Source organism: Stenotrophomonas sp. YJH_SMC_131 (genome assembly GCF_059367975.1).
Map to the genome: position 1 here is coordinate 1 of NZ_JCAFRJ010000005.1, position 56,429 is coordinate 56,429.

At 66.5% G+C, this 56,429-nt stretch carries 49 protein-coding genes, 5 tRNA genes and 1 pseudogene (1 of these 55 running past the window's edge); 33 read left to right on the top strand and 22 right to left on the bottom strand.

Going from position 1 to position 56,429, the window contains the following annotated elements; genetic code table 11:
- Positions 1-349: 349 nt before the first annotated feature.
- Positions 350-838, top strand: a complete 489-nt coding sequence (locus tag AC5P56_RS11540; protein WP_495231664.1) for a hypothetical protein — start codon at positions 350-352, stop codon at positions 836-838.
- A 27-nt stretch (positions 839-865) separates the two neighbouring features.
- Here AC5P56_RS11540 and AC5P56_RS11545 read toward each other — a convergent pair whose 3' ends face one another.
- Positions 866-1,240: an Mth938-like domain-containing protein gene (locus tag AC5P56_RS11545; RefSeq protein ID WP_014646710.1), complete on the bottom strand. Its 375-nt coding sequence runs from the start codon at positions 1,238-1,240 to the stop codon at positions 866-868.
- Between the two features lie 13 nt (positions 1,241-1,253).
- Positions 1,254-1,559: a ribosome assembly RNA-binding protein YhbY gene (gene yhbY / locus AC5P56_RS11550; protein WP_004152868.1), complete on the bottom strand. Its 306-nt coding sequence runs from the start codon at positions 1,557-1,559 to the stop codon at positions 1,254-1,256.
- A 65-nt stretch (positions 1,560-1,624) separates the two neighbouring features.
- Here yhbY and rlmE point away from each other — a divergent pair, with 65 nt between their 5' ends.
- The 15 genes from rlmE (at position 1,625) to AC5P56_RS11625 (ending at position 16,856) form a co-directional block, all read left to right on the top strand.
- Positions 1,625-2,257: a 23S rRNA (uridine(2552)-2'-O)-methyltransferase RlmE gene (gene rlmE / locus AC5P56_RS11555; RefSeq protein ID WP_005409014.1), complete on the top strand. Its 633-nt coding sequence runs from the start codon at positions 1,625-1,627 to the stop codon at positions 2,255-2,257.
- 69 nt (positions 2,258-2,326) lie between these two features.
- Positions 2,327-4,261, top strand: coding sequence for an ATP-dependent zinc metalloprotease FtsH (gene ftsH / locus AC5P56_RS11560; RefSeq protein ID WP_005409015.1), 1,935 nt, complete (start codon positions 2,327-2,329; stop codon positions 4,259-4,261).
- A 99-nt stretch (positions 4,262-4,360) separates the two neighbouring features.
- Positions 4,361-4,546, top strand: a complete 186-nt coding sequence (locus AC5P56_RS11565) for a hypothetical protein (protein ID WP_014646713.1) — start codon at positions 4,361-4,363, stop codon at positions 4,544-4,546.
- A gap of 462 nt (positions 4,547-5,008) precedes the next feature.
- Positions 5,009-5,905 carry a dihydropteroate synthase gene (folP, locus tag AC5P56_RS11570; protein ID WP_049442300.1) on the top strand — a complete coding sequence of 299 codons (897 nt, stop codon included), beginning with the start codon at positions 5,009-5,011 and terminating at the stop codon, positions 5,903-5,905.
- Positions 5,905-6,858: a tRNA (adenosine(37)-N6)-dimethylallyltransferase MiaA gene (miaA, locus tag AC5P56_RS11575; protein ID WP_014646715.1), complete on the top strand. Its 954-nt coding sequence runs from the start codon at positions 5,905-5,907 to the stop codon at positions 6,856-6,858. Before folP ends, miaA begins: the two co-directional genes overlap by 1 nt.
- A 96-nt stretch (positions 6,859-6,954) precedes the next feature.
- Positions 6,955-7,230, top strand: a complete 276-nt coding sequence (hfq, locus tag AC5P56_RS11580) for an RNA chaperone Hfq (protein WP_004152891.1) — start codon at positions 6,955-6,957, stop codon at positions 7,228-7,230.
- Positions 7,231-7,244: 14 nt separating this feature from the next.
- Positions 7,245-8,555 carry a ribosome rescue GTPase HflX gene (gene hflX / locus AC5P56_RS11585; RefSeq protein WP_495220563.1) on the top strand — a complete coding sequence of 437 codons (1,311 nt, stop codon included), beginning with the start codon at positions 7,245-7,247 and terminating at the stop codon, positions 8,553-8,555.
- Positions 8,556-8,674: 119 nt separating this feature from the next.
- Positions 8,675-9,169: a CinA family protein gene (locus tag AC5P56_RS11590; RefSeq protein WP_329857532.1), complete on the top strand. Its 495-nt coding sequence runs from the start codon at positions 8,675-8,677 to the stop codon at positions 9,167-9,169.
- A 34-nt stretch (positions 9,170-9,203) separates the two neighbouring features.
- Positions 9,204-10,886 (top strand): 2-polyprenylphenol 6-hydroxylase, encoded by a 1,683-nt coding sequence (ubiB, locus tag AC5P56_RS11595; RefSeq protein ID WP_032962195.1) that lies wholly within the window; start codon positions 9,204-9,206, stop codon positions 10,884-10,886.
- 210 nt (positions 10,887-11,096) lie between these two features.
- On the top strand, positions 11,097-11,732 hold the full coding sequence (gene lexA / locus AC5P56_RS11600; protein WP_032962190.1) for a transcriptional repressor LexA: 636 nt from the start codon (positions 11,097-11,099) through the stop codon (positions 11,730-11,732).
- Between the two features lie 204 nt (positions 11,733-11,936).
- Entirely contained in the window at positions 11,937-12,974 is a 1,038-nt protein-coding gene (gene recA / locus AC5P56_RS11605) for a recombinase RecA (protein WP_005412937.1), read from the top strand.
- Positions 12,975-13,084: 110 nt separating this feature from the next.
- On the top strand, positions 13,085-13,576 hold the full coding sequence (recX, locus tag AC5P56_RS11610; protein WP_046429917.1) for a recombination regulator RecX: 492 nt from the start codon (positions 13,085-13,087) through the stop codon (positions 13,574-13,576).
- Positions 13,577-13,685: 109 nt separating this feature from the next.
- Entirely contained in the window at positions 13,686-16,334 is a 2,649-nt protein-coding gene (alaS, locus tag AC5P56_RS11615) for an alanine--tRNA ligase (RefSeq protein WP_014646721.1), read from the top strand.
- 147 nt (positions 16,335-16,481) lie between these two features.
- Entirely contained in the window at positions 16,482-16,685 is a 204-nt protein-coding gene (gene csrA, locus AC5P56_RS11620) for a carbon storage regulator CsrA (protein WP_004152909.1), read from the top strand.
- A gap of 78 nt (positions 16,686-16,763) precedes the next feature.
- Positions 16,764-16,856: transfer RNA gene (locus AC5P56_RS11625), tRNA-Ser, on the top strand.
- 59 nt (positions 16,857-16,915) lie between these two features.
- Here the strand turns inward: AC5P56_RS11625 and AC5P56_RS11630 are convergent.
- Positions 16,916-19,246 (bottom strand): TonB-dependent receptor, encoded by a 2,331-nt coding sequence (locus tag AC5P56_RS11630; RefSeq protein ID WP_495231665.1) that lies wholly within the window; start codon positions 19,244-19,246, stop codon positions 16,916-16,918.
- A gap of 221 nt (positions 19,247-19,467) precedes the next feature.
- On the opposite strand from AC5P56_RS11630, the gene AC5P56_RS11635 reads away from it, so the two are divergent.
- A complete protein-coding gene (locus tag AC5P56_RS11635) occupies positions 19,468-19,950 on the top strand; it encodes a hypothetical protein (RefSeq protein WP_014646723.1) in 483 nt (160 codons plus the stop codon).
- 51 nt (positions 19,951-20,001) lie between these two features.
- On the opposite strand, the gene aceE is transcribed toward AC5P56_RS11635, so the two are convergent.
- A complete protein-coding gene (gene aceE, locus AC5P56_RS11640; protein WP_495231666.1) occupies positions 20,002-22,677 on the bottom strand; it encodes a pyruvate dehydrogenase (acetyl-transferring), homodimeric type in 2,676 nt (891 codons plus the stop codon).
- A gap of 320 nt (positions 22,678-22,997) precedes the next feature.
- Here aceE and AC5P56_RS11645 point away from each other — a divergent pair, with 320 nt between their 5' ends.
- The 4 genes from AC5P56_RS11645 to AC5P56_RS11660 all read left to right on the top strand — a co-directional run bounded on the left by AC5P56_RS11645 (position 22,998) and on the right by AC5P56_RS11660 (position 29,213).
- Positions 22,998-23,513 (top strand): RNA polymerase sigma factor, encoded by a 516-nt coding sequence (locus AC5P56_RS11645; RefSeq protein WP_041863300.1) that lies wholly within the window; start codon positions 22,998-23,000, stop codon positions 23,511-23,513.
- On the top strand, positions 23,510-24,532 hold the full coding sequence (locus AC5P56_RS11650; protein ID WP_495231667.1) for a FecR family protein: 1,023 nt from the start codon (positions 23,510-23,512) through the stop codon (positions 24,530-24,532). The genes AC5P56_RS11645 and AC5P56_RS11650 overlap by 4 nt, the downstream gene beginning before the upstream one ends.
- A gap of 141 nt (positions 24,533-24,673) precedes the next feature.
- Positions 24,674-27,607 (top strand): TonB-dependent receptor, encoded by a 2,934-nt coding sequence (locus AC5P56_RS11655; RefSeq protein WP_495231668.1) that lies wholly within the window; start codon positions 24,674-24,676, stop codon positions 27,605-27,607.
- A gap of 10 nt (positions 27,608-27,617) precedes the next feature.
- A complete protein-coding gene (locus tag AC5P56_RS11660) occupies positions 27,618-29,213 on the top strand; it encodes an alkaline phosphatase D family protein (protein WP_049442308.1) in 1,596 nt (531 codons plus the stop codon).
- Between the two features lie 108 nt (positions 29,214-29,321).
- On the opposite strand, the gene AC5P56_RS11665 is transcribed toward AC5P56_RS11660, so the two are convergent.
- The 4 genes from AC5P56_RS11665 to AC5P56_RS11680 form a co-directional block, all read right to left on the bottom strand.
- A complete protein-coding gene (locus tag AC5P56_RS11665) occupies positions 29,322-31,430 on the bottom strand; it encodes a phosphocholine-specific phospholipase C (protein ID WP_049442309.1) in 2,109 nt (702 codons plus the stop codon).
- Positions 31,431-31,438: 8 nt separating this feature from the next.
- Positions 31,439-33,817 carry a TonB-dependent receptor domain-containing protein gene (locus AC5P56_RS11670; protein WP_049442310.1) on the bottom strand — a complete coding sequence of 793 codons (2,379 nt, stop codon included), beginning with the start codon at positions 33,815-33,817 and terminating at the stop codon, positions 31,439-31,441.
- Positions 33,818-33,932: 115 nt separating this feature from the next.
- On the bottom strand, positions 33,933-34,859 hold the full coding sequence (locus tag AC5P56_RS11675; RefSeq protein ID WP_014646731.1) for a c-type cytochrome: 927 nt from the start codon (positions 34,857-34,859) through the stop codon (positions 33,933-33,935).
- The gene (locus AC5P56_RS11680) at positions 34,856-36,202 is read right to left on the bottom strand and encodes a c-type cytochrome (protein WP_075076267.1); all 1,347 of its coding nucleotides are present in this window, start codon (positions 36,200-36,202) and stop codon (positions 34,856-34,858) included. The genes AC5P56_RS11675 and AC5P56_RS11680 overlap by 4 nt, the downstream gene beginning before the upstream one ends.
- A 184-nt stretch (positions 36,203-36,386) precedes the next feature.
- Here AC5P56_RS11680 and AC5P56_RS11685 point away from each other — a divergent pair, with 184 nt between their 5' ends.
- A complete protein-coding gene (locus AC5P56_RS11685; RefSeq protein WP_495231669.1) occupies positions 36,387-37,505 on the top strand; it encodes an alpha/beta fold hydrolase in 1,119 nt (372 codons plus the stop codon).
- A gap of 82 nt (positions 37,506-37,587) precedes the next feature.
- Here AC5P56_RS11685 and AC5P56_RS11690 read toward each other — a convergent pair whose 3' ends face one another.
- The gene (locus AC5P56_RS11690; RefSeq protein ID WP_032957729.1) at positions 37,588-38,727 is read right to left on the bottom strand and encodes an MFS transporter; all 1,140 of its coding nucleotides are present in this window, start codon (positions 38,725-38,727) and stop codon (positions 37,588-37,590) included.
- A 184-nt stretch (positions 38,728-38,911) separates the two neighbouring features.
- Between AC5P56_RS11690 and AC5P56_RS11695 the strand changes: the two genes are divergently transcribed.
- Positions 38,912-39,607 (top strand): alpha/beta hydrolase, encoded by a 696-nt coding sequence (locus tag AC5P56_RS11695; RefSeq protein WP_014646735.1) that lies wholly within the window; start codon positions 38,912-38,914, stop codon positions 39,605-39,607.
- Positions 39,608-39,631: 24 nt separating this feature from the next.
- Positions 39,632-39,874 (top strand): annotated as a pseudogene (locus tag AC5P56_RS11700) (TonB-dependent receptor domain-containing protein); the annotation flags it as partial.
- 115 nt (positions 39,875-39,989) lie between these two features.
- On the opposite strand, the gene AC5P56_RS11705 reads toward AC5P56_RS11700, so the two are convergent.
- On the bottom strand, positions 39,990-40,691 hold the full coding sequence (locus tag AC5P56_RS11705) for a pirin family protein (protein WP_014646736.1): 702 nt from the start codon (positions 40,689-40,691) through the stop codon (positions 39,990-39,992).
- A 139-nt stretch (positions 40,692-40,830) separates the two neighbouring features.
- Here AC5P56_RS11705 and AC5P56_RS11710 point away from each other — a divergent pair, with 139 nt between their 5' ends.
- Positions 40,831-41,751 (top strand): LysR family transcriptional regulator, encoded by a 921-nt coding sequence (locus AC5P56_RS11710; RefSeq protein WP_134808731.1) that lies wholly within the window; start codon positions 40,831-40,833, stop codon positions 41,749-41,751.
- 674 nt (positions 41,752-42,425) lie between these two features.
- On the opposite strand, the gene AC5P56_RS11715 is transcribed toward AC5P56_RS11710, so the two are convergent.
- The 10 genes from AC5P56_RS11715 to AC5P56_RS11760 form a co-directional block, all read right to left on the bottom strand.
- Positions 42,426-42,502 (bottom strand) — tRNA-Arg (locus AC5P56_RS11715).
- Between the two features lie 32 nt (positions 42,503-42,534).
- Positions 42,535-42,611 (bottom strand) — tRNA-Arg (locus AC5P56_RS11720).
- Positions 42,612-42,669: 58 nt separating this feature from the next.
- A tRNA-Arg gene (locus AC5P56_RS11725) sits at positions 42,670-42,746 on the bottom strand.
- Positions 42,737-43,663 (bottom strand): alpha/beta hydrolase family protein, encoded by a 927-nt coding sequence (locus AC5P56_RS11730; protein WP_142234573.1) that lies wholly within the window; start codon positions 43,661-43,663, stop codon positions 42,737-42,739. Before AC5P56_RS11730 ends, AC5P56_RS11725 begins: the two co-directional genes overlap by 10 nt.
- Positions 43,660-44,469 (bottom strand): bifunctional hydroxymethylpyrimidine kinase/phosphomethylpyrimidine kinase, encoded by an 810-nt coding sequence (gene thiD / locus AC5P56_RS11735; protein ID WP_046429932.1) that lies wholly within the window; start codon positions 44,467-44,469, stop codon positions 43,660-43,662. Before thiD ends, AC5P56_RS11730 begins: the two co-directional genes overlap by 4 nt.
- A gap of 107 nt (positions 44,470-44,576) precedes the next feature.
- Positions 44,577-45,245, bottom strand: a complete 669-nt coding sequence (locus AC5P56_RS11740) for a YoaK family protein (protein WP_032957720.1) — start codon at positions 45,243-45,245, stop codon at positions 44,577-44,579.
- 12 nt (positions 45,246-45,257) lie between these two features.
- A complete protein-coding gene (locus AC5P56_RS11745) occupies positions 45,258-45,764 on the bottom strand; it encodes a hypothetical protein (protein ID WP_014646741.1) in 507 nt (168 codons plus the stop codon).
- Positions 45,761-47,161 (bottom strand): PhoH family protein, encoded by a 1,401-nt coding sequence (locus AC5P56_RS11750; protein WP_014646742.1) that lies wholly within the window; start codon positions 47,159-47,161, stop codon positions 45,761-45,763. Before AC5P56_RS11750 ends, AC5P56_RS11745 begins: the two co-directional genes overlap by 4 nt.
- An 84-nt stretch (positions 47,162-47,245) precedes the next feature.
- Complete coding sequence (locus tag AC5P56_RS11755) at positions 47,246-47,725, bottom strand: peroxiredoxin (RefSeq protein ID WP_014646743.1); 480 nt, start codon at positions 47,723-47,725, stop codon at positions 47,246-47,248.
- 91 nt (positions 47,726-47,816) lie between these two features.
- The gene (locus AC5P56_RS11760) at positions 47,817-48,377 is read right to left on the bottom strand and encodes a glycine cleavage system transcriptional repressor (RefSeq protein WP_005409051.1); all 561 of its coding nucleotides are present in this window, start codon (positions 48,375-48,377) and stop codon (positions 47,817-47,819) included.
- A 163-nt stretch (positions 48,378-48,540) separates the two neighbouring features.
- Between AC5P56_RS11760 and dapA the strand changes: the two genes are divergently transcribed.
- On the top strand, positions 48,541-49,434 hold the full coding sequence (dapA, locus tag AC5P56_RS11765) for a 4-hydroxy-tetrahydrodipicolinate synthase (RefSeq protein WP_014646744.1): 894 nt from the start codon (positions 48,541-48,543) through the stop codon (positions 49,432-49,434).
- A 32-nt stretch (positions 49,435-49,466) separates the two neighbouring features.
- Positions 49,467-49,982, top strand: a complete 516-nt coding sequence (locus AC5P56_RS11770) for a hypothetical protein (RefSeq protein WP_032960832.1) — start codon at positions 49,467-49,469, stop codon at positions 49,980-49,982.
- Positions 49,983-50,101: 119 nt separating this feature from the next.
- Here the strand turns inward: AC5P56_RS11770 and fdxA are convergent, their stop codons facing one another.
- A complete protein-coding gene (gene fdxA / locus AC5P56_RS11775; protein WP_005409054.1) occupies positions 50,102-50,425 on the bottom strand; it encodes a ferredoxin FdxA in 324 nt (107 codons plus the stop codon).
- A 180-nt stretch (positions 50,426-50,605) separates the two neighbouring features.
- Between fdxA and AC5P56_RS11780 the strand changes: the two genes are divergently transcribed.
- The gene (locus AC5P56_RS11780; protein WP_014646746.1) at positions 50,606-52,030 is read left to right on the top strand and encodes a sugar porter family MFS transporter; all 1,425 of its coding nucleotides are present in this window, start codon (positions 50,606-50,608) and stop codon (positions 52,028-52,030) included.
- 371 nt (positions 52,031-52,401) lie between these two features.
- Here the strand turns inward: AC5P56_RS11780 and AC5P56_RS11785 are convergent.
- Positions 52,402-52,476: transfer RNA gene (locus tag AC5P56_RS11785), tRNA-Glu, on the bottom strand.
- A gap of 52 nt (positions 52,477-52,528) precedes the next feature.
- Between AC5P56_RS11785 and pcnB the strand changes: the two genes are divergently transcribed.
- The 5 genes from pcnB to panD all read left to right on the top strand — a co-directional run.
- Complete coding sequence (gene pcnB, locus AC5P56_RS11790; protein ID WP_032960826.1) at positions 52,529-53,908, top strand: polynucleotide adenylyltransferase PcnB; 1,380 nt, start codon at positions 52,529-52,531, stop codon at positions 53,906-53,908.
- A gap of 3 nt (positions 53,909-53,911) precedes the next feature.
- Entirely contained in the window at positions 53,912-54,397 is a 486-nt protein-coding gene (gene folK / locus AC5P56_RS11795) for a 2-amino-4-hydroxy-6-hydroxymethyldihydropteridine diphosphokinase (protein ID WP_495220454.1), read from the top strand.
- A 34-nt stretch (positions 54,398-54,431) separates the two neighbouring features.
- Positions 54,432-55,247 (top strand): 3-methyl-2-oxobutanoate hydroxymethyltransferase, encoded by an 816-nt coding sequence (panB, locus tag AC5P56_RS11800; RefSeq protein WP_014646749.1) that lies wholly within the window; start codon positions 54,432-54,434, stop codon positions 55,245-55,247.
- Positions 55,244-56,083 (top strand): pantoate--beta-alanine ligase, encoded by an 840-nt coding sequence (gene panC / locus AC5P56_RS11805; protein WP_014646750.1) that lies wholly within the window; start codon positions 55,244-55,246, stop codon positions 56,081-56,083. The genes panB and panC overlap by 4 nt, the downstream gene beginning before the upstream one ends.
- Before the next feature lie 161 nt (positions 56,084-56,244).
- Positions 56,245-56,429: the start of an aspartate 1-decarboxylase gene (panD, locus tag AC5P56_RS11810; protein ID WP_014646751.1), read on the top strand. Its footprint extends 196 nt past the window's final position; 185 of the gene's 381 nt are visible here — the first part of the coding sequence; the start codon lies at positions 56,245-56,247; its stop codon lies off the right edge, out of view.

The following is a 56,429-nucleotide window of genomic DNA, read 5'->3' on the forward strand; positions in this document are numbered from 1 at the left end:
CGGCGCGCTGATCGTCGATTCATAATCCGGGCGGATCCCCGGCCCGGCGCAGCGCGCCGGGCGTTCGCCGACGGTGCGGCCCATGGGCCGCAAACACCGCCGGCTCACCCGCTACAACGGCAAGCCGGTCGACCCGCAGCAGTACCTGCCGGCGCGTTGAGGCAGTGGGATCGGGTGGCGCCGGGCAATGCTCGGCGTTCCCGACCTGTAGCGTCGAGCCGTGCTCGACTCACTGTACGCTGGCCGCCGTGGGTGGCCGTTTGCGACCTTGAGTGGCACATCTCAAGCTTCCCGACAAGCCAGGGAAGCGGCATGCTTCAACGGAACCAGCCTCCCGATCCGGTGCCGCATGTCTCGCCCAACAGCCCTTTTCGCGCTGCTCATCGTCGCGCCGTTGGCGACCGCCGCCAGCGATCCACGTGACGTGGTCACCCGCCTCTACGACGCCATCCAGGCGCCGCAGTCGAACGAAACGGCGATTGCTCCGCTGCTGGGTGATGCCCTCCGCTCAGCCATCGATGCGCAGCGTGCATATGAACAGGCCTGCACCGCACTGGCCGCGCCCGACGAGAAGCCGCACATGCTCGACCAGAGCCCGTATCTGTTGGCGCCGGACCGGCCGGAGACGATAACGGTGGGAGCGCCAGGATCGAGCGGTGACGCCACCTGGGTCCATGTCGACATGGCCGTGGGCTACTATCGCTGGACCGACCGGGTCCTGCTGCAGCGGCAGGGCCCGGACTGGAAGGTCATGGATATCCGCTGGGGGCAGGGTGGCAACCTGATCGGTCGGCTGCAGGCGTTCTCCGCGTTCCGCTGCACACCTTCGGGCAGCTAGTGCCCGGGCGCACCCGGCGGCTCGAACTCAGCCTTCCAGGATGAAGGCGGCCGCGACCTTGCGGCCTTCGCCGGCCAGAATGTTGAAGGTGCGCGCGGCGGCCGGATTGTTCATCACCTCCAGGCCGATGCCACGCGACAGACAGGCGGCCATCACCACCGCGGGCGGGAATACCTGACGGTCTCCCGTGCCGAGCACGATCAGCGCCGGATTCAGCGCCAGGATCGGCTCCAGGTCCGCCAACTGCAGCGCGGCGGCACTTGCCACCGGCCAGTGCGTGACCAGTTGGTCCGGGGTGAGGAAGAAACTGCCGCCCAGCACCTGGTCATTCACCTTGGCCGAGCGGCCATCTGCGGCACGCAGGCTGTAGGCGTAATCCGGCGGTTCGTGGTTCAGCTGCATGACGGTAGGACGATCAGCCGCGCGGCAGCACGATCTGGCGCTGTTCCTTGCTCGGGCGGTACAGCACCGCGACGTGGCCGATGCGCTGCACCAGCGCGCTTTCGGTGGCTTCGACGATCTCGCCGATCATCACATCACGGGCGTCGCGATCCTCTGCGGCGACCTTCACCTTGACCAGTTCGTGGCGCTCCAGCACTTCGTTCAGCTCCGCGATGAAGGCTGGGGTCACACCCTTGCCGCCGGTCTGCAGCAGGGCCTTCAGGTCGTGGGCTTGGCCGCGCAGGAAACGGGTCTGGGAGGCGGTCAGGGCGATGGACATGCAGGAAAACACGGTTGAATGGGACGATCAGGGTATCATGAGGACCCCATCAGCCCCTATTTTCAATGGCTACCCGCAGCAAAAGCAGCCAGCGCTGGCTCAAGGAACACTTCTCCGACCCCTTCGTGAAGAAGGCGCAGGCCGAGGGCATGCGCTCGCGCGCCGCCTACAAGCTCGAGGAGCTGCTCGAACGTGACCGCCTGCTGAAGCCGCACATGGTGGTGGTCGACCTTGGCGCGGCCCCCGGTGGCTGGTCTCAGCAGGTCCGGAGACAGATCGGCGACACCGGTCGCGTGCTGGCGCTGGACATCCTGGACATGCCGCCGCTGGCCGGCGTGGAGTTCCTTCATGGTGACTTCAGGGAAGAAGCCGTCCTATCGCAGTTTGAAGCCATGCTCGGGGATCAGCCGGTAGACCTTGTGCTGTCGGACATGGCCCCCAATAAGAGTGGTGTAGGCGCGGTCGACCAGCCGCGGATGATGCACCTGGCGGAGCTGGCCCTGGATTTTGCCGACAACCACCTGAAGACCGGTGGGGCGTTCCTGATCAAGCTGTTCCAGGGTGAGGGCTTTGACGACTACGTGCGCGATATGCGCCGCCGTTACGACAAGGTCTCCATCCGCAAGCCGGAGGCGTCGCGCAAGCGCTCTCCCGAGGTGTATGCCTTGGGTCAGGGAAAACGCGCCCACATGAAGTAAGCTCGCAACGTACGCAAGTTCGACCCCAACGCAACGCCAGCACTGAGAGGAACACCGGAGCCAATGAGGATGAACGACTTGACCAAGAACCTCCTGCTATGGGTGGTCGTCGCCGTCGTGCTGATGGTGGTCTTCCAGAGCTTCTCGCCGAAGTCCTCCGGGGCCGGCGCGCAGGGCGCGTCGTACTCGCAGTTCCTGGACCAGGTGGACAGCGGCAACGTGCAGAAGGTCGCCTTCGGCGGCGACATGCGCGGCGGCACCAGCCAGCTGACCTACACCACCCGCGGTGGGCAGTCGTCCACCATCACCGCGCCGTTCGATCGTGACCTGATCAACGTGCTGCGCACCAAGAACGTGGAGATCGTGCAGGAGGAGCCGTCCAGCGGCATCTCCCTGGGCGCGATCCTGATGAATTTCCTGCCGGTCATCCTGATCATCGGCTTCTGGTTGTTCATCATGCGCCAGATGCAGGGCGGTGGCGGCGGTGCCAAGGGCGCGATGTCCTTCGGCAAGTCGCGCGCCAAGCTGCAGGGCGAGGACCAGATCAAGGTCACCTTCGCCGACGTCGCCGGCTGCGACGAGGCCAAGGAAGAAGTGGGCGAGCTGGTCGACTTCCTGCGCGACCCGTCCAAGTTCACCAAGCTGGGCGGCAAGATTCCGCGCGGCGTGCTGATGGTGGGCCCGCCGGGTACCGGCAAGACGCTGCTGGCCAAGGCCATTGCCGGCGAAGCCAAGGTGCCGTTCTTCTCGATCTCCGGTTCGGACTTCGTGGAAATGTTCGTCGGCGTGGGCGCCAGCCGCGTGCGTGACATGTTCGAGCAGGCCAAGAAGCACGCCCCGTGCATCATCTTCATCGACGAAATCGATGCCGTCGGTCGCCACCGTGGCGCCGGCCTGGGCGGCGGTCATGACGAGCGCGAGCAGACCCTGAACCAGCTGCTGGTCGAGATGGACGGTTTTGAAGGCGGCGAAGGCGTGATCGTGATCGCCGCGACCAACCGTCCGGACGTGCTGGATCCGGCGCTGCTGCGTCCGGGCCGTTTCGACCGCCAGGTGGTGGTCGGCCTGCCGGACGTGAAGGGCCGCGAGCACATCCTGAAGGTCCACATGCGCAAGCTGCCGCTGGCCGACGATGTCGAGCCGATGGTGATCGCACGTGGTACCCCCGGCTTCTCCGGCGCCGACCTGGCCAACCTCTGCAACGAGGCGGCCCTGTTCGCCGCGCGCGGCAACGAGAAGGAAGTCCGCATGGACCACTTCGACCGTGCCCGCGACAAGATCCTGATGGGTGCCGAGCGCCGCTCGATGGCCATGAGCGAGGACGAGAAGACCCTGACCGCGTACCACGAAGCGGGTCACGCCATCGTCGGCCGCCTGGTGCCCGAGCACGATCCGGTCTACAAGGTCACCATCATTCCGCGCGGCCGTGCGCTGGGCGTGACGATGTACCTGCCGGAAGGCGACAAGTACTCGATGAACCGCGTGGCGATCCAGTCGCAGCTGTGCTCCCTGTACGGCGGCCGTGTCGCCGAAGAGCTGATCTTCGGCGAGGACAAGGTCACCACCGGCGCCTCCAACGACATCGAGCGCGCAACCAAGATGGCCCGCAACATGGTCACCAAGTGGGGCCTGTCGGAGCAGCTCGGCCCGATCGCCTATGGCGAAGAGGACGACGAGGTGTTCCTGGGGCGTTCGGTCACCCAGCACAAGAGCGTGTCCAACGACACGGCGCGCCGGATCGACGAGGAAGTGCGCAACATCCTCGACAAGGCCTATGCCCGCACCACCCAGCTGTTGACCGAGAACATCGACAAGCTGCATGCGATGTCGCAGCTGCTGCTGCAGTACGAGACCATCGACGCACCGCAGATCGACGCCATCATGGAAGGCCGCGATCCGCCGCCGCCGGCGGGCTGGAGCAAGTCGAACAAGGACGGTGGCAACGACAAGGGCGGCGACGCCCGCCCGCTGCCGCCGATCGCAGGCCCGGCCGAATCGCATTGACGGCCCGCTGCACGTAACACCAGACGAGGCCGGGGAAACCCGGCCTTGTCGTTTCCGGGCCTTCGGCCCCTTCCGAACCGAACTGATGCTGGAGCCTGCATGTCCGCCCCGAAGCCTGAACCGATTTCCCACACCGCCGAAATGATCATCGCCACCGTGGTCGGCGTGGGCGTAGGGCTGGGCGCCGACAACCTGCTGCTGGGCTGCGTGGTGGGTATCGGTGTCGGCATCGTGCTGAGCATCGCCAGAACCCTGTACGTGGACCGCAAGCGCCGCCGCCGTTGAGGGGTGTCCGCAGGGCTGCGCCCTGCACCCGCGGTAGTGCCGGCCGCTGGCCGGCAACCTCAGCAGCAGCAGCTGCATTCCGCGATTTGGTGGGGCGGTGTCGGAGGGCGGGGACGCCGTGAACCCATCCATGGGGGCTTGGCAGCCGCATCCATACGGCTGACACCCCGCCCTCCGACACCGCCCCACCTCTGACAGATTCCGGCCGCTGTTGGTAGGTGTCGACCTTGGTCGACACGGTAGATCCACGCCATGCGTGGATGAATCTCTGTCAGATATCGAATCAATTCGGGGTCAGATCCGTTTTCCGTAGGAAAACGGATCTGACCCCACGCCATCCCTCAGTACACCTGCTGTTGCTTCGGCTGTTGCTTCAGCTGTTGCTGTAGCCCGGGCCTCTGCGGGTGCAGGGCGCCGCCCTGCCGAACTAAACTACCCGCCGTCGTCCCTGCAGGATTGCCCATGTTCGATACCTCGCCCCAGCTCGATTGCGCCGGCCGCATCCTGCGCCTGGACCGTGCCCGGGTCATGGGCATCGTCAACGTCACCCCGGACTCCTTCTCCGATGGCGGCGCGCATGACACCACCGAGGCTGCGGTCGCCCACGGCCTGAAGCTGGTCGAGGAGGGCGCCGACCTGCTCGATATCGGCGGCGAATCGACCCGCCCGGGCGCTGCGCCGGTATCGGTCGAGGAGGAGCTGCGCCGGGTGATTCCGGTGATCGAGCAGCTGGCCGCCCGCACCCGGGTGCCGATCAGCATCGATACCTTCAAGCCGGAGGTGATGCGCGCGGCGGTGGCCGCTGGCGCCGGCATGATCAACGACATCTTCGCCCTGCGCCAGGGCGGTGCGCTTGAAGCTGCCGCCGAAAGCGGCGTGCCGGTGGTGCTGATGCACATGCAGGGCGAGCCGGGCCACATGCAGGCCGATCCGCACTACGACGACGTGGTCGCCGAGGTGCATGGTTTCCTGGTGCAGCGCCTGTTCGCTGCCGAGATGGCGGGCATTGCGAAGAAGAACCTGCTGATCGACCTTGGTTTTGGCTTCGGCAAGAGCACCGCCCACAACATGACCCTGCTGGCGCGTTCGGAGCGCTTCCTGGAACTGGGGGTGCCGGTGCTGGCCGGCCTGTCACGCAAGCGCAGCCTGGGAGAACTCACTGGCCGCGGCACGCCCTCCGAACGCGTGGCGGCTTCGGTGGCCGCGCACCTGATCGCGGTCCAGCGTGGCGCGCGCATCGTGCGCGTGCATGACGTGGCGGCCACCGTCGATGCGCTGAAGATCTGGCAGGCAGTGGAGGCCGTGCCGACGCCGCGTGCCGACGCTGCGCCGACGATCCGCTGGCCGGACGAAGACTGATGGGCGTCGATCGGCGGCCGCTGGCGATCGCCGTGATGGGGCCGACCGCCAGTGGCAAGACCGCCACCGCAATCGCTTTGGCACAGCAACTGGACGGCGAAATCGTCAGCGTCGATTCGGCGCTGGTATACCGCCACCTGGACATCGGCTCGGCCAAGCCTGATGCGGCCGAGCGTGCACAGGCGCCGCACCATCTGCTGGACCTGCGCGATCCCTGGCAGACCTATTCGGCGGCCGAGTTCGCCGCCGATGCCGGCCGGGTCGTGGCCGACATCGTGGCACGCGGCAAAACGCCGATCCTGGCAGGTGGCACGGGGCTGTACTTCCGGGCCCTGCTGCAGGGCCTGTCGCCGATGCCGGAGGCCGACCCGGTGATGCGCGAAGCACTCAGCACCGAGGCGGCCGAGCGGGGCTGGGCGGCATTGCACGCAGAGCTGGCCGAGGTCGATCCGGCCGCCGCCGCACGCATCCATGCCACCGACCCGCAACGCATCCAGCGGGCACTGGAGGTCTATCGCCTGACCGGCACGCCCATCACTGAATGGCAGCGCCGTCCGGGCGTGGCGCCGCTGCCGGTGCGCACCCTCAAGCTGATCCTGGCCCCGCGTGACCGCGCGGTACTGCACCAGCGCATCGAGGCGCGCTTCGACACCATGCTGGCGCAGGGCTTCCTGGACGAAGTGCGGGCACTGCGCGCGATGCCGGAAATGGCCGCCGTGGAGGCCCCGTTGGACCTGCCGGCGGTGCGTGCGGTCGGCTATCGCCAGGCCTGGGAGTACCTGGACGGGGAGGGTGATGCCGCCCGTTTCCGTGACAAGGCGATCTTCGCCACCCGCCAGCTGGCCAAGCGCCAGCTGACGTGGCTGCGCGGCGAGCTTGATGCGCGCTGGTTCGACCCCCATATCGACCAGGAGCGCCTTGCCGGCGCGGTGTCGGCCTTCGTCGCACGCTGAACCCCCGCCAGCCGTGTAACATCATCGGTCGGCGGGCGGCTCGGGGGCCGTGGCAACCGTCGGCAACCCAATAAGAACAATAATCAGGAGTGTGCAATGTCCAAGGGGCAATCGCTGCAGGATCCTTTCTTGAACGCACTGCGGCGCGAGCGCGTGCCGGTTTCGGTGTACCTGGTGAACGGCATCAAGCTGCAGGGCACGATCGAGTCGTTCGACCAGTTCGTGGTCCTGCTGCGCAACACGGTCAGTCAGATGGTCTACAAGCACGCCATTTCCACGGTGGTTCCGGCACGCAACGTGAAGGTCGGTCCGGGCGGTGGTTACGTGCAGTCGGGTGAAGGTGGTCAGGCAGGTGATGAAGCAGACGAGTAATACCGGAGCGGTGAATGTTTGACCGCTCGAAAAAGGGCGAACACGCCCTGTTGATCCAGCCCCATTTCGGCAAGCTGGAAGACGATGTGCTGGAAGAGTTCGGTGATCTGGCCCGCTCGGCTGGGGCCAGCATCGCCGCGACGATCACCGCGCGCCTGGACCGTCCGAATCCGTCAACCCTGATCGGCAGCGGCAAGCTGGACGAGATCAAGGCCGCGGCCGATGCCAGTGGCGCCGACCTGATCCTGGTCAACCATGCGCTGAGCCCGGGTCAGGAGCGCAACCTGGAACGCTTCCTCGAGCGCCGGGTGATCGACCGCACCGGTCTGATCCTGGACATCTTTGCCCAGCGTGCACACAGCCACGAGGGCAAGCTGCAGGTCGAGCTGGCGCAGCTGCGTCACCTGGCCACGCGATTGGTTCGCGGCTGGACCCACCTGGAGCGCCAGCGCGGCGGTTCGATCGGCCTGCGTGGCCCGGGTGAGACCCAGCTGGAAACCGACCGCCGCCTGTTGCAGAAGCGGGTCGAGCAGCTGCAGAAGCGCCTGGAGAAGGTTGAAGTGCAGCGCACCCAGATGCGCCGTGCGCGCGTGCGCAGCGAGCTGCCGCGCGTGGCCCTGGTGGGCTACACCAACGCTGGCAAATCGACCCTGTTCAACGCCATGACCGGCGCCGAGGCCTATGCCGCCGACCAGCTGTTCGCCACGCTGGACCCGACCGTGCGCCGCGTCGCGGTCCCGGGCGGCAGCGTGGTGCTGGCCGACACCGTCGGTTTCGTCCGCGACCTGCCGCATGATCTGGTCGCCGCGTTCCGCTCGACGCTGTCCGAGGCACGCGAGGCCGATTTCCTGCTGCATGTGGTCGACGCCGCCGATCCGCACCGCGAGGAGCGCATCGCCCAGGTGGACGAGGTGCTGACCGCGGTCGGTGCCGGTGACCTGCCGCAGCTGCTGGTGTTCAACAAGATCGACCGCATCGACGGTGCCGACGTCCGCCACGATGGCCAGGATGGCGTGCCCGACGAGTCGCGTCGTGAACGTGTCTGGATTTCCGCGCGTGACGGGCAGGGCCTTGAGCTGCTGCAGGCAGTGCTGGGCAAGCGCCTTGGCCTGCAGCACGTGACCGGTGAATTGCGCCTGCCGCCGGATGCCGGCCGCCTGCGTGCGCGCCTGCACCAGCTGGAAGTGATCCGCAGCGAACAGGCCGATGAAGAGGGCTGGCTGCTGCAGGTGGACCTGCCGATTGCCGAAGCCGAGAAGCTGGCCGCCGGTGCCGATGGCGCGCCGATCCGGGCGCTGCTGCCGGAGAAACTGCCGGAGTGGTGAGCTAGCGGCCCATGGCTGGTGGTGCCGGCCGCTGGCCGGCAACGCAATCGTGCCGGAGGGGCGCGACATCCGGCTGTCATCTGCGGTACAACGGGGTTCTTCACCCCACCGTCATGCCGATGTCCATCCCCACCGACGCCGATCTCAATGCCCAGTCCGCCGCGCTCGGGCAGCGCCTGCAACAGGCCTCGCTGCAGCTGGTCACGGCCGAAAGCTGCAGTGGCGGCTGGATCGCCAAGTGCATGACCGACATCGCCGGTTCTTCGGCGTTCTTCGACTGCGGCATGGTGGTCTACAGCTATGAAGCCAAGCAGCGCCTGCTGGGCGTGCGTGCGCAGACGCTGGAACAGTTCGGCGCGGTCAGTCGCGAAACCGTTCTGGAGATGGTGTCCGGTGCGCTGGTCAATTCCGGTGCCGGCATCGCCGTGGCGGTGACCGGTATCGCCGGCCCCGGCGGTGGCAGTCCGGACAAGCCAGTCGGCAGTGTCTGGATCGGCTGGAAGCGCCGCGGTGGTTACGCCCGCGCCGAGCTGTTCCAGTTCGATGGCGACCGCGAAGCCATCCGCCGGCAAACCGTGGCGGCGGCATTGCACGGTATCGACGCCCAGCTGTGACATGCTGCTCCGGTAACCGTCCGGAGCACGCATGATGTGGGAAACGCTGGGCACGGTCCGTGACCTGGGCCGACTGCAGGAAATCGCCGTTGTCCTGATCCGCTACGGCTTCGGCGACGTGGTTCGGCGCATCGGCCTGGCCAGCACGCTGGAGCGGGCAGGGCGCCTGTTGCACTGGAACGAGGACCGGCAGGAGCTGCTGCGGATGACCGCACCGGTGCGCGTGCGCAGTGCGATGCAGGATCTTGGCCCGACCTTCGTCAAGCTTGGCCAGGTGCTGGCAACGCGCGTCGACCTGTTGCCGCCGGAGTGGATTGCCGAGCTGTCCGAACTGCAGAACGCGGTGCCGGCCCTGCCGTACGCCGAGATCCGCGGGCAGCTCGAAGCCGACCTGGGCGCGTCGCCGGCGGAGGTATTCGCCTTCCTTGACGAAACCCCGATGGCCGCCGCCTCGCTGGCGCAGGCCCATCGCGCGCGGCTGCATGATGGTCGTGAGGTGGTGCTGAAGGTGCGGCGTCCCGGCATCCGCGACGTGGTCGAGGCCGACCTGCGGCTGCTGGCGCGGCTGGCCGAGATCGTCGAGGCCCGGTTGCCGGACCTGCGTCGCTATCGCCCGGCCGAGGTCGTGCAGCAGTTCACCGTATCGCTGCGCCGCGAGCTGGATTTTGCCGCCGAATGCCGCAATGCCGAACGCATCGCGCGCAACTTCAGCGGCCGCGACGACATACTGATTCCGAAGGTGCACTGGCAGTGGACCTGCGAGAGCCTGAACGTGCAGGACTTCGTCGACGGCATTCCCGGCCGCGATCTGGCCGGCGTCGATGCGGCGGGCCTGGACCGGCGCGAGCTGGCGCGGCGTGGTGCCGGCATCGTGCTGAAGATGGTGCTGGAGGACGGCAGCTTCCACGCCGATCCACACCCTGGCAACATCATCTACCTGCGTGACGGCCGCATCGGCGTGATCGATTTCGGCATGGTCGGTGCGCTGTCCGAAGTGCGCCGCTTCCAGGTCGCGCAACTGCTGCACGGCCTGGTCGAGCAGGACCCGCAGGGCGTGGCCGACGTGCTGCTGGACTGGGCCGGCGGCGTGGAAGTGGACGAGAACCGGCTGCAGCACGACATCAGCCAGTTCGTCGACCAGTACCGTGGCGTGCCGCTGAAGGATCTGCGCATCGGCCTGATGCTGGGCGACATCACCCAGCTGCTGCGCAGCTACAGCCTGACCCTGCCGGCCGACCTGGCACTGATGATCAAGGCCTTCCTGACCCTGGAAGGCATGGGCCGGCAGCTGGATCCGGATTTCGACATGGCCAGCGCCGCCCGCCCGTTCCTGGAGCGCGTGGTGCTGCAGCGTTATGCGCCCAGGGCGCTGCTCAAGCGCGGCCGGCGCAGCCTGTTGGGCCTGGTCGACTTCGCCGGCGAGTTGCCGCGCGACCTGCGCAAGCTGGTCCAGGCAGCGCGCCGTGGGCGCCTCCAGCTGAAGGTGGAGACCACCGCGCTGCAGGGCTTTGGCGAGCAGGTGAACCGGGCCGCGAACCGACTGGTGGTGGGCGTGATCACGGCCGCGCTGATCATCGGCTCGTCGATCGTGATGCACAGCGTCGGCGGGGTTTCCAGCCGCTGGTTGCTGGCGCTGGGCGTGTGCGGATTCATCGGCGCCGGCTTCTGCGGCGTATGGATCCTGGTTTCGATATGGAGAAGCGGCAAGCACACGTAGGCAGGTGCACGAAGTGCGCCTGTTGCGGTTCCACAGGAACCGCAGAATCGCGCAGCGATTCCTGTAGAGCCGAGCCATGCTCGGCTGCTCTTGCCTGGGTCGGCCCCGTCATTCGCGCGACTGCCGAGCATGCCTCGGCCCAACAAGCCCGCACCACCCCGATCGCCCCGGCACTTGCAGTCGCGCATATTAGTAGTAATACTACTAACCATGGACCTGACCGACACCCAGCAGGCGATCCTGCAGTTGATCGCCGAGCGTATCGAGAGCGAAGGCGCACCGCCGTCGCAGACTGAAATCGCACGCGCATTCGGCTTCAAGGGCGTGCGCGCGGCCCAGTACCACCTGGAAGCCCTGGAGCAGGCCGGTGCGATCCGTCGCATCCCGGGTCAGGCCCGCGGCATCCGCCTGGTGCAGGCACCGCCGGTCGAGAAGCTGGCCGAGCCGGGCCTGGCCGACAGCGTGCTGCGGCTGCCGGTGCTGGGCCGGGTTGCGGCCGGCCTGCCGATCGGCGCCGACATCGGCTCGGACGATTTCGTGGTGCTGGACCGGGTGTTCTTCTCGCCGGCGCCGGACTACCTGCTGAAGGTGCAGGGCGACTCGATGATCGATGAGGGCATCTTCGACGGTGACCTGATCGGCGTGCACCGCACCCGCGACGCCCATTCCGGGCAGATCGTGGTGGCCCGCATCGATGACGAGATCACGGTCAAGCTGCTGAAGATCGCCAAGGATCGCATCCGCCTGCTGCCGCGCAATCCCGACTACAAGCCGATCGAGGTGCTGCCGGATCAGGACTTCGCGATCGAGGGCCTCTATTGCGGCCTGTTGCGGCCCAACCGTTGACCCGTTCCGTAGCGCATTACCCCGCGGTCTTTTGTGGCGATTCTCTGGTTCCACTGAGGTTGGTACGGATGTCCGATAATTCTTTTCAGAGCGCCGGGCAGAATCTCAGCCTGTGCGATACGTCCGACTTAAAGTGAGCCCATGGCAAAGAAGACCCCCAAAGACAGCACCTCCAACGACACGACCTCTGCAAGGACCAATCCGATGGACGAGAACAAGAAGCGCGCCCTCGCTGCAGCTCTGGGCCAGATCGAAAAGCAGTTCGGCAAGGGCTCGGTGATGCGCATGGGCGACCGCGTGGTCGAGCCCGTCGAAGCCATCCCGACCGGTTCGCTGATGCTCGACATCGCGCTGGGCATTGGTGGTCTGCCAAAGGGCCGTGTCGTTGAGATCTACGGGCCGGAATCCTCGGGCAAGACCACCTTGACCCTGCAGGCCATCGCCGAATGCCAGAAGATGGGCGGCACCGCGGCCTTCATCGACGCCGAGCACGCGCTGGACCCGATCTACGCCGCCAAGCTGGGCGTGAACGTGGACGACCTGCTGCTGTCGCAGCCGGACACCGGTGAGCAGGCGCTGGAAATCGCCGACATGCTGGTCCGTTCGGGTTCGGTGGACATCCTGGTGATCGACTCGGTTGCCGCGCTGACCCCGAAGGCCGAAATCGAAGGCGAGATGGGCGACCAGCTGCCAGGCCTGCAGGCCCGCCTGATGAGCCAGGCGCTGCGCAAGCTGACCGGCAACATCAAGCGCTCCAACACCCTGGTGATCTTCATCAACCAGCTGCGCATGAAGATCGGCGTGATGATGCCGGGCCAGAGCCCGGAAACCACCACCGGTGGCAACGCGCTCAAGTTCTACGCCTCGGTCCGCCTGGACATCCGCCGTATCGGCGCGATCAAGAAGGGTGACGAGATCATCGGTAACCAGACCAAGATCAAGGTCGTCAAGAACAAGCTGGCACCTCCGTTCAAGCAGGTCATCACCGAAATCCTGTATGGCGAAGGCATCAGCCGTGAAGGCGAGCTGATCGACATGGGTGTGGATGCCAAGCTGGTGGAGAAGGCTGGCGCCTGGTACAGCTACGGTGAAGAACGCATTGGCCAGGGCAAGGACAACGCCCGCGGCTACCTGCGCGACAACCCGACTGTCGCCGCCAAGCTCGAGGCCGAGCTGCGCGAGAAATTCCAGCCGGCCGAAGCGGCCCGCGAGGAAGGCGACGACGAAGGCGAAGACGAATAAGGCTTGCTGTGGGGCAGGGTGGCGCCGTCAGTGACGTCGCCCTGTCCCGCAGGTTCGAATCGCCCAGGGATGGGCTGGGCGCCACGGATGGCGCCACCCTTGGAGTACCCATGTCCGACGCCGAAGACATTCCGACCGGCCGCAAGCGCCGGCCGCGTGAGCAGACCCCCGTGCAACGGGCGTTGGGCCTGCTGGTCCGCCGCGAGCACTCGCGCAAGGAACTCACCCGCAAGCTGACCTCCCGTGGCATCGAAGACGAAGCCGCGCAGGCCGCTGTCGCCAAGTTGACCGAGGCCGGCTGGCAGGACGACACCCGTTTTGCCGAGAACCTGGTGAGGATGCGCGCCAACACCGGTTATGGGCCGATCCATGTCCGCGCCGAGCTGGGGACCCATGGCCTGGACAGTGCCGCGATTGCCGCAGCGATGGACAGCTACGAAGGCGACTGGCAGGAAAACGCCCGTGATCTGGTCCGCCGACGCTTTGGCGAGGCCGGCCCGCAGGACCTGACGCAGCGGCGCAAGGCTGCCGATCTGCTGGCCCGGCGGGGCTTCGACGGCGACAGCATCCGCCGCGCGACCCGCTACGACCCGGATGACTGAGACTGGCGGCGCCGGGCCTGATACCCTTTAGGTTTTCGGCGGTCCCTCGCGACCCTGGCCAACGCGGCCGGTGGTCCGGGTCCGCCGGCCCGCAGACTGCCAGCCCCCAATGAACGCATCCGCCAAATTCACGACATCCCAGATCCGCAGCGACTTCCTTGAGTTCTTCAAGGGTAAAGGCCACACCATCGTGCCGTCGGCGCCGCTGGTGCCGGGCAATGATCCGACCCTGCTGTTCACCAACTCCGGCATGGTGCAGTTCAAGGACGTGTTCCTTGGCGCGGAAAAGCGCAGCTACGTGCGCGCGGCCGACGTGCAGCGCTGCCTGCGCGCGGGCGGCAAGCACAACGACCTCGACCAGGTCGGCTACACCGCGCGCCACCACACCTTCTTCGAAATGCTGGGCAACTGGTCGTTCGGCGACTACTTCAAGAAGGACGCGATCGCCTGGGCCTGGGAGCTGCTGACCCAGGTCTGGAAGCTGCCGGCCGAACGCCTGCTGGTCACCGTGTACCAGACCGACGACGAAGCCTACGAACTGTGGCGCGACATGGTCGGCGTTCCGGAAGAGCGCATCGTACGCATCGGCGACAACAAGGGCGCGCCGTTCGCTTCGGACAACTTCTGGCAGATGGCCGACACCGGCCCGTGCGGCCCGTGCACCGAGATCTTCTACGACCACGGTGATCATATTGCCGGTGGTCCCCCGGGTTCCCCGGACGAAGACGGCGACCGTTTCATCGAGATCTGGAACCTGGTGTTCATGCAGTTCGACCGCCAGCCCGACGGCACCCTGGTGCCGCTGCCGGCGCCGTGCGTGGATACCGGCATGGGCCTGGAGCGCCTGGCGGCGATCCTGCAGCACGTGCACACCAACTATGAGATCGACCTGTTCCAGGCGCTGATCCGCAAGGCTTCCGAGCTGACCGGCACCGCCGACCTGGAGAACAAGTCGCTGCGCGTGATTGCCGACCACATCCGTGCCTGTTCGTTCCTGATCGTCGATGGCGTGCTGCCGTCCAACGAAGGCCGCGGTTACGTGCTGCGCCGTATCATCCGCCGCGCCCTGCGCCATGGCTGGATGCTGGGTGTGCGCCAGCCGTTCTTCAGCAAGCTGGTGCCGACCCTGGTCGAGCAGATGGGCGAGGCCTATCCAGAGCTGCCGGCGGCGGTGGACACCGTCACCCGTGCGCTGCAGGCCGAAGAAGAGCGTTTCGCCGAAACCCTCGACGCCGGCATGAAGATCTTCGAGGACGTGGCCGGCAAGGCCAGCAATGGCGTGATCCCGGGCGTTGACGCGTTCCGCCTGTACGACACTTATGGCTTCCCGCTCGACCTGACCCAGGACATTGCCCGCGAGCGCGACCTGACCGTCGACATCGCCGGCTTCGATGCCGCGATGGAACAGCAGCGCGAAACCGCACGGGCGGCCGGCAAGTTCGGCGGCGGCGTGACCCTGCCGGCCGAGCTGGTGGCAACGCTGAGCCCGACCCTGTTCCTGGGCTATGACCGCCTGCAGGCCGACGGCCTGAGCGTGCTGGCCCTGCTCAAGGACGGTCGTCCGGTGCAGTCGGCCGATGCCGGTGATTCGGTCATCGTCATCACCAACCAGACCCCGTTCTATGCCGAATCCGGCGGCCAGGTCGGTGACACCGGCGTGCTGGCTGGCAACGGCGTGCGCCTGGCGGTGGAGGACACCCAGAAGTTCGCCGGCCAGTTCCATGGCCACGTCGGCACCTTGTCCGAAGGCGGCCTGAAGGTCGGCGATGTGCTGTCCGGCCAGGTCGATGGCGAGCGCCGTGGCGCCACCATCCTCAACCACTCGGCCACCCACCTGCTGCACGCCGCGCTGCGCGAAGTGCTGGGCACCCACGTGCAGCAGAAGGGCTCGCTGGTCGCGCCGGACCGCCTGCGTTTCGACTTCTCGCACTTCCAGCCGATCAGCGCGGAAGAGCTGGCGGTGATCGAGCGCAAGGTCAACCAGCAGGTGCGTGCCAACAACGCCGCTGAAGTGCACACCATGGCCATGCAGGAAGCGCTGGACTTCGGCGCGATGGCCCTGTTCGGCGAGAAGTACGGTGAGCACGTGCGCGTGCTGAAGATGGGTGACTACTCCACCGAGCTGTGCGGTGGCACCCACGTCAACCGTACCGGCGACATCGGTCTGTTCAAGATCACCTCCGAGGGCGGTGTTTCCGCCGGCGTGCGCCGCATCGAGGCGGTTACCGGCCAGGGTGCCCTGGACTACGTGGACGCCGAAGAGGCCCGCCTGGCCGAGGCCGCTGAACTGCTCGGTGGCAGCGCTGCCGACGTGGTCGAGAAGATCCGTGCCCTCGGCCAGCGCCAGAAGCAGCTGGAACGCGAACTGGAGGCGGTGAAGGCCAAGGTCGCCGCCGGTGCCACGGCCGACCTGTCCGGCCAGGCCGTCGAGGTCGCCGGCGTGAAGGTGCTGGCTGCCCGCCTGGAGGGCTTCGACGCCAAGGCCCTGCGTGACGCCATGGACCGCCTGAAGCAGCAGCTGGGCGACGCGGTGATCGTGCTGGCCGGTGCCCAGGACGGCAAGGCCGCCCTGGTCGCGGGTGTGAACGGCAGCGCAATGGGCAAAGTCAAGGCCGGGGAACTGTTGTCCCATATCGCCGGTCAGATCGGGGGCAAGGGCGGCGGACGCCCGGACCTCGCCCAGGGTGGTGGCGAGGACGGGCCCGCCCTTGCCACTGCGCTGGCTGCAGTCGTCGAATGGGTCAGCCCCCGCCTGTGATGAACCCTGCCGTCCCCCTCCTTGTAGGAGCGGGACGGCTGACGGTACCATTGCGAATCTTTTCCCTTTGTCGTGGTAGCGCTTCTTGACGGAGCGTCAAGCCGGTGGGGGATACCCTTCCACACGGTTCCATGGAGACTTACAAAAATGTTGATCCTGACTCGCCGCGTCGGCGAAACCCTGATGATCGGTGACTCGGTGAGCGTCACCGTGCTTGGCGTCAAGGGTAACCAGGTGCGTATCGGCATCACTGCGCCGAAGGACGTCGCTGTGCATCGCGAAGAGATCTACCAGCGCATCCAGCGTGGTGATGAAGCCGGTGGCACCGGTAGCGAAAATTCTGCCGAATAACGCTTTACCTTCGCACTCGATTAACGTTATGATTCACGCCCCGCTGAGGTGCAACGCACCAGACGCGGAGAATACCCCGGAGTGATGCCCGAGTGGCCGAAGGGGCTCCCCTGCTAAGGGAGTATAGGGTCAAAAGCTCTATCGAGGGTTCGAATCCCTCTCACTCCGCCAGATACAAAGAAGCGCCTGCAGATCCTCGATCTGCAGGCGTTTTTCTTTATGGCCGGCCTTCAGAGCCGTATCGTCACGCCGACCTGGAAGCCCCGCCCCGGCAGGGGCGCGATGTACTTCAGCGGCGAGTTGTGCGGCCGCGCTTCTTCATTGAGCAGGTTGCTGCCATTGACGAACACTTCCACGCCTGCGATGTAGCTGTTGCGCACTGGAAGTTCGCGGCTGACCTGCAGGTCGACCAGGTTGAATGCGTCGAGCGGAATTTCCTCACTGACATTGCGACCCAGGTACTTCTGCGCGTCGTAGTAGGTGCTGGACAGTTGTGCCTTCCAGCCTTCGCGCTGCCACTGCAGGTTGGCGCCGTAGCGGTTGGTCGGCATGTTCGGCAGATACTCGCCGTCGTTGTGGGCGCGTAGCGAATCCGGGTGGTCGGCCTTGTTCTTCACCAGGTCGGCGAAGGCGGAGACGTTCAACGTGCCATAGCGGCCCAGGTCCAATGCCTGCGACGCGTCGATCTCGAAGCCCTTCACCGTGGTGTCGGTCTGCTTCCAGTACTTCAGCGGCAGGCGGTTGGCGGTCTGCAGGCCGGAATAGCCGAGATAGAGGTAGTTCTCGTACCGCATCCGGTACGCGGTGGCGGACAGCTCGAAACCGCCGAGGTGGAACAGGCCGGTCAGTTCCAGGTTCTTCGCGCGCTCCGGTTCCAGGTTCTGGTTGCCTTCTTCCTGTGTCATCACGGAATAGTGCGCGTTGCTGGCATACAGCTCGTTGATCTCCGGGGCGCGCTGTGAGGATGAGTAACGGACCTTGGCCGCGAACAAGGGGCCGAGCTCGACGTACGAGCCGAGGCTGTAGCTGTTGAGCCGGTAGTCGCGGTCCTGCAGTTTCGTGTTGGCGGCATTGCGCGCGGTCTTGAAGCGGCTGGGCTGTAGTGCGTGGTCGACCCGTTCGTGGCGTACGCCAGCATCGAAGGTAACCCAGCCGACGTCCACCGTTTCCTTCAGGAATACCGCATTGCTGCGGGTGTCCACGTCCGGCAGGTAGCGCTGCGAGCCGCTGCCGCTGACATCACGCGACTGGTGGCTGAAACCGACCAGGCCGCTGAGCGGGCCGACGCGTTGATGGCTGAGCAGCAACTCGGCCTGGGTGCTCTCGAAATCGTAGTCGTTTGCCCTGGTGGTACCCAGCCGCTCGCCTGAAGTGTTGTCCAGCCTGGACACGCGGAGTTCCGCGCGCTCGAACCACGGCAGCGGATCACGCAGCAGGGCTTCCAGCGCGTAGCGCTGCTGCTTGATCACCACGCCCACCGGCAGGCCATCGGCATGGTTGGAACCGAACGACAGGTTCTGCATCGAGAAGCCCGGCACGCCGTACTCGCTGTCCTTGGCATCGATGCTGACACCGACGTAGCCGCGGTCAAAGAACAGGGTCGAGCCGAAGGCCACCTGCGCGTTGCGCGCATGGCTGTTGCCCAGCCGATGATGGTAGTCGGGCGTCACATCATTGTTGATCTGCTTCTGCACGTATGAAGGCGTGCCGGCGACATAGGCAGGATTGACCGGGTTGATATAGGTGCGGCGCTGCCAGACCGAGGTCGGGTTGTTGGTGTAGAACGAGAATTCACCATCGGCCCAGTCAGGATTCTCGGTCATGAACTGGTCGATGTAAGGATGCGAGGCCTTGTTGTAGATCTGCTGTACGCGTGCTTCCTTCTGGCAGCTGTCGGCCAGCGCCGAGTTGACGCCGCCGGTCGTCGGGAACAGTCGGGTGTTGCAGACACGGGCCTTGCTGTTGCCGGGGATGTCGTAGTGCGAGATGCGCTGGCGCGAGACCTGCAGGTTGGTCGAGAGGTTGCGCTGGTTGTTGAAGTTCATGCGGAAGCCCTGCGCATCGGCGGCATTGAAGCCCTTGCGCAGGACCAGTTCCATCGACTGGTCCTTGTCTTCCATGCTGCGCGAGATCAGGCCCGAATCGATCTCCACGCTGCCGCCGATCGCATTGCCGCCATAGCGCACCGTGTCCGAGGACTTGTTGACGGTGACGCTGCGCACGAACAGTGGATCGAACGGAATGTTGATGTCGCCGCTGATCGCGTTCATGCCGAGGATGGACTGGCCGTCCTGCAGGATCTGCACGCGGTTGCCGCTGAGGCTGCGGATGACCGGGGCGCCTGCGTTCGGCCCGAAAGCACTGTTCTGCACGCCGGAGACGTGTTCGAGCAGGCCGCCGAGGGTGCGGTTCTGCGCCTGCGGATTGTCGACGGTGACCCGGCTGTCGATGCGCGAGGGCTGGGAGGCCTGGACCTGGAGGGTGGGGAGGGTGGGTTCGTCCGCGGCCTGGGCGGCGTGGACGGCGAACAGAATGGCAGCAGCAAGCAGGTGGCGACGCATGGCAGGACTCGTGAAGGCGAAGTGAAATGTTATAACGTAACTCTTTGTATCGGCAAGGACGGATGAGACCTTGCCGCCAGACCGAAATCGCGGGGGCGCGAATGAGGTTGCCGCGTGTTCAGCGCCCCGCCTTGCGCCGGGCGCCGCTGCTGTGCACGATCCGAGGCGCTGCGCCCCACAACGCGTCACGCAGAATCTTCTTCACTGGAACGGAGCAACGTATGAAGCTGTTGTCCGCTGTGTTGTTGTCTGCGCTTTCACTCCCCGCCGTTCCGGCGCTGGCTGTGGAGACTTCGCCTTCCCCCCTGCTGGGGCGCTGGTCGCTGGATATCGCCACGTCTGCGCTACCCGAAGCGCAGCGCCCGAAGCACGTGGTGCTCGAGTTCAAGGACGCCGGTGGTGGCCGCTGGAGCTCGCACGTGGACATCGTCCTGCACGACGGCAAGACCATGAAATCCGACGGCACGCTGGCCCTGGATGGCACGCCCGGCGCCCTGTCCGGCACCTATGGCGCGGACAAGGCCAACCTGAAACTGCCTGCACCGAACACGCTGGTGATGCAGCTGGTGGACCATGGCACGCCGGCCTCCACCCGCATCTACACCGTGGCGGATGACCAGGCGACGATGACCGAGACCAAGGCGTTCTACGGTCATGACGGTACGCCGATCCTGCAGACCAACCTGTTCAAGCGCATGCCGTAGCGATGCTGCATTCACCACGCCCGCAGGGCAGGCGTGGTGAATGCAACGGCGTTACACGGCGGCGGCCGGATCGCGCTTGCCGGTGTCGATGCCGTACTTGTCGATCGCGTCCTGCATCCGCGAGCGTTCGATGCGGCCTTCGTCGGCCAGCGACTTCAGGGCCGCCAGTACGATGAAGTGGCGATCCACTTCGAAGAACGTGCGCAGCGATTCACGCGTGTCGGAACGGCCGAAGCCATCGGTCCCCAATGCGGTGAAGCGGCGGTCGTTGATGAAGGGACGGATCTGGTCGCTGACGATCTTCATGTAGTCGGTGGCCACCACCACCGGGCCTTCATGACCCTGCAGGCACTGCTGCACGTAGGGCACGCGCGGTTTTTCGGCCGGATGCAGCAGGTTCCAGCGCTCGGCGGACAGCCCGTCGCGGCGCAGTTCGGTCAGGCTGGTCGCGCTCCACACATCGCTGGCGATGCCGAAGTCCTGCTGCAGCAGGTCTGCCGCGGCTTCCACTTCGCGCAGGATCGAGCCGCTGCCCATCAGCTGCACGCGTGGCTGCAAGGCGTTGTCGGCGGCTGCCGGATGCAGCAGGTACAGGCCCTTCAGGATGCCGGCTTCGGTGCCTTCGGGCAGTGCCGGCTGCGGGTAGTTCTCGTTGAGTACGGTGATGTAGTAGTAGATGTCTTCCTGGTCGACATACATGCGGCGCAGGCCGTCGTGGATGATCACCGCCAGTTCGTAGTTGTAGGTCGGGTCGTAGGACACGCAGCTCGGAATCACCGACGACAGCACGTGGCTGTGGCCGTCATCGTGCTGCAGGCCTTCGCCCATCAGCGTGGTGCGGCCCGACGTGGCACCGAGCAGGAAGCCGCGGGTACGCGCGTCGGCAGCGGCCCAGGCCAGGTCACCGACGCGCTGCAGGCCGAACATCGAATAGAAGATGTAGAACGGAATCGTGGCCAGGCCGTGGTTGCTGTAGGCGGTGCCGGCGGCGATCCATGAACAGATCGCACCGGATTCGTTGATGCCTTCCTGCAGGATCTGACCGTCCTTGGCTTCCTTGTAATAGCTCAGCTGGCCGGCATCCTGCGGGGTGTACAGCTGGCCCAGGTAGGAGTGGATACCGATCTGGCGGAACAGGCCTTCCATGCCGAAGGTGCGCGATTCATCGGGCACGATCGGAATCACCAGCTTGCCCAGATCCGGGTCCTTCAGCAGGCTGGTGAGGATGCGCACGAAGCCCATGGTGGTGGACTGGCCGCGATCGCCACTGCCCTGCAGCTGGGTGTTGAAGATCGACAGCGGCGGCAGCGGCAGCGGATCCACCTTGACCAGGCGCGCCGGCAGCTGCCCACCCTGGATGCGGCGGCGTTCGGCGAAGTAGGCGGCCTCGGCGCTGCCCGGTTCCGGGCGCAGATAGGGCATCTCCTCCAGCTGCTCGTCGCTGACCGGCAGGTTGAAGCGGTCGCGGAAGGCGCGTACTGCATCGGCGCTCATCTTCTTCAGCTGGTGGTTGATGTTCTGGCCTTCGCCGGCTTCGCCCATGCCGAAACCCTTGACCGTCTTGGCCAGGATCACCGTCGGCCGGCCGCGGGTGTTCACCGCCTGCTGGTAGGCGGCGTACACCTTCTGCGGATCGTGGCCACCACGTGCCAGCGCCCAGATGTCGTCATCGCTCATGTGCGCGACCAGCTCCAGCAGCTCGGGGTAACGGCCGAAGAAATGCTCGCGCACGTAAGCACCGCTCTGCGACTTGAAGGTCTGGTAGTCGCCATCCACGCATTCCATCATGCGCTGGCGCAGCAGGCCGCTGTGGTCGCGGGCCAGCAGGTCGTCCCAGCCACTGCCCCAGATCAGCTTGATCACGTTCCAGCCGGCCGCGCGGAACGTGCCTTCCAGTTCCTGGATGACCTTGGCGTTGCCGCGCACCGGACCGTCCAGGCGCTGCAGGTTGCAGTTGACCACGAACACGATGTTGTCCAGCCGCTCGCGGCCGGCCAGCGAAATCGCCGCCAGCGATTCGGGCTGGTCCATCTCGCCGTCGCCGAGGAAGGCCCAGACCTTGCGGTCCTGGTGCTGCTTCAGGCCGCGGTACTCGAGGTAACGCATGTAGCGCGCCTGGTAGGCGGCGGTCAGCGGGCCCAACCCCATCGACACGGTGGGGAACTGCCAGAACTCCGGCATCAGGCGCGGGTGTGGATACGAAGACAGGCCGTCACGACCGGCTTCGCGGCGGAAGTTGTCCATCCGTGCCGGATCGATGCGCCCTTCCACGTACGCACGGCCATAGATGCCCGGCGCGGAATGGCCCTGGATGTAGATCATGTCGCCGTCAAAGGTGTCGGTACGGCCACGGAAGAAGTGGTCGAAGCCCACGTCGTACAGCACCGCCGCCGACTGGTAGGTGGCGATGTGGCCGCCGACGTTGGAGTGCTTGCCGGCGCGCAGCACCATCACCATCGCATTCCAGCGGATCATCGCGTTCAGCCGGCGCTCGATGGCCAGGTCGCCCGGGTAGGCCGGCTGGCGCTCCGGCGGGATGGTGTTGACGTAGGCGGTCCACGCGCGCGCATGCAGATCGCCGTGCCGCTGCGCATCCAGCTCGCTGAGCTGGTCGATAAGGTACTGCGCGCGTGGCCGGCCACCGGCCTGCATCACCGCCTCCAGCGATTCACGCCACTCCCGCGTTTCCAGCGGGTCGGTATCGAAGGGGGTCAGGGCTTGGTTCATGACTGTCTCCAGAGGGCGCCGACTCTGCCTGGGCGACAACACCGGCAGGGCGCACAGCACTGGAGCGGGGTCGCAATGGCGGGGCCGTGACGCGAAGGGCGACCGTCGCGGCCACCGGGGAGGCAAGCGTAGGCCCGGCCCCGCGGCTTCGATAGGCGGGCCTGGCTTGGATCTCTGGCAAGCAAGGGTTGGCAGGGTGCGCCGTATCATGGGCGAATGTGCCGGGCGGAGAGTGCCTGGCATGGCCGCCTGCTGCAACGCCACTGTCATCGATGGCCGTCACCCTGCGGGGCTTTCCAGCCTCGGGGTGTTGGCCGGCCGTGAACAGCGTGAGGATCTGGGAGAAGAGCTACGCGCTGCGCCGACGGCTGCTGCGTGGCTTCTTCCTGCGTCGCGGTTCTGCCAGCGAAGACGCCGAGGACCTGGCGCAGGAGGTGTACCTGCGGCTGCTGCGGGCCACCGGCGAGAATGCCGCAGCGATCGAGAACCCGGAGGCCTACCTGTTCACGGTCGCGGCCAACCTGGCACGCGAGCACGCGCGCGCGCGTTTGTCGTTGCCGCCGCTGGAAGACGTGGATCAGCTGGCCGAAGTGCTGAAAAGCGAAGAAGACATCGAGGGCGAGTTCGAGCGCGCGCAGCGCTGGAACGATATCCGCAGCACCATCGCACGCCTGCCGGCGACCACGCGACGGGTAATGGAGCTGCATTACCGCGACGGGCTGGACTGCCCGGCAGTCAGCCAACAGCTGCAGGTGTCGGTGCACATGGTGCGCAAGCACATCGGCAAAGGTCTGGAGGCCTGCAGGAAGGCGCTGGGCGCCAGGGAGCACGCATGAACCGGAACGCATCGCCCATGGCCGACGACACGCTCGCCTGCGAGGCAATGGACTGGTTCCTGCGCAATCGCGAGGGAGTGCTGGACGAGGCCGAGCGGGTTGCGTTCCTGGACTGGATGAAGCGCTCGCCCGAGCACGTGCGCGCCTATATGCACGCCCTCGCGCTGCACCGGCAGGTCGGCGAGGCACTGCAATCGCCGTTGCCGGAAGAGGCGCCGGCGCCGCCACGGCAGGCGGCCGCCAAAGTGGTGCCTCTGTTCGATAGTGCCCCCGCCGCGCCGCACGCCGCGCCGCTGCGCCGCCACACGCGCGGGTGGGTGATGGCTGCCGCAGCCTGCATCGCCCTGCTCGGCGTGGGCCTGGTGCCGCAGCTGATGCCCACCGAACAGCTGTACAGCGCCGACCACGGTGAACTGCGTGACCTGGTGCTGCCTGACCGGACACAGGTGCGGCTCAACGCGGACAGCCGCCTGCGGGTACGCATGGGCTGGTTCAGTCGCAAGGCGGAACTGCTGCAGGGCGAGGCGACGTTCGACATCGCACGCGACCGCCGCCCGTTCCAGGTGCAGGTGAACGGCCTGGAGATCCGGGACATCGGCACAGTCTTCGACGTGTCGCGACGGCTGCAGAGCACGCGCATCGGTGTGGTTTCCGGCGAGGTCGAGGTCTGGAGCCAGGGCGCGGGTGCCCGCCGCCTGGCCCAGTTGGGGCAGGGCCGGGTGCTGCAGGTCGACGCGCGCAGCCATGCGGTGGAGTCCTTGGACATGCCACTGTCGATGCTGCTGGACTGGCAGCAGCGCAAAGTGTCCTTCCTTGACGAACGCTTGGACGAAGTGGCTGCTGCCTTCAACCGGCACAACCAGGTGCAGGTGCGCGTGCTGGACGAGGGCGCGGCATCGGCACGGTTGTCCGGCAGCCTCGATGCGCATCGCATCGGTGCGCTGCAGGCCTTCCTCGAACGTGACCCGCGCTTCGTGGTGAGCCGCGAGGGCGACACAGTGCGGGTTGGCAGCCGCTGAGGCCGAGGTGGCCGTGGACTGTCAGAAAAAATTCATTGAATCCGCGTTCTCCACTTTGGTGGATGCGGGCTCTTACTTGGGAGAAGCCGCTGCCGATCCGCGCAGCGGCGCCTGCTGCCTTCTCTCTTCCAAGGACCCGTGATGCGCAACACGCTCTACCTGTCGATCATCCTCGCCCTGTCTCCCGGCAGCATGCCATTGGCCTTCGCCGCCGCCGCCGATGGCCTGGAGGCGCGTGTGTCCACGCCGATCGCGGCACAGCCGTTGGCGCGTGCACTGGAGCAGTTGTCACGCAGTTCCGGGGTGCAGTTCCTGTACTCGGCCGATGGCGATGCCCGCATGGCCGGTGCGGTGCCGCGCGGTGCCACCGTCAGGCAGGCGCTGGATGCACTGCTGGCCGGTACCGGTCTGGGCTACACCGTGGTGGATGGCAATGTCATCGCCATCGATCCGGCACCGGTACGCAACGCGCCGAACCCCGGAGCACCGAAGCCGCGCGAGGCCGAGGCGGTGGTGGCGCCGACCCTGGACACGGTGAAGGTGATTGCCGCGCACGAGGTGATCGACCAGAAGAAGACCTCACCGGTGATCAAGGATTCGGTGGTCTACGACGAAATGGACAGCTACGGCGACGAGACCCTGGCCGAGAGCCTGATGGCCGCTCCAGGCCTGAGTGCGGTGGAGGATGCCGGCGAGCCACGTTACGTGACGGTGCGCGGCGTACAGGCCAATCTCAACTACACCACCATCGATGGCATCGCGATTGCCAGCGTGGGTGGCAGTGGCTCCGGCGAACGCATGAACAACCTGCAGCTGATTCCCAGCGACATCGGCACCCGTACCGACATCTACAAGAGCTTCAGTGCGGAGCAGGCACCGGATGCGATCGGCGGCGTGATCGACATCATCAGCCGCAGTGCCTTCGACCGGTCCGGCAAGTACGTGTTTGCCGACGTGGCAGGTATCTATTCCACGGCCGAGACCAACGTCGAGCGCAGCGCTGGCGGCAACCACGAAACCCTGGGCCACTTCGGCAAGAGCGCCAAGATGGTGTTCTCCAACCAGTTCGGCGCCGGGCAGGAGTTCGGCATCGTTGCGGTGGCACGCTATGAGCAGCGTTCGCGCAACAGCGTCAAGCGCTGGGTGGAGTCGAACTACTACTACAACGACGCCGGCAAGTACCTCACCGACGGCACCACCGGGCCGGATGAGGCCAAGGGTTGGAACGGGCTGCGTGCGCCCGGCAATTTCAGCACCGGCACCTACACCAACTTCATCACCAACTTCGGCGGCTCGGCCAAGCTGGAATGGAAGCCGTCGGACGATCCGTTCTACGCATCGCTGCTGCTGTACTCGTACCGGTTCTACGAGAACTCGACGATGAACAAGACCGATCTGTACGGCAACGCCAAGTTTCCGATCCGCAACCAGACCGAGGACAGCGGCACCACCCAGATCAACAGCATCTACATCAAGAACCGCCACGACCGCTGGGACCGCAGCAACCGTGGCGCCATCGCCAGCTTCAACTGGGACATCGGCGACCGTTCGCGGCTGAGCCTGCGTGGCGGCCATACCGAAGAGACTTTCCACAACAACCAGGTCTACTGGGGTGTGCGCGCCTACCCAAGCAGCCTGTTCGTCGACTACGAGAACGACAGCCACGGTTTCCCCAACGCGGTGGCGGTGTCCGATTCCAGCCTGCTGACCAGCTCGGCGTTCAAGCTCAATCCGGCGCAGGCTTATGTCTCCCCGCGCGATGCCAAGGAGAGCATCGACAACCTGCGCGCCGACTTCAGCTACAACATCGACGCCGATGCGCGTGGCTTCGGCCTGGCCACCGGCGCCGAATACCGCCACCTGAAGATCTGGCAGGACATCGACTTCGACTACTTCAGGAGCAGCGCCACGCTCAACGATTACCTGTATCCGGGATCGACGCTGCTGGGCAGCGTGCCGGGCTTCCCGCTGATCGACAACCGCAAGTGGAACGAGGAACTGCTACCGAAACTGGGCAACAACAATGCGGCGTATCCGAATGCCAACTTCACCAGTGACTACAGGTACGTGGAGGACATCACCAATGCGTACGTGTCCGCGCACTACGCCTGGGACCGGCTGCTGCTGATCGGTGGCCTGCGCCATGACCACACCCGCTTCGATGCCTACAGCCCGTTCAGTAATGATGGCGGCACCACCTATACCTCCGCCTTCCGCAACACGAGCGGTGGCTACAACAACCTGTTGCCCTCGTTGAATGCGACGTTCAAGCTGAGCGAGGACCAGCGCCTGCGCTTCTCCGCCAGCCGCACGCTGGGCCGGCCGACGCCGAGCAACATTGCCCAGGCCACCAGCACCAGCTGTGGCGATGACGAGGAGGGCAGGGGCTTCTGCACCATCAAGCAGGGTAATGCGAACCTGCAGCCGCGCCGTTCCACCAACATCGACCTTGCATGGGACCTGTACTTCAACGGCAACAACGGCCTGGTCTCGGTGGCGTTGTTCGACAAGGTAATCAAGGACGACATCTACACCCTGACCACCTTCGAGAACGTGGGCGATACCCGTTACCGGGTGACCCAACCGATGAACACCGATGAGTCCAGGCTGCGCGGCGTCGAGTTCGCGGTGGCCAACCGCAACCTGCAATGGGGCCGCCAGCGCTTCGACATGTACTTCAACGCCACGCGGCTGGAAGGCAGGACCAACTACCGCATCACCGATGGCACCGAGCGACGCCTGGACCGGCTGCTGTACCAGCCGGACTGGTCGCTCAATGGTTCGGTGATCTGGCGCATGCCGTGGAAGAACTCGCAACTGCGCCTGTCCGGAACCTACCGCAGCCGGATGCTGGTCGACTTCGGCGACACCCAGTGGCTGGATTCGTACTACGACCCGTACATGACCTTCAACATGGCCTTCAGCCACAAGGTCAGCAGGCACGTGACGCTGAAGTACGAAGCCAAGAACCTGTTCAACACCCAGCCGACCTACAGCACCGGCCCGAACGGGCGCTTCCGTACCGAGATCGACGACTACGGCCGCTTCTTCTACTTCCACATCATCTACAACTGAGGGCACAGCCGTGGAGACGATCAATCGCAGGCGATTCCTGGCCCTGGCCGGTCTGTCCGCTGCCGGCGCCTGGATGGGCACGGCACGCGCGCTGGCCGCGCAGGCCGATGCCACCACGCTGAACCCGCGCAACCTGCTGGCCAAGCCGCGCTTTGCCAGCACGCCCTTCACCCTGGGCGTGGCCTCGGGTGATCCCACGGCCGACGGCATGGTGCTGTGGACGCGGCTGGCGACGGAGCCGCTGGTGTTCGGCGGTGGCATGCCGACCCGGCCGATGGTGGTCGAATGGCAGCTGGCAGCGGACGAAGGCATGCGCAAGGTGGTACGCCAGGGTTCGGCGCTCGCGCATCCCGAACTCGGCCACGCGGTGCACGTGGAACTGGAAGGATTGGCGCCCGGACGGCCCTACTGGTACCGCTTTACCGTGGGTGGTCACGCCAGTGCAGTCGGTTGTACCCGCACGCTGCCGGCAGCCGCGGCAGCGGTGGATCGCGTGCGCTTTGTGGTGGCCGGCTGCCAGCACTACGAAGAAGGCCACTACACCGCGTGGCGGCGCATCGCCGAGGAACCGCTGGATTTCGTCTTCCACTACGGTGATTACATCTACGAAGGTGAAAGCCAGCCTGGCCTGCGGAAGATGAACGGCCAGCCGTTCACCAACCTGCGCAACCACGTCGGCCCGCAGACCTACACGCTGGATGATTACCGCCGCCGCTATGCCCAGTACAAGAGCGATGCCGACCTGCAGGCCGCGCATGCGTCGGCACCGTGGTTCGTCACTTTCGATGACCATGAAGTGGACAACAACTGGGCCGGCGCCGAAGACCAGGACGATACGCCCAGCGAAGTGTTCCTGCTGCGGCGCGCACAGGCGTTCCAGGCCTACTACGAGAACATGCCGCTGCGCCGTTCGGCATTCCCGCGCGATGGCCACATGCAGCTGTACCGGCGCGCACGCTACGGAACGCTGATGGACCTGCACCTGCTCGACACACGCCAGTACCGCAGCAAGCAGGTGAACATGGCGCTGCGTGAGGACGTGGAATCGCCGGAGCGCAGCATCGTCGGTGCGAAGCAGGAGCGCTGGCTGTTCGATGGCCTGGCCGATGCCGCACCGCGTTGGCACACCATCGCCCACCAGGTAGCGCTGGGCAACTACATGCGCGAGAAGGACGGCGTGGTGCAGTCGTCCGATGACCAATGGTCGGGTTACCTGGACAGCCGTCGGCGCCTGCTCGACCACATCCAGAAGGTCGGCTTCGGCAACGTGGTGACCGCCTGTGGCGACGCGCACCGGCATTACGCCAGCGACCTGGTGCAGGACCATCGTGATTCGGGCGTGGTCTCCAGCGAGTTCCTTGCCACTTCGATCACTTCGGGGGCCGATGGCCAGGGCGTGGACGCTTACGCCCGCAACCAGCTTGCGCACAGCCCCAATCTGAAGGCGACCACCGACAAGCGTGGCTATGTGCTGTGCGATGTCACCCCTGATGCGTGGATCGGCGACATGAAGACGCTGGATACGGTGATGCGGCCGAACGGTACCATGCAGAGCTGGAAGCGCTACGCGGTGGAGCACGGCCGGCCGGGGCTGCAGGAGGCCTGAGTCTACCGGTCTGCGCTGTAGAGCCGAGCCCACGCTCGGCTGCTTCTTTCGGGGCAATGCGACCGGGGCGAAAGCAGCCGAGCATGGGCTCGGCTCTTTAGGGATTCTTCAATCGTGCTCGAACCGCAGCGGTTCGGTGCCCATCGCCGGGTCACTGGTGCCGGGGCGACCATCCTCGGCGCGGCCGGCCAAACGTAGCACACTCCCACCCGCGCTGATGCGCAGGTCATACCAGCCGGCGGTAGGCGTTGCATCCCACGCCAATGAAGTCTGCGCATGTGCGGGCAGCGCCAATGTCTGTTCGGGCATGTGTCCTGCATAGGCGCCGCCATGCACGCGCACCTGCTGTGCACTGTCACCCAGATTGCGCAGGTGCAGCCGCAGCTGGCCATCCGCGCGATCAATTGAAGCCTGCACGGCAGGAGTCTTGGCCGCACCCTGGAAGTGGCGGTGGAAGCCGTTCGGACCGAGCAGCCACAGGTCATAGCGGCCCTGGGCGTCCAGCGGCCAACGCTCGCGCAGCGGCATGCCCGGCAGCAGCGTGTAACGGCGCGGCACCGCCTCCAGCCGCAGCCGATCGTAGACATGCAGCACTGCCGCTGCGCCCTCGCAGGACAACGCCAGGTCAACGCCCGCGACGTCGACCGCAGCAATCGACGCCTGCGGTCGATAGGGAAGGGCACGCGCCGGGCGTACACCGCTTTCCTGTTTCGCTGGCTTCAGCCCCTCTGGCAGCGCGGGCACGGTGCGCCCCGGCAAAGCAGCGGCGCGTGCGGCCACCGCGCTCACGTCGGGCAGGCCGCGGACGAACGGGCGGGTATCGCGCTGGGCAAAGTCGAACGCAGTGCTGAGGTCGCCGCAGACCGCGCGGCGCCACGGCGAGATGTCCGGCGCGGACACACCAAAGCGGCGTTCGATCAGTCGAATGACCGAGGTGTGGTCGTACACCTGCGAATCGACCCAGCCACCGCGGCTCCAGGGCGAGATCACGTACAGCGGCACGCGCGGGCCCAGTCCATACGGGCGGCCGCGCAGTTCGGCGAAGTCGTACTTCTCATCTCCCGGTGCCGGATGGCGGTGGTACTCGCCTTCAGTGCTGACCGAGGACGCACCCGCCCAGCCACCGTCCACCGGCGAAGGCGGTGCCGGTGGTGGCATGTGGTCGAAGAAACCGTCGTTCTCGTCGAACATCAGCAGCAGGGCGGTGCGGCTCCACACCTGCGGATCGGCGGTCAGTGCATCCAGCACGCGTGCGGTATAGGCCGCGCCCTGGGCCGGGCTGGAGGGGCCGGGATGCTCGCTGCCGGCCGCGTCGGCGATGATGAAGCTGACCTGCGGCAGGCGTCCGTCGATGACGTCCTGGCGCAGCTGCGCCAGGCCACGCGTGCTGACCCCGCGTGCGCGCAGCTGCGGGTCATGCCCCGGCGCAGCGCGGTAGGCCTGGCGGAACGCCTCGAAGCCGGCCAGCGGGTTGTCGGTGAAGTTGTCGGCCATGTCCTGGTAGATCTGCCAGGATACCCCCGCCTTCTGCAGGCGTTCGACATAGCTGGCCCAGCGGTACGACGCAGGATGCCCGCCGTGCTCGGGGAAGTTGTCGTGCGAGTTGGCGATCACCGGGCCGCCGGCGCGGGCGGCAGCATCGTTGTGGCCGGTCCACAGGAACACCCGGTTCGGGTTGGTTCCGGCCTGCATCGCGCAGTGGTAGGCGTCGCAGATGGTGAAGGCATCGGCCAGGGCGAACTGGAAGGGCAGGTCGCTGCGCTGGAAGTAGCCCATCGAGTGGTTCTGCTTGGCTTTCGGCCATTGCCCCATGCGTCCGTGGTCCCAGGCCCGCTGTGCATCCGGCCAGGTGTGCGGCGTGCCTTCCACGCGCATGTAGCCGAAGTGCGCGGCGGTATCCAGCGGGAACGGCGCGATCGCGCGCTTGCCGCTGGCATCGGGCTGCAGCCACAGGCTGCGCGCGCGGGCGCCGGCCTGCAGTGCCTGCGCCGGAGCGACGAAGCGATCGCCGAAACCCCGCACGCCCGGCAGCGTGCCGAAGTAGTGGTCGAACGAACGGTTCTCCTGCATGAACACCACGATGTGCTGCAGGTCTTCCAGGCTGCGGGTTTGCGCGGCGGGGGCGATCGCGGCGGCCCGGGCGATGCTGGGCAGCAGCGGGGAAAGGCCGGCGGCAACGCCGGCCTGCAACAACCGGCGTCGGCCGATATCGGTCACGGGCTCACTCACAGGTCCACACGGAAGGAGATGCCGACGGTGCGCGGAGCGCCGATGAAGGCGTTGTCGCGGCCGTCCACCCCCGCAAGATACCGCTTGTCGGTGAGGTTGCTCACCACCAGGTTGGCACCCATGCCCTTCAGGCGCGGCGACAGGCCCTGCAGGTCGAAGCCGATGTTCGCATTGAACACGGTGGCCGAGGGCAGCTTGTTGACGTTGGCGGCGTCGAGGTAGCGGGTGCCCAGGTAACGGCCGGACAGGCCGAAGTTCCAGTTCTCGCCCTGCCAGTCCGCCGAGAGTACGAGGGTCTGTTCGGGTTGGCCGATCACCTTGGCGCCGTCGACGATGCCCAGCTGGGTATCACGCGCGGCATCGCCACTGCCCAGGTACTTGGAGCGGTTGTAGGTATAGGCGGCGTTGAGGCGCCAGCCGTTGTCCCAGCCATAGCCGAACGCCGCTTCCAGGCCGTTGCTTTCCACGCCGCCGAAGTTCTCGTAGACGCCGTCGGTCTCGCCCAGGTAGTCGATGCCGCTGACGAAGCCGGCCGGCAGGTAGACGATGCGGTTGTCGAACTTGATGTTGTACAGCGTGACCGAGGCGGTCAGGGGCCAGCGGCTGATGCGCATGCCCATTTCAATGTTGTCGGCGGTCTCCGGCTCGACGTTGCGGAAGCGCTGCGGGTCGGTCTCGCCGAGCACGCCGGAGGGGATGGCGGCGAAGTTCTGCGAGAAGCCCGCGAACAGCTCCATGCCTTCCACGCCGGGCGCCCAGGTGAAGCCGGTGGACAGCAGCGGATCGGACCTGGAGTCGGATGTGACGTGCTCGCTGGCACCGATCACGCGGCGGCGCGACTGGTCCACGAAGAACTGCTTCACGCCGAGGCGCGCGCTGAACGGGCCGAAGCGGGCCACGTCCTCGACGTAGTACATCTGTTCGTCGACCTTGTACTTGTCCTCGAACTGTACCCAGTACGGCTGGTGGTCGAAGGCGATGTCCTGGCCGACGTTGAGCAGGCGATGCCAGTCGCGGCGTGCCGAACGGTCCAGCTTCTCCACCCACAGGCCGCCGCGGATCGTGTTGTCGACTGCGCCGAAAGTCTGGCGCCATTCGACGTCGGCGGTCACGCCCATGCGGTCGTTGTCGTAGTGGGTGTGGCGATACGACTGCGCGCCCAGCACGTTGCCGGCGTAGCAGTTCGGATCGTACTCGGCGGTGAAGCCCAGGCGCGGGCTGCAGCTGGCCAGGCGCTGCGCGGCACTGCCATCGGGATTGACGAAGAAAATCTGGCCACGGTTGCTGCCGCCGTACACGGTCTTGCCACCGAGGTATTCCGACTCCGGGCGACCGGCTCCGTCATCGCTGACCTGCGCCAGATACGGTGGCAGCCAGTCGCCGCGGCCTTGCATGCGGTGCCCGTAGGCGGCCACCGAGGCCTTGAAGCCGTTGCCACCGTCGAAGGCCGCGCGCAGGTAGCCGAAGGTGTTCTCGCGCAGCGCACGCGAGCCGGAACGGTAGTTCTGGTCCAGGTAGGGAATGCCGGTGAGGGTACCGACCAGGTTGTCGCGATCCGGATTGGTCGCGAAGCCCTTCGGTGAGACGCTGGTGTACTCCGGCTCGTCCGCATCGTTGTAGGACAGGTAGCCGGTCAGGGTCCAGCGATCCAGTTCGGTGATGAACTTGCCGGCGATGTGGTCATTGCTGGTCTTGCCGCTGCCATCGATCCAGTCATGCACGCGCGCCGACGAGGCACTGACCCAGGCGCGGGTGTGGCCGCCGAGCAGGCCGGTGTCGTAGCGCACGTAGTACTTGCGTGCCTCGTTGTCACCGGCGCCGACCACGAAGCGCAGGCGGCTGTCCTGCAGCGGATCGCTGGTGAGGAAGTTGAGCGTGCCGCCCAGGGCCTCGTTCGAGCGCGAGGAGATATCGGCAGTGCCCTGGCTGACTTCCACCGTTTCCAGGTCGAGGGTGTCGATGTAGCGGTTGGCCAGCGAGCCGCCGCCGTAACCCGAGCCACCATTGGGCATGCCGTCGATGGTGGTGCCGATCTGCTGGGTATCACGGTTGGTGACGAAGCCACGCATGCTGATCTGCGTGCCCCACACCGACGAGCCGGTGGCATCGGCCTCGCTGACCACCACGCCGGGCACTTCGTTGAGCGCGTCGTTGACGCTGCTCATCACGGTCTGCCGGTTCAGCGTTTCCGCACGCACGGAAGTCTTGGCATAGCTGGTGGCCTGGCCGATCACCTGCACCTGGTCGAGGGTGCGGGCCTCACTGCTGCGCGCTTCAGCGGCATCGCCCTGCGGTGCTTCGGCCAGGGCGTCCAGTGCGGGAGCGATCAGCAGGGCAAGCAGCGAGACACGGGGAAAGCGCGCAGACGTTCGCATCGAGACCGGACCTTCAGAGCAGGGAGGCCCCGGAGTGTCGGCAGCGCCAATGACATCGGCATGACGTGGCGATGCAGGAATCGTGTTCTGCGACGGCCGGCACCCGCCGCCTGCTTCAGTACCGTGCGTCCTTGGGCTTCGGGTCACGCGGCCAGTCCTTGCCCTTGTTGGCGAAGTCCGGCCGCGGCTGGTTGATGAAATAGCCGGCGATGTCCACCGCATCCTGGTCCGGCATCACCTGCTGCCCCAGCGGCGGTGCGCGGGTCACTGCCGGTGGCATGTTGTGCTTGATGAAACCGGCCGCCTTGTACAGGCGCGCCATGCCGGCACCGATGTTGAAGCTGTGGTCGCCCCACAGCGGCGGGAAGGCGATGTCACCGCTGGCATCGCGTCGGCCTTCGCCGTTGTCGCCATGGCAGGCGGCGCACTGCACGGCATACAGCGCCTGGCCGCGGACCGGGTCCGGAGTCAGCGTGCTGTCGATGGGGCCCTCACTGGGCGCGGCCACTTTTGCACCCTCTGGCACCGGGCTGCTCAGCCACGCCATGTAGTCGAGCATCGCGCGCATCTGCGGTGCGTCCTTCGGCAGCGGCTTGCCGTTCATCGAGCGCTGCAGGCAGCCATTGATGCGCTCGGTCAGCCCGATCACCTTGCCCGGGCGCGGCATGTAACGCGGATAGGCACCGCCGCCGGTATTGAAGTAGTGGTTGCCGAACGGTCGCTTGCCCTCGGCCATGTGGCACGAATTGCAGTTCAGATCGTTGCCGACGTTGTCCGGAAGCAGGCGCGCGGTCTCGTTGAGGATGCGCCGGCCGAGCATCACCGATTCGGCATTGCCCAGTCCGGCGATCTCCTCGGCACTGGGCGCGTGGTAGTGGGCGACCACCTTGCCCTGTGCATCGAGGATATCGATCGTACTGGCTACGGCGGCATCCAGGCCCGGGTGCAGGTGACGATAGGCGAGGGTGCCCGCACCGGCCAGCAGCACCACGGTGATCGCACTACCGAGCAGCAGGCGGGAACGTTTGCGCGAACGCTTCATCGTGCGGCCTCCTGCGGAACGAAGTGCACCGGCTTGTCACGCACCACCCGGCGCATGCGTGCCACCTCGACCTCGCTCACCGCGCTGGCCTGGTTGCCCCAGCTGCTGCGGATGAAGGTCAGGATCTGTGCCAGCTGCGCGTTCGGCAGCTGCTCGAAGCCGGGCATGGTGAAGGCCATGCGGTCGTGCGGGGTGTGCGGGGTGCGACCCCCGATCAGGGTCACCTGCACCAGCGAACTGGGGTCGTCGGCGAACACGATCGAGTTGCCGGCCAGGGCCGGATAGACGCGTGGCATGCCGCGCCCGTCGGCACGGTGGCAGGCCTGGCAGTGCTCGGCATAGGCCAGCGAACCGGCCACGCGATAGTCGCCACTACGCAGCGCGGCGGTGGTGGTGTCGGTACCAGGCGACCACTGCGCACTGCGTCCCTCACGCGCCGGCAGCTGCTTCAGGTAGCGCGCCATGGCCAGCAGGTCAGCGTCGGACAGGTACTGCGTGCTGTGCTCGACCACGTCGGCCATGCCACCGAAGGCTGCCGATCGATCGGTGCGCCCGGTGCGCAGGAAGTCGACGATCTCGCCCTCGCTCCAGCTGGCCAAGCCGGTCGATTCATTGCGCAGGTTCTTCGCATACCAGCCTTCCAGCACCGAGCCGGACAGGAACTGGCGGCTGCCATCGTCGGCCATCGCCTTCTCCTGGAACGCCAGCCCACGTGGTGTATGACAGGCGCCGCAGTGGGCCAGGCCCTCAACCAGCTCAGCGCCACGCTGCTGGCCCACATCCAGCGACGGATCCGGGTTGAAGCTGCGCGGGCGCGCGAACAGCAGCTGCCACCATGCCAAAGGCCAGCGCATGTTGGCCGGCCATGGAATCGTGCTGTCGGCGTTGCTTTGCTTCACCGGCTTCACCGAGCCCATGAAATAGGCATACAGCGCCTTGATCTCGGCATCGCTGGCGATCACGTACGAGGCATACGGCATCGCCGGATACAGCGGCTGGCCGTCGTGGCGGATGCCGCGGCGGACCGCGCGTTCGAAATCGGCGTAGTCGTAGGCACCAATGCCGGAGTCCGGATCGGGGGTGATGTTGGTCGAATAGATCGTGCCCATCGGCGTCTGCATGCCCAGGCCACCGGCGAACGGCTTGCCGCCCGGCGCGGTGTGGCAGGCCGCGCAGTCGGCGGCACGTGACAGGTAGCGCCCCTGCGCGATCAGCGCCGGATCGTGGATGTCGACCTGCGCAGTCTGTCGCGGTGCGAACCAGTAGGGCGTGCTGCGGGCGATGCCGTAGGCGGCGGCCACCGTGGCGGCCAGGGCAATGGCGAGCTTGAACGAGATGCGCATGGCGGCACTGTGGGCACCCCCGGGCGCGCGTTCATTGATCCGGATCAATGACTGAACGGATACAGCTTTTACACCAAACTGAATCGTTCCTGCGTTGTCATCAAGCCGTCATCCGTGCGCGATAGATGGCCGGTCTATTGGGCGTTACCGTCCCAATCTGTCTGATTCACCCCTATGACGTGATATGAAGCGCCTGCTGCTGTTGTTGCTGGCGTGCGCCGGCCTGTGGCTGGCCGCATGCTCATCCTCGATCAACGCCTCGTCCACCTCACTCGCCGATCAGCTGATCGCGCCGGGCGGCGTGTCGACCCTGCTCGATCGTCCGCGCATCGCCGCGGCCATCGCCGAACTGCCCAACCGCCATGGCTTCGCGGCGGGCCGCGATGGCGTGCCGATCTTCTGGCGCGTATTCGATCCGGGCGACTACGGCGCGCGTTACCGCTACCTGCCGCAGCGCCACGAGAACGGCCTGCCGCTGGATACCGGCCTGAGCCTGGCCGTGCCGCAGCCGTTCCGCGCGCAGGTGCCGCGCGGCACCGTGGTGCTGCTGCATGGGTGGATGATGAACGGTGATTCGATGCTGCCATGGTCGCTGCAGCTGGCCGAATCCGGCTACCGCGTGGTCACGCTCGACCTGCGCAACCATGGCCAGTCCGGCACCGGCCCGTCCGGCTATGGCACCTATGAGTCGGATGACGTGGTCGATGTGATCGGCGAGCTGCGCGCGCGCGGCGAAGTGACCGGGCCCCTGTACCTGTTCGGTGTGTCCTATGGTGCGGCCACGGCGGTGTTCACCGCCGACAAGCTGGGTGACCAGGTCGAAGGCGTGGTGGCGATGGAATCGTTCGCCAATGCCGGCGTGGCGATCCGCACCATGATCCCGCACCTGATGGGGCTCCAGCCGGAAGGCCTGAAGGCGCAGGCGGTGGCGTCGTACGCGCGCTGGCGCTACGGCGGCCAGGACATCAACCAGGTGATCGCCGCCGCCAGCCGCCGCATCGACGTCGATCTGGACCGCGTGGACGTCGCGCGTGCGTTGGCCGATACCCGCGCCTGCGTGCTGTTGCTGCACGGGCAGGGCGACCAGCACATTCCGGTCAGCCAGGGCCGCGAACTGGCCCAGGCCAATCCGCGCGCGCACTACATCGAAATGCGCGGCGAGGACCACATCACCCTGCCGCTGCGGCTGGACCTGCTGGCGGGCGTGGTCGATGACTGGATGGCGCGCGACGAGCACCATCCGCAGAGCGCGTGCCCGGCACCGCAGCTGCCGGCCCAGGCTGAGTGGCTGGCGCGCAGCTGAGAAAATGGGGACGGAGGGGATTAAGTCGTTTCCAGGCCAGGTGTGCGGGAAACGACTTAATCCCCTCCGTCCCCTTTTTCTGTCAGGCCACGCGTCGTGCCAGTGCGCGGGCAGACGCCGCGACACCGAGCAGCAGCGCGGCCACGCACAGGAAGGCGAAACCGAGGCTGGTGGCATGCGCCAGTGCGCCGATCGCTGCCGGACCGGCGAGGATGCCGGCGTAACCCAGTGTGGTCACCGCGGTGATGGCGATGCTCTCCGGCATCACCCGCTGCTGGCCCGCCATCGAGAACAGCGCCGGCACGATGTTGGCGCAGCCCAGCCCGACCAGTACGTAGCCGGCCAACGCCACCGGGAACGAGGGCACCAGCGTGGCCAGGGTGAAGCCCGCCGCAGCGGTGATGCCGCCGATGACCAGCGTGCGGGTCCGGCCGAGGCGCTCGACGATGCCGTCGCCGAACAGGCGCATCGCGGTCATCGCCAGGGTGAACAACGCAAAGCCGGCCCCGGCCTGGTCGCGCGGTACCTGCCGCACTTCCGCCAGGAACACCGCACTCCAGTCCAGCATTGAGCCCTCGGCAAGGAACACCACGAAGGCCAGCACGCCGATGAACAGGACCACGCCGTGCGGCAGCGCCAATAGCGGGCCTTCGTGCAGGATCCGTTGCGGACGCCAGTGCGGTGCCGACAGCACGGCAACCAGCAGCAGCGCGGCCACCGAAAGCAGCGCGGCCAGCCACAGCGGCGTGCCGAGGATCAGCAGCCCGGTCATGCAGCCGGCGCCGACGAATCCACCGATGCTGTAGAAGGCGTGGAAGCCGGACATCATCGCGCGTCCGGCGTCGCGCTCGACCGCCACGGCCTGCATGTTCATCGCGCAATCCAATGCACCGACGCCGGCGCCGAACACGAACAGCGCTGCGCCCAGCGCCACGGGCGAGGGTGCCAGCACCAGCAAGGGCAGGGCGCCCAGCATCATCGCGCAGGTGATCACCATCACCCGACGGCATCCCAGTCGCCCGGTCAGCGCACCTGCCAGTGGCATCGCCAGCAACGAACCCAGCCCGAGGCACAGCAGCACGGCGCCGAGACTGGCGTCGGACAGCCCGGCCTTGGCCTTTGCGTAGGGCACCATCGGCGCCCACGCGGCGGTGGCGAAGCCGGGAATGAAGAAGGCGGCACGGGTGGCGTGCTGCTGGGCACGTGGGGATGAAGGCGTCATGCGCGATGCGAAGCTCCGGGAGAGCTCCATGAAATCGTTATCAGGCCAGGTCGGCAAGTGCCATGCACGACATCAAACGACGCATACGATTGCAGTGACCCGATTGCGTCACCAGCGATTAACGCCACGCACGGACAGTGGCTGCACAGTCGGCATCCCGCCGGCCGCTGCCGGAGACCTGTACATGAGCACGACACCGACCATCCTCCTTGTCCATGGGTTCTGGGGCGGGGCCGCACATTGGGCCAAGGTGATCCTGGAACTGCATCGCAACGGCCACGACCGCGTGCAGGCGGTGGAACTGCCGCTTACCTCGCTGGCCGACGACGCAGGACGCACCCGGAAAATGATCCGGCAGATCGACGGGCCGGTGCTGCTGGTCGGCCACTCCTACGGCGGCGCGGTGATCAGCCAGGCCGGTAGCGAGCCCAACGTGAAGGGCCTGGTCTATATCGCTGCCTTCGCGCCTGATGCCGGCGAGAGCCCCGGTGGCATCACCCAGCAGCACCTGCCGGAGGCAGCGCCGAACCTGGCACCCGACAGCGATGGCTACCTGTGGCTGCGTGCGGACAGGTTCCATGAGAGCTTCTGCCAGGACCTGAGCGCCGACGAGGGCCGGGTGATGGCGGTGACCCAGAAGGCGCCGTTGGCGAGCACCTTCGGTGATGCGGTCAGCGATCCGGCCTGGAAGCACAAGCCGAGCTGGTACCAGCTGTCCCGCCAGGACCGCATGATCGCGCCGGACAACCAGAAGGCCATGGCCACGCGCATCCAGCCCAAGCGATTGCTGGAGCTGGATGCCAGCCATGCCTCGCTGGCCTCGCAGCCGAAGGAAGTGACCGCGCTGATCCTGGAGGCCTGCGCCGCCATCGGCGGCTGAGCCCGCGCGGCGCGTCGCACCGCACGACAGGATTCCACCTTCGGCGAGATCACCAACCCGGCCACGCAGGCCAAGGTGGTACATCGCACCCAACCGTATTGGTTGCTGGATGCGATGGCGCGTTATGAATTCAGTGATCGCCTGTCGGCCACGCTCAACGTCAACAACCTGCTGGACAAGCGCTACTACACGATCTTCAGCTGGTACAGCACCTACACCTGGGGTGAGCCGCGCAATGTGCGGCTGGCGATGACGTACAGGTTCTGACGCGGGTCCTGTAGAGCCGAGCCCGCGCTCGGCTGGCTGTCACACCGCAGCCGAGCGTGGGCTCGGCTCTACGGAAATGCGCCCGCGATGCTTTGCGGCATCGCGGGCGTTGTGGTTACAGCGGCAGGTCGAACACCAGCACTTCGGCGTCGTTGCCGTTCTCCAGGGTCAGCTGCGCTTCGTCGCTGACCTGCAGTGCATCACCGGCTTCCAGGGTGATGCCATTGACCTGCAGCTGGCCTCGGGCAACCTGCACATAGGCACCACGGCCATTGCCGAGCGCGTGGTGCAGCTTCTGGCCGCCATCGAGGATGGTGGCGAAGATGCGGGCATCCTGGTGGATGCGCAGCGAACCGTCGGCACCGTCCGGCGAAGCGATCAGGCGCAGCTGGCCGCGCTTGGTCTCCGGGGCGAAGTGGGTCTCCTCGTAGGACGGCGTGATGTTCTCGCGGTCCGGGAAGATCCAGATCTGCAGGAAGTGCACGGTCTCGTCGGCCGAGTGGTTGAATTCGCTGTGGCTGACACCACTGCCGGCACTCATGCGCTGCACGTCGCCGTAGCGCAGCACCGAGCCGGTGCCCATCGAGTCCTTGTGCTCCAGCGCGCCGCCCAGCACATAGGAAACGATCTCCATGTTGCTGTGGCTATGGGTGCCGAAGCCCTGGCCGCCGATCACCTTGTCTTCGTTGATCACCCGCAGCGGGCCGAAGCTGACGTAGCGGGGGTCGTAGTAGTTGGCGAAGGAGAAGGTATGGCGCGAGGACAGCCAGCCATGCTCGGCCAGGCCACGGGTAGCGCTCTTGCGGATCTGCAGCATGATGGAATCTCCTTGTTCGATGGTTTCGATGGGGCGGGTGAGGCGGTAGTTGCCGTGTTTCCCCGTTGGAGAAAAGTATCTGCTTGCGCTCGGGGTTTGAAAAACGGATAGTTTTGACGGCCATCATCGAAAAATTCGAATGCTCAAGCTCAGCCTCGATGCCCTGCAGATCCTGGATACCATCGACCGCCGCGGCTCCTTTGCTGGCGCCGGCAAGGCCCTGCACAAGGTGCCCTCGACCATTTCCTACACCGTGGCCAAGCTGGAGGAGGACCTCGGCGTTCAGCTGTTCGACCGGGTCGGCCCGCGTGCCGAACCGACCGAGGCCGGACGCGCCCTGCTGGACGAGGGTCGGCATCTCCTGCGTGCGGCCCGCGAGCTGGAGCTGCGGGTGCGCCGGGTGGCGTCGGGCTGGGAGACCGAACTGACCCTGGCGGTGGACTCGGTGTTCCCGACCTGGCTGCTGGGCCCGGACATCGCCGCGTTTCGTGAGGCGGAGGCGCCGACCCGGCTGCGGCTGATCGGCGAGGCCCTGTCCGGCACCTGGGAGGCCCTGCTGGACCGGCGCGCCGACCTGCTGGTCGGGGCGCCGGGCGAGGGGCCCAGTGGCGGTGGTTACGTGGTCGAGCCGCTGGGCACGGTGGAGTTCGTGTTCGCGGTCGCACCGGATCATCCGTTGGCCAAGGTGCCGGGCGTGCTCGGTCGCGAGCAGCTGGTCGAGCACTGCGCGATCGCCGTTTCTGATTCGGCGCGGCGGTTGCTGCCGCGCACGGTGGGCCTGTTGATGGGGCAGGAGATGCTGACCGTGCCTGACATGGCCAGCAAACTGAAGCTGCAATGCGAAGGTGTGGGCTTCGGCTTCCTGCCCGAGCCGTGCGCGCGCGCTGCAGTGGCGCGTGGCCAGCTGGTGATCCGCGAGGTGGAGGAACACAAGCCGGAGGAAACGTTCTGGCTGGCCTGGCGCACCGGCGAGGACGGCGCGGCACTGCGGTGGTGGCGCGAGCGCCTGCGCAGGCCGGAGCTGCTGTCGCAGTGGTGGCAGGCAATGGCCAAGGGGTAGGGATTTGGCAGGGCTGCGCCCTGCACCCGCTACGATCCAGGGCAACAGCAACAGCAACAGCAACAGCAACAGCGTGCATTCCGTGAGATGGCGGGGTGGGTCCGGTTGCGGGGGCCGCTGCAAGTACGTCCATGTAAGCTCGGTCGCCGCATCCATGCGGCTCACGCCCCCGCAACCGGACCCACCCCGCCTTCGACAGTTTTCCGCGATCTGTCGGAACGGCGTACTGCTCTGGTAGGTGTCGACCTTGGTCGACACGGTGGATCCACGTCATGCGTGGATGAATTCACTCGATATCTGACAGATGTGTCGACCAAGGTCGACACCTACCAACAGCCGCGCGAACCTGTCGAAGGTGGGGCGGTGTCGGAGTGCGGGGTGTCAGCCGCATGGGCCCGAGGCATGCCTCGGGCGGGTTGGGCAGGACGCCCACCCCCGGTCTTGCCGTGTGCGCAGGAAAGCGCACACGAGCAAGCGGCTGCCAAGCCTGCATGGAAGTACTTGCGGCGTCCCCGCACTCCGACACCTCCCCGCCAACCCACGGAATGCGTGGTGCTGCTGTTGTCGTTGAGGTTGCCGGCCAGCGGCCGGCACTACCAGGGGTGCAGGGCGCAGCCCTGCCGAAAAACACGCATAAAAAAAACAGCAGGCCAAGGCCTGCTGTTTCGGTGTAATGGTGCGCCCGGAGAGATTCGAACTCCCGACCGCCTGGTTCGTAGCCAGGTACTCTATCCAACTGAGCTACGGGCGCCAATTACATAAACTTGTTGTGCTGACTGTGTATGGTGCGCCCGGAGAGATTCGAACTCCCGACCGCCTGGTTCGTAGCCAGGTACTCTATCCAACTGAGCTACGGGCGCGCGGTACACAATCAAATTTTACTGCATTTCCAGCGGCGGATGCTGAAAACCTGTCGAGTGGTGCGCCCGGAGAGATTCGAACTCCCGACCGCCTGGTTCGTAGCCAGGTACTCTATCCAACTGAGCTACGGGCGCCCTGCGACAGGAGCGGAATTATGCGGATGTCGGCGCGTACCGTCAACAGTTTTGTGAAAATTTTCATCCAACTGAATGAAAAAGCGGTCCGCCACAGCGTCAGGGGCCTTCAACCAGGCGAAATGATCCGCACGCGTGCCCAGTTCCTGCGCCGACAGCACGCGCAGCTGCGCGTCCACATTCGGCAGCTTGGCCAGCAATGTCTGCATCGATCCGGTCGGTGCCAACCAGTCGTGTTCCATCAACACCGCCTGCGCGCTGCCATGCACGCGCGCCATCTGTGCGTCGAGGTCTTCGTCCATGCCGGCCGCGGCATAGTGGTTGTTCAGGCCCACGCGCGCCCAGTCGGCGATCAGTCCGCGCGCTTCGGTGCCGCCGAAGCCGAGGCGCCGGCCATGCAGCACGCCTTGGCGCTGTGCGATCCACGGCAGGAAGCGGTAGACCAGTGGCAGCAGCCAGCCCCGCGGTGGCGGGAAGCCGCGCCAGAACGGTGAGCCGCTGGCCGCCAACCACAAGCGGTTGAAGTGCTGCGGATTGCGGCCGGCATGCACGCAGGCCAGCTGACCGCCGAGGCTGTGGCCACCGATGATCCAGGGCAGCGCGCCGGCCTCGTCATCCGCCGCGACAAGGACCGCCTGGCTGGTGGGCAGATCCTGTTCGAGTACCTCGCGATAGCCCCAGTCCTGCGTGCGCGACGGCCGCAGTGAGCTGCTGCCATTGCCGCGCCACTCGTGCAGGTACACCGCCACGCCCTTCGCCGCCAGCGCCTGCGCCAGCGGCAGGTAGTGGCGCGCGGCCACGCCCAGTGCCGGCAGCCACAGCAGGCGCGCGATGGGCTGTGCAGGCACGCAGGCAATCACCTCGTAGCGATGGCCATCAGCGCACTGCACGGCGAGGACGTCCGGTGTGAGGCTCATGCGTGTGGTGCCGCGCCGAAGTGATCGAGCACCAGCACCTCGCTGCGGCCGGGGGCATAGCCCTGCTGCAGGCCGCGTGCAACGTAGTCGATACCGGCTTCGCAGGCATTGGCCAGGCTCAAGCCGTTGCACAGTTGCGCGGCGATGGCCGAGGCCAGCGTGCAGCCGGTGCCATGTGCGTCCAGCGGCAGGCGGGCATGGATGAATTCTTCGCTGCTGACGCCGTCGAAGTAGCGGTCGATCACGCGGTTGCCTTCCTGCAGATGGCCACCTTTGAGCAGCACCGCACCGGCGCCCAGGTCGAGCAGGGCGGAAGCGGCGCGCTCCGCGTCATCGCCGTTGCCGATCTTCCGTCCGACCAGCAGCTCTGCTTCCGGCGTGTTCGGGGTGATCAGCGTGGCCAGCGGGATCAGCCGCTCGCGCATCGCCTGCAGGGCGCTGTCTTCCAGCAGGCGCGCGCCGCTGGTGGCGACCATCACCGGGTCCAGCACCACGTGTGGCGGGCGATGGCGCTCCAATGCATCGGCGACGGCATTGATCACCTCGGCGTTGGCCAGCATGCCGAGCTTCACCGCGTGGATGTCGAAGTCGTCGAAGCAGGCGTCCAGTTGCGCGCGCAGGAAATCGATCGGCGGCACATGCACGGCGATGACGCCGCGGGTGTTCTGCGCGGTCAGTGCAGCAATCGCGGAAAGGCCATGCACGCGGTGTGCGGCGAAGGCCTTCAGGTCGGCCTGGATGCCGGCGCCACCACCGGAGTCGGAGCCGGCGATGGTGAGGGCGGAAACGGGAGTGGTCGGGCTCATCCAGCGATTGTGCCGTGGTCACCGTAAAGGCGGTAGCGTCGCCGCTGATAGATGGGGTCAGATCCCTTTGCCGCAGGAAAAGGGATCTGACCCCTGGAGCGCCGCCCTCAATGCCGCCAACGGGCCCACTGCTGGTACAGCACATAACCCAGTCCGGTCAGGCCGGTCAGCAGGGCGGGGGCAAGCAGGGCGTCGTACTGCCAGCGCACGAACAGCCAGGCGCCGAGGATGCCGCCGGCGAGGAAGCCGCTGATGATCAGGCCGCTGAGGGTCAGTCGCCGTACCTGCAGTGGCAACCCGCGCAGCAGGTGGCCCAAGCCGATGCCGAGGTCGGTGAACATGCCGCTGAGGTGGGTGGTGCGCACCACCGCGCCGCTGAAGGTGGTGGCCATCGCATTCTGCAGGCCGCAGGCCATGGCAGCGGCCAGTGCACCCCATATCTGGTGCCGTTCGAACAGCGGAATGGCTACCAGCAACAGTGCTGACTCCAGCGCCAGCGCCACGCCGTAGCGTCGGCCCAGCTGCAGGGTGCTGTCCTGGATCAGCAGGCCGCTGAGCATTGCGCCCAGCGAGAACGCGATCAGCAGTCCCCACAGGTGTCCGACCGCGCGCCAGTCACCCTGGGCCAGTGCCATGCCGAGCTGGCTGGTACTGCCGGTCATGTGGCTGACCGCCTGGTGCTCGAAACCGAGGAAGCCGACAACGTTGACCATGCCGGCCACGCACGAGAGCGCGACCGCGCCGATCCAGACCCAGGTGGGCAGGCGTATTCCCATCGGCGGGGCCCCTCAGGGCCCGCCGAAGCCGCCGTTGAACTGCAGCTCGCTGAAGGTGTTGCTGGCCGGGTCGAACACCGCGCCCCAGAACTGCGCGCCGCCATCGCAGACGCGGATCGCTTCGCGGGCCGGATTGATGCCGCTGTCGTCGGGCAGGTGGAAGGCATTGATGTAGATCAGGCGTCGGCCTGCGCTTTCGATGCCGACGTACTGCCGGTCAAAGTCGAGCACCTTCGGCACCTGGGCCTCCAGCGAAGACAGATTCGCTTCCAGCTGGTCGATCTGCTGCCGGCTGGGTGCCCAGTAGCCGCTGACCCGCCCGGCCTCGCGGCCGGGGCTGGGCCGCGAGCAGGTGTCGAGCACCTGCGCGGCGATGATCGGGCGGGTGACCACCCAGGACTGGCCGGTGCGCTCGGCGGTGGGCACACTGGCCGGGCCGCGCGTAGTGGTGCAGGCGCCCAGCACGGCTGCGAGGGTGATTGCAGCCGTGGGCAGCAGCAGGCGGGTGCGGCGGTTCACAACACCTCCGAAGCGTAATCGGCCAGGCGCGAACGCTCGCCACGGCGCAGGGTGATGTGTGCACTATGCGGCCAGTTCTTGAAGCGATCCACCGCGTAGGTCAGGCCCGAGGTGGTCTCGGTCAGGTACGGGGTGTCGATCTGCTCGACGTTGCCCAGGCAGACGATCTTGGTGCCGGGGCCGGCGCGGGTGATCAGCGTCTTCATCTGCTTCGGGGTGAGGTTCTGCGCCTCGTCCAGGATCAGGTAGCGCGACAGGAACGTGCGGCCGCGCATGAAGTTCATCGAGCGGATCTTGATGCGGCTGGCCAGCAGGTCGTTGGTCGCCTGGCGCCCCCACGTGCCGCCTTCCTGGTTGTGCGTGAGCACTTCCAGGTTGTCGGTCAGCGCGCCCATCCACGGCGTCATCTTCTCTTCTTCGGTGCCGGGCAGGAAACCGATGTCCTCGCCGACGCTGACCGTGGCGCGGGTCATGATGATCTCGCGGTAGCGCTGCTGGTCCATCGTCTGCGCCAGGCCGGCGGCCAGCGCCAGCAGGGTCTTGCCGGTGCCGGCGGTACCCAGCAGCGTGACGAAGTCGATCTCCGGATCCATCAGTGCGTTGAGGGCGAAGTTCTGCTCGCGGTTGCGTGCGCTGATGCCCCACACGGCGTGGCTGCCGTGGCGGAAATCATCGACCAGCGACAGCACCACCTTGCCGTCACCGACCACGCGGCTGACGCGCAGCTCGACTTCATCTTCGCCGGGCAGGTAGACGTACTGGTTCGGGTACCACTCCTCGCCGTCCTGCGCCTGGATTTCGTAATGGGTACGGCCCTTGTCGCTCCAGCTGCGCAGGTCGTCGCCGTGGCGCTTCCAGAAGTCTTCCGGCAGCTCGGTAGCGCCGGTGTAGAGCAGGCTGAAATCGTCCAGCGCGCGGTCGTTCTCGTAGTCCTCGGACACGATGCCGGCGATGGCGGCCTTGATCCGCAGGTTGATGTCCTTGGAGACGAACACCACCGGCAGGTCGGGGGTTTCTTCCTTCAGGGCCAGGATCGCGCCGAGGATGGCGTTGTCCGGGATCACCTTGCCGAAGCTCTTGCCAGCGTCGAAATGGCTGGTCTGGAAGCGCAGCTTGCCGGCGCTCTGCTTGCCGCGCAGCTGCAGCCCATTCGGGCGCTGCAGCGGAATGCCGTCGGCGAGGTTGTCCAGGCCGGAGGCCTGCACCAGCTCGTTGAGGAAGCGGCTCACCTGGCGGGCGTTGCGGCTCGCTTCGGAGGTGCCCTTCTTGCCGTTGTCCAGCTCCTCGATCACCTGCATGGGCAGGTAAACGTCGTGCTCCTCGAATTTGAACAGCGCGGTCGGATCGTGCATCAGCACGTTGGTATCCAGCACGTAGATGCGCTTGCCTCGGGTCATCGTCGATTCCTGGTTACGGACAGGGAAAAACCACCACGGCCTGCTGCCTGGCAGGGTGATGGCAGACACAGTAGGCAGTGGGACTCACTTGGACTGGGAGGCCTTCAGTTCGGCGAGAACGGCATCGGCATGGCCGGCGACCTTGACCTTGCGCCAGGACTGCACGATGCGGCTGTCGGGGGAAATCAGGAAGGTGCTGCGTTCGATGCCACGTACCTGCTTGCCGTACATGTTCTTCATCTTGATCACGTCGAAGGCGCTGCACAGCGCTTCGTCGCCATCGCTGACCAGGGGGAAGCCGAAGCCCTGCCTGGCACAGAAATTGTCGTGCGACTTCACCGAATCGCGCGAGACGCCCAGCACGACCGCGCCGGCCTTCTTGAACTTCGGCAGCAGCGCGTTGAAGTCGATGCCTTCGGTGGTGCAGCCGGGAGTGCTGTCCTTGGGGTAGAAGTACAGCACCAGCCACTGGCCGGCATAGTCGCCGAGGGTGGCCTGGTCGCCACCGGACAGCGCCAGCGGCAGGGAGAGGGTGGTGCTGTCCAGGGTATCGCCGTTGTTCATGAGGTCCTTCTGTCGAGCCTGGGTTCTTTCCAAGACAATTGCATGAAACGCCACGCGCCCGTGAGAGGCGCGCGAAAAATCAGGAATTCATTCAGAACTTCATCGGGTCCATGATCGCGTCCAGGTTCAGGTGGTCGCAGAACTCAAGGAAATCGTCGCGCAGCGCGGCAATGTGCATGTTGGCCGGCACGCCGATGGTGACCTGTGCACTGAACATTTCCGCACCGGTCTGCATGGCGCGGTAGCGCGTGCTCTGCAGGTTCTCGATGGTGATGCCCTGGCGGTCGAAGAAGTCGGCCAGCTGGAACAGGATGCCCGGCTTGTCGGCGGCGATCACTTCGACGATGTACGGCAGCAGGTTGGACTGCGCCTGCTTGGCGGCGGTGCGGTACCAGACCAGCTTCAGGCCCTCCTCGCGCTCCAGCCGGGTCAGCATCGCCTCGAGCTTGGCCACCGAGTCCCAGGAGCCGGTGGCCAGGGCGGTGACCGAGACATCGCGGCCGACCGTGGCCAGGCGTGCGTCCACCAGGTTGCAGCCGCTGTCGGCGATGCGGCGGGTGACGGACAGCAGGGGGGACTCCGGATGCGTCGTATAGGCGTTGATCAGGAGGTGGTTTTCGCTCGGCGCGGGGCGCGGGGTGGTGTCGGTCAAGGCGATTCCGGGTAATGCATGCGTGAGTCTGAATGCCCGCCAGAGGCGGGGATCCACCGGTGTCCAGCATACTTGCCCGTGCTTTCGCGCCGCAAGTAACATTCAGGCCGCCCCCAGCCTTTCGTGGCGGGCGTTTCCCTTCCCAGCCAAGAGCAGCACGTCCTTGTCCCTTTCCGGCCTCATCACCGCGCTGGCGACCCCGTTCCGGGCCGACGGCGCCCTCGATCCCGATGGTTGGCAGCGCCTGCTGCACCTGCAACTGGAGGGTGGCGTCCATGGCGTTGTCGTGGCTGGCTCGACCGGCGAAGCGGCGACCCTGACCGATGCCGAGTACGACCAGCTGCTGGCCAGCGCCGTCGAACGCATCGGCGGCCGCATCCCGGTCATGGCCGGCACCGGCCTGTCGGGCACCGCCAAGACCATCGAACAGACCCGCCGTGCCGCCGCCCTTGGCGCCAGCCACGCACTGGTGGTCACCCCGCCGTACGTGCGGCCGACCCAGGCTGGCCTGATCGCGCACTATCGCGCGGTGGCCGACCAGGGCGGGCTGCCGGTCGTGCTGTACAACGTGCCCGGCCGTACCGGCTGCGACATGCAGCCGGAGACCGTGGCCGAGCTGGCCAGCCACCCCAATATCGTCGGCATCAAGGAAGCGGTGGGTGACACCGGCCGGGTGCAGGCGCTGCTGGCGCTGCGCAGCCCGAAGTTCGCCGTGCTCAGTGGCGACGACGGCACCGCCGCGCGTTCGATCCGGGCCGGCATCGATGGCCTGATCTCGGTCGGTTCCAACGTGCTTCCGGGCGCGTATCGCCGGATGTGCGAGCTGGCTGCCGCGCACGACCACGAAGCCACCGAGTCGTGGGACGCGCGCCTGCATCCATTCCATGATTTCTGTGGCGTCGAACCCAACCCGATCCCGGTCAAGGCGCTGCTGCGCCGCATCGGCATCGGCCATGACCTGCGCCTGCCGCTGCTGCCGCTGTCGGCAGCACATCATCCCGCGGCCGACCACCTTGCCGGCGACATCGCCGCCCTCGAAGCCCTTTCCAGCCACTGACCTTCCGTCTTGGTCTGACCCAGGAGATTCACATGCGTCAATCCGTTTCCACTGTCCGCGTGCTGTCCTACGCCCTGCTTGCTGTAGCGGTTGCGGCCGGCACCACCGGCTGCTTCAAGCGTGGCGTCAAGGGCGACTACGCCCTGGCCCCGGAAATGCGCCCGCTGGAAGTACCGCCGGACCTGAACCTGCCCAACGCCACCACCGACAACAAGGTGCCGACACTGGCCTCGGCCACCAAGCCGGCGGCGCCGGTCGCCGCAGCCCCGGCGGTGGGCAACACCGGTTTCACCATTGCCGGTGGCAAGGATGAAGCCTTCGCCAAGGTCGGTACCGCGCTGGAAGGCGTGGAAGGCGTGACCATCGCCAGCCGCGCGCAGCTGCTGGGCTCGTATGACGTGGCCTACGAAGGCAGCAACTTCCTGGTCCGCGTGGTGGCGGTTGATGCAGGTGCCTACATCTCCGCGGTCGACCCGCGTGGCCTGCCGGCCACCGCCGAAGCGCCGGTGAAGCTGATCGCCGCGCTGAAGGCGAAGCTGGCTCAGTAAGGGCCGCCCTGGTAGAGGCCGACCTTGGTCGGCGCTTTTGTGCCAACCAAGGTTGGCACCTACCGAGAACAGAAAAGGGCGCCATGGGCGCCCTTTTCCGTTGCCGCCGCGGGCGCTTCTCAGCGCTCCAGCAGCTTCAGCTTGTCCGGCTTGCCGTCCCATTCGCCGGCGTCGGCGGGCGGGTCCTTGCGCACGGTCAGCACCGGCCATTCCTTCGCCAGCTCGGCATTGAGGGCAACGAAGCCTTCCTGGCCGGCGGGGACGTCGTCCTCGGGGAAAATCGCGTTGACCGGGCACTCCGGCTCGCAGAGGGTGCAGTCGATGCACTCATCCGGGTCGATCACCAGGAAGTTCGGGCCTTCGTGGAAGCAATCCACGGGGCACACTTCCACGCAATCGGTGTGTTTGCACTTGATGCAGTTTTCGGTGACGACAAAGGGCATGGGCTGGGGGTGGATCGATTCCTGAACCCGCCAATTCTAGAACAGGTTGGCCCCCGGTGTCGGGATGGGACGGAAAACGGGCGTCTGGCAGGCGCGGCCATTGGCGGCACGGCAGGGCGTGTGCGAGGCTGCGCGACAACCGGTCCTGGTGGCCGGGCTCCCTTCCCAGCAGGATCGTCCATGTCCCAGGCCCCGTCCCGCACCGCCTCCCACGGTGGTGAAAACACGGCGTTCATCGTCCTGATCAGTTGCGTGGCCACGCTTGGTGGCTTCCTGTTCGGCTTCGACAGTGGTGTCATCAACGGCACGGTCGATGGCCTGCGCCAGGCCTTCAACTCCAGCGAGGCGGCGCTGGGTTTCGAAGTTGCCTCGATGCTGCTGGGCTGCGCGATCGGTGCCTTCCTGGCCGGTTGGTTGGGCGACCGCCTGGGGCGCCGTGGTGTCCTGATCGTGTCCGCGCTGATGTTCCTGGTCTCGGCGCTGGGCGCCGGGGCGGCCCACGCGTCCTGGCTGTTCATCGCGGCCCGCGTGCTGGGCGGCTTTGCGGTGGGGGCGGCCAGCGTGATGTCACCGGCCTACATCGCCGAAGTCGCCTCAGCGCGCTATCGCGGTCGGCTGGCCACGGTGCAGCAGATGGCCATCATCTGCGGTTTGTTCGCGGCCTTCCTCAGCAATTACCTGCTGGCCCGCGCCGCCGGCGCCTCGACCGAGCCGCTGTGGCTGGGCCACGAAGCCTGGCGATGGATGTTCTGGATGCAGGCGCTGCCCTCCGCGCTGTTCCTGCTGTTGCTGCTGGTGATTCCGGAAAGCCCGCGCTTCCTGGTGCTGAAGGGCCGCCAGGGGCAGGCGAGTGTGGTGTTGTCGCGACTGTACGGCGAGGCCGCTGCCCGGGCCAAGCAGGCCGAGATCGAAGCCAGCCTGGCACAGGACCAGCACAAGCCGCGCTTCGGCGACCTGCGCAGCAGGGCTACCGGCAGGCTGCGCCCGATCCTCTGGGTGGGCATCGGCCTGGCCATGTTCCAGCAGCTGGTCGGCATCAACGTGGTGTTCTACTACGGCGCGGTGCTGTGGCAGGCGGTGGGCTTCTCTGAAAGCGACGCACTGCTGATCAATGTGCTGTCCGGCGCGCTGAGCATCGGCGCCTGCCTGCTCACCGTGCTGCTGATCGACCGCATCGGGCGCAAGCCGCTGCTGTGGGTCGGCTCGGTCGGCATGTCGGTGGCGCTGGTGCTGATGGTGGTGGCGTTTGCCAGCGGCAGCCTGGCCGGCGGGCGCCTGCAGCTGTCCGATGGCATGGGACGGCTGGCGCTGGTCGCCGCCAACGTCTACGTGGTGTTCTTCAACATGTCCTGGGGCCCGGTGATGTGGGTGATGCTGGGCGAGATGTTCCCCAACCAGATCCGCGGCCCGGCGCTGGCGGTGGCGGGTGCGGCGCAATGGACCTCGAACTTCGCGATCACCGTGACCTTCCCGATGCTGCTGGCCGGCATCGGCCTGGCCGGCGCCTATGGCATCTACGCGGTCGCGGCGATCCTCTCGATCGTCTTCGTGGTCCGCTACGTACGCGAGACCAAGGGCAAGGAGCTGGAGCAGATGGAAGGCTGACGGCGACTGGCTTCGGTTGCGTTCCGTTGGCGCCTGCTTGTCCAGAGTGTGAGGGGGCAGGCTGATCTGGCCCCCTCCTGACAGTTTCATGGTGCGTGCGGATGCGGCGAAGCGCTGGTCGGTTGTTGCCGCAGCTGGCGGGAAACCGTCCAGAGTCGGTGGGGTCACCCGGGGCAGGACCGTTGGCGCCAAGGATGGCGCCATCGAGCCCCCATGGATGGGTTCACGGCGTGTCCTGCCCTGGGTGACCCCACCGGCTCGAGCCGATTGCAGGGAGGCGCCAAAGCGACCAACCCGACCGCAATCACTGCAATCCCGGAAAACAGAAAAGCCCGCACAAGGCGGGCTTTTTCGGTTCCTGCTGCGGCGACTGGCGCTCCCTAGGGGACTCGAACCCCTGTTTTAGCCTTGAGAGGGCCACGTCCTAACCACTAGACGAAGGGAGCGTAACTGTGTCGCTGCCGAGGCAGGAGCGCTAGTATATGCACCTCGATGCCATTGGGCAATCCCGAAACTTCAACCGGAAGCGCCAACATCATTTCCTCTGCTACATCACCGTTCAGCCTGCGCGTCATCCCGCGCGACCAGCACACGATCTCCCGCAAGGACATCAGCCCGAACGCCCTGCGCGTGCTTTACCGCCTGCGCGATGCCGGCTTCGGCGCCTACCTTGTCGGCGGCGCGGTGCGCGATCTGCTGGTCAATGGCCAACCCAAGGATTTCGACGTGGCCACCGACGCCACGCCCGAGCAGGTCAAGCAGCTGTTCCGCAACTGCCGCCTGATCGGCCGCCGGTTCCGCCTCGCCCACGTAGTGTTCGGTCGCGAAATCATCGAAGTCGCCACCTTCCGTGCCAACAGCGATGACGGCAGCGGCGACCGCGAGATGGAAAACGGCATGCTCGTGCGCGACAACGTGTACGGCACCATCGAAGACGACGCCATCCGCCGCGACTTCACCTGCAACGCCCTGTACTACGCCATCGAGGATTTCTCGGTGCGCGACTACACCGGTGGCTTCGAGGACGTGCAGGCGCGCCTGATGAAGCTGATCGGCGACCCGGTGCAGCGCTACCAGGAAGACCCGGTACGCATGCTGCGAGCGGTGCGCCTGGCGGCCAAGCTCGGCTTCCAGATCGAAGAGGGCACTGCCGCGCCGATCCCGCACCTGGCCGGCCTGCTCAACGAAGCCGCGCCAGCGCGCCTGTTCGAGGAAGTGCTCAAGCTGTTCCTGTCCGGACACGGCGTGGCCAGCTTCGAAGGCCTTGAGCGTTACGGCCTGCTCGACGTGCTGTTCCCGGAAAGCGCCAAGGCGCTGAAAGCCAACCGCACCGGCGCGCTGCGCCGCATGCTGGTCGAGGGCCTGGCCAATACCGATGCGCGGGTGGCCAACGACGAACCGGTCTCGCCGGCGTTCCTGTTCGCGCTGCTGCTGTGGCCGGCGTTCTGCCGTGCACAGGCGACCCTGCTCAAGCAGGGCGTGGCACCGGAAGAGGCGCAGCGCCGCGCCGCCGACCGCGTCACCGTGCAGCAGTTGAGCACCATCGCGCTGCCGCGCCGCTTCTCGCTGCCGATGCAGGAAATCTGGCTGCTGCAGTCGCGCTTCAGCTCGCGCCAGCGCAAGCGCGTGTTCCGCACCCTGACCCATCCGCGCTTCCGTGCCGCGTTCGATTTCCTCAGCCTGCGCCAGGTGGCGTCGTCCGAGCACGCCGCCGATGTCGAGTTCTGGCGCGAAGCGCAGGCGCAGTCCGGTCGTGAGCTGGAGTCGTCGCTGGATGCGATGCACAGCGAAGATGGCGACGACGAGAGCGGAGCGCCGCGCAAGCGCCGCCGTCGCCGCCGTCGTCCGGGTGCCGCGGCCGGTGCAGCGGGCGAGTAAGCGATGACCCTTGCCTGGATCGGCCTCGGCGCCAACCTCGGCGACGCGGCCGCCACCGTCGGCGCGGCGATTGCCGCGCTGGACGGCCTGCCCGGGACCCGGCTGCGCCAGGCCTCGCGGCTTTACGCAACGCCGGCCTGGGGCAATGAAGACCAGCCGCCGTTCGTCAATGCGGTGGCCTCGGTCGAAACCACCTTGCCGGCCGATGAGCTGCTGCAGGCCATGCTGGCGCTGGAGCAGCGCTTCGGTCGCACGCGTGATCCGGCAGTGCACTGGGGCCCGCGCGCGCTGGACCTGGACCTGCTGCTGTATGGCGCGCAGGCGCTCGACCAGCCTGGGCTGAAGGTGCCGCATCCGTACCTGCACGAGCGTGCCTTCGTGCTGGTGCCGCTGGCCGAAATCGCGCCGGAACTGGCAATTCCTGGCCATGGACGCGTGCAGGATGCAGTGATGCGGGTCGATGCCTGCGGGATCGCGCCGATAGGGTGATAATGCCCGGGTTATCTCCCCCGGTTATCAGCACATGAGCACCCACGCAGACAGCAAGCCCTGGACCGTTCCCGCCCTGGCCGAGGCCAAGCGCAATGGCCAGAAGCTGGTCATGTTGACCGCCTACGACGCCGGCTTCGCCCGCACCTTCGATGCCAACGGCGTCGATCTGATCCTGATCGGCGATTCGCTGGGCATGGTCGTGCAGGGTCATGATTCGACCCTGCCGGTGACCGTGGCCGACATGGTCTACCACACCCGGGCCGTGGCCCGCGTGCTGCAGCGTGCGCTGCTGGTGGCCGACCTGCCGTTCGGCGCCGATGCCACCCCGGAACGCGCGCTGGATGCCTCGCTGCAGCTGCTGCAGGCCGGTGCCGAGATGGTCAAGATCGAAGGTGCCGGCTTCAAGGTCGACATCATCCGCTACCTGGTCGAGCGCGAGATTCCGGTCTGCGCGCACCTCGGCCTGACCCCGCAGTCGGTGCTGCGACTGGGCGGCTTCAAGATCCAGGGCCGCGGCGATGCTGCGCGCCAGCTGGTGGAGGACGCCAGGGCCGTGGCCGCCGCAGGCGCCAGCATCATGGTGCTTGAATGCGTGCCGACCCCGGTCGCTGCCGAGGTGACCGCTGCGGTGGATGTACCGACCATCGGCATTGGCGCGGGCCCGCAGTGCGATGGCCAGGTGCTGGTGCTGCACGATTTCCTCGGCCTGGACAGTGGCCATCGCCGTCCCAAGTTCGTCAAGGATTTCCTTGCCGAAGGTGGCTCGGTGGCCGGTGCCACCCGCGCCTTTGCCGACGCGGTGCGCGACGGCAGCTTCCCCGACGAACAGCACGCCTACGCCCAATGATCCAGACCTTCAACGAGCTCGGCGCGTTGCGCGAGCAGATCGCCCAGTGGAAGCGTGAGGGCCTGCGCGTGGCGCTGGTGCCGACCATGGGCAACCTGCATGGGGGGCACCATTCGCTGGTGACCCTGGCCCGCCAGTACGCCGACAAGGTGGTGGCGAGCATCTTCGTCAATCCGACCCAGTTCGGCCCCAACGAGGATTTCAGTCGCTACCCGCGCACGCCCGAGGCCGACGTGGCCGGGCTGGAGCAGGTCGGCTGCGATGCCGTGTGGCTGCCCAGCGTGGAGACGATGTATCCGCTGGGGGTGGACAGGACCACGCGCATGCACGCGCCGGGTGTCAGTGAAGTGCTGGAAGGCGCCAGCCGCCCGGGGCACTTCGATGGCGTCTGCACGGTGGTGGCGCGCCTGTTCCTGCAGGTGCAGCCGGACGTGGCCGTGTTCGGCCGCAAGGACTACCAGCAGCTTGCCGTGATCAGGCAGATGGTGGCCGAGCTGTCGTTCCCGATCCAGATCGTCGGTGCTGAGATCGTGCGCGACGAGGATGGCCTGGCCAAGAGTTCGCGCAACCAGTACCTGAGCGACGAACAGCGCCCGGTCGCGACCACCATCCACCGCACCCTGCTGGGCATGCGCGAGGGCTACGTGGCGGGGCAGGCACGTGATCGCATCGAAGCCGACGCCACGGCCGCATTGCAGGCAGCCGGGTTCCAGGTCGACTACGCGGTGCTGCGCACCCCGGAGCTGGCCGAGCCGACCTTCGACGGCGGTGGCCGCGTGGCGCTGATTGCCGCGCGCCTGGGAACCACCCGGTTGATCGACAACCTGGAGTTCTGAGTTCCGGCGGCGCCGCGCGATGCATGGGGTCAGATCCCTTTTCCAGGGGAAAAGGGTTCTGACCCCGGTTTCACCGGCTACCTGAACAGGTTGCCGGCCGTGATGCCCCGCGCTGCGCGGGTGCTAGAATCCGCTCTTTCCTTTGCCGTTGCAGCGCCCCCATGCACCTGTCCCTGCTCAAGACCAAGATCCATCGCGCCACCGTCACCCATTCCGAGCTGAACTACGAAGGCTCGATCGCCATCGATGACAACCTGCTGGCTGCCACCGGCATCCGCGAGTTCGAGCAGGTGCACATCTGGGACGTGACCAATGGTGCGCGTTTCTCGACCTATGCCATCCGCGC

Excerpts from the sequence above, each read along its gene's own strand:
- panC (WP_014646750.1), top strand. The coding sequence starts at position 55,244 with ATGATCCAGACCTTCAACGAGCTCGGCGCGTTGCGCGAGCAGATCGCC.
- AC5P56_RS11545 (WP_014646710.1), bottom strand. The coding sequence starts at position 1,240 with ATGCAGCTGAACCACGAACCGCCGGATTACGCCTACAGCCTGCGTGCC.
- AC5P56_RS11740 (WP_032957720.1), bottom strand. The coding sequence starts at position 45,245 with ATGGGAATACGCCTGCCCACCTGGGTCTGGATCGGCGCGGTCGCGCTC.
- panB (WP_014646749.1), top strand. The coding sequence starts at position 54,432 with ATGAGCACCCACGCAGACAGCAAGCCCTGGACCGTTCCCGCCCTGGCC.
- recA (WP_005412937.1), top strand. The coding sequence starts at position 11,937 with ATGGACGAGAACAAGAAGCGCGCCCTCGCTGCAGCTCTGGGCCAGATC.
- AC5P56_RS11635 (WP_014646723.1), top strand. The coding sequence starts at position 19,468 with ATGAAGCTGTTGTCCGCTGTGTTGTTGTCTGCGCTTTCACTCCCCGCC.
- AC5P56_RS11650 (WP_495231667.1), top strand. The coding sequence starts at position 23,510 with ATGAACCGGAACGCATCGCCCATGGCCGACGACACGCTCGCCTGCGAG.
- yhbY (WP_004152868.1), bottom strand. The coding sequence starts at position 1,559 with ATGTCCATCGCCCTGACCGCCTCCCAGACCCGTTTCCTGCGCGGCCAA.
- hfq (WP_004152891.1), top strand. The coding sequence starts at position 6,955 with ATGTCCAAGGGGCAATCGCTGCAGGATCCTTTCTTGAACGCACTGCGG.
- fdxA (WP_005409054.1), bottom strand. The coding sequence starts at position 50,425 with ATGCCCTTTGTCGTCACCGAAAACTGCATCAAGTGCAAACACACCGAT.
- folP (WP_049442300.1), top strand. The coding sequence starts at position 5,009 with ATGTTCGATACCTCGCCCCAGCTCGATTGCGCCGGCCGCATCCTGCGC.
- csrA (WP_004152909.1), top strand. The coding sequence starts at position 16,482 with ATGTTGATCCTGACTCGCCGCGTCGGCGAAACCCTGATGATCGGTGAC.
- ftsH (WP_005409015.1), top strand. The coding sequence starts at position 2,327 with ATGAACGACTTGACCAAGAACCTCCTGCTATGGGTGGTCGTCGCCGTC.
- AC5P56_RS11540 (WP_495231664.1), top strand. The coding sequence starts at position 350 with ATGTCTCGCCCAACAGCCCTTTTCGCGCTGCTCATCGTCGCGCCGTTG.
- AC5P56_RS11710 (WP_134808731.1), top strand. The coding sequence starts at position 40,831 with ATGCTCAAGCTCAGCCTCGATGCCCTGCAGATCCTGGATACCATCGAC.
- AC5P56_RS11685 (WP_495231669.1), top strand. The coding sequence starts at position 36,387 with ATGAAGCGCCTGCTGCTGTTGTTGCTGGCGTGCGCCGGCCTGTGGCTG.
- AC5P56_RS11670 (WP_049442310.1), bottom strand. The coding sequence starts at position 33,817 with ATGCGAACGTCTGCGCGCTTTCCCCGTGTCTCGCTGCTTGCCCTGCTG.
- recX (WP_046429917.1), top strand. The coding sequence starts at position 13,085 with ATGTCCGACGCCGAAGACATTCCGACCGGCCGCAAGCGCCGGCCGCGT.
- AC5P56_RS11655 (WP_495231668.1), top strand. The coding sequence starts at position 24,674 with ATGCGCAACACGCTCTACCTGTCGATCATCCTCGCCCTGTCTCCCGGC.
- AC5P56_RS11730 (WP_142234573.1), bottom strand. The coding sequence starts at position 43,663 with ATGAGCCTCACACCGGACGTCCTCGCCGTGCAGTGCGCTGATGGCCAT.
- AC5P56_RS11590 (WP_329857532.1), top strand. The coding sequence starts at position 8,675 with ATGTCCATCCCCACCGACGCCGATCTCAATGCCCAGTCCGCCGCGCTC.
- AC5P56_RS11690 (WP_032957729.1), bottom strand. The coding sequence starts at position 38,727 with ATGACGCCTTCATCCCCACGTGCCCAGCAGCACGCCACCCGTGCCGCC.
- ubiB (WP_032962195.1), top strand. The coding sequence starts at position 9,204 with ATGTGGGAAACGCTGGGCACGGTCCGTGACCTGGGCCGACTGCAGGAA.
- AC5P56_RS11695 (WP_014646735.1), top strand. The coding sequence starts at position 38,912 with ATGAGCACGACACCGACCATCCTCCTTGTCCATGGGTTCTGGGGCGGG.
- lexA (WP_032962190.1), top strand. The coding sequence starts at position 11,097 with ATGGACCTGACCGACACCCAGCAGGCGATCCTGCAGTTGATCGCCGAG.
- hflX (WP_495220563.1), top strand. The coding sequence starts at position 7,245 with ATGTTTGACCGCTCGAAAAAGGGCGAACACGCCCTGTTGATCCAGCCC.
- AC5P56_RS11750 (WP_014646742.1), bottom strand. The coding sequence starts at position 47,161 with ATGACCCGAGGCAAGCGCATCTACGTGCTGGATACCAACGTGCTGATG.
- AC5P56_RS11770 (WP_032960832.1), top strand. The coding sequence starts at position 49,467 with ATGCGTCAATCCGTTTCCACTGTCCGCGTGCTGTCCTACGCCCTGCTT.
- AC5P56_RS11755 (WP_014646743.1), bottom strand. The coding sequence starts at position 47,725 with ATGAACAACGGCGATACCCTGGACAGCACCACCCTCTCCCTGCCGCTG.
- alaS (WP_014646721.1), top strand. The coding sequence starts at position 13,686 with ATGAACGCATCCGCCAAATTCACGACATCCCAGATCCGCAGCGACTTC.
- AC5P56_RS11565 (WP_014646713.1), top strand. The coding sequence starts at position 4,361 with ATGTCCGCCCCGAAGCCTGAACCGATTTCCCACACCGCCGAAATGATC.
- thiD (WP_046429932.1), bottom strand. The coding sequence starts at position 44,469 with ATGAGCCCGACCACTCCCGTTTCCGCCCTCACCATCGCCGGCTCCGAC.
- miaA (WP_014646715.1), top strand. The coding sequence starts at position 5,905 with ATGGGCGTCGATCGGCGGCCGCTGGCGATCGCCGTGATGGGGCCGACC.
- folK (WP_495220454.1), top strand. The coding sequence starts at position 53,912 with ATGACCCTTGCCTGGATCGGCCTCGGCGCCAACCTCGGCGACGCGGCC.
- AC5P56_RS11705 (WP_014646736.1), bottom strand. The coding sequence starts at position 40,691 with ATGCTGCAGATCCGCAAGAGCGCTACCCGTGGCCTGGCCGAGCATGGC.
- aceE (WP_495231666.1), bottom strand. The coding sequence starts at position 22,677 with ATGAACCAAGCCCTGACCCCCTTCGATACCGACCCGCTGGAAACGCGG.
- rlmE (WP_005409014.1), top strand. The coding sequence starts at position 1,625 with ATGGCTACCCGCAGCAAAAGCAGCCAGCGCTGGCTCAAGGAACACTTC.
- AC5P56_RS11675 (WP_014646731.1), bottom strand. The coding sequence starts at position 34,859 with ATGAAGCGTTCGCGCAAACGTTCCCGCCTGCTGCTCGGTAGTGCGATC.
- AC5P56_RS11780 (WP_014646746.1), top strand. The coding sequence starts at position 50,606 with ATGTCCCAGGCCCCGTCCCGCACCGCCTCCCACGGTGGTGAAAACACG.
- AC5P56_RS11680 (WP_075076267.1), bottom strand. The coding sequence starts at position 36,202 with ATGCGCATCTCGTTCAAGCTCGCCATTGCCCTGGCCGCCACGGTGGCC.
- AC5P56_RS11630 (WP_495231665.1), bottom strand. The coding sequence starts at position 19,246 with ATGCGTCGCCACCTGCTTGCTGCTGCCATTCTGTTCGCCGTCCACGCC.